Source organism: Ruegeria jejuensis (assembly GCF_041537905.1).
Classification (GTDB): Bacteria; Pseudomonadota; Alphaproteobacteria; order Rhodobacterales; family Rhodobacteraceae; genus Ruegeria_C.
In genome coordinates this window covers 57,213-107,654 of the sequence record NZ_JBGRUO010000021.1, presented here as the reverse complement: position 1 = coordinate 107,654, position 50,442 = coordinate 57,213, and the positions used below count along the sequence as shown (strand labels likewise).

The 50,442-nt window shown below is 60.4% G+C and carries 46 protein-coding genes and 1 pseudogene; 18 read left to right on the top strand and 29 right to left on the bottom strand.

What is annotated here, in order from left to right:
• Positions 1–123: transposase (locus tag AB1E34_RS20420; RefSeq protein ID WP_372570752.1), on the top strand; the 123-nt coding region annotated here is incomplete at its 5' end.
• 17 nt (positions 124–140) lie between these two features.
• On the opposite strand, the gene AB1E34_RS20415 is transcribed toward AB1E34_RS20420, so the two are convergent.
• Both AB1E34_RS20415 and AB1E34_RS20410 read right to left on the bottom strand, forming a co-directional pair.
• A complete protein-coding gene (locus AB1E34_RS20415; RefSeq protein WP_372574163.1) occupies positions 141–1,256 on the bottom strand; it encodes a hypothetical protein in 1,116 nt (371 codons plus the stop codon).
• Positions 1,257–1,801: 545 nt separating this feature from the next.
• On the bottom strand, positions 1,802–3,127 hold the full coding sequence (locus tag AB1E34_RS20410; RefSeq protein ID WP_372574162.1) for an AICE element replication initiation protein: 1,326 nt from the start codon (positions 3,125–3,127) through the stop codon (positions 1,802–1,804).
• Here AB1E34_RS20410 and AB1E34_RS20405 point away from each other — a divergent pair.
• The gene (locus AB1E34_RS20405; RefSeq protein ID WP_372574161.1) at positions 3,126–3,461 is read left to right on the top strand and encodes a hypothetical protein; all 336 of its coding nucleotides are present in this window, start codon (positions 3,126–3,128) and stop codon (positions 3,459–3,461) included. The genes AB1E34_RS20410 and AB1E34_RS20405 overlap by 2 nt on opposite strands.
• A gap of 376 nt (positions 3,462–3,837) precedes the next feature.
• On the opposite strand, the gene AB1E34_RS20400 is transcribed toward AB1E34_RS20405, so the two are convergent.
• The 4 genes from AB1E34_RS20400 to AB1E34_RS20385 form a co-directional block, all read right to left on the bottom strand.
• Positions 3,838–4,146 carry a hypothetical protein gene (locus tag AB1E34_RS20400; RefSeq protein ID WP_372574160.1) on the bottom strand — a complete coding sequence of 103 codons (309 nt, stop codon included), beginning with the start codon at positions 4,144–4,146 and terminating at the stop codon, positions 3,838–3,840.
• Entirely contained in the window at positions 4,146–4,343 is a 198-nt protein-coding gene (locus AB1E34_RS20395; protein ID WP_372574159.1) for a helix-turn-helix domain-containing protein, read from the bottom strand. The genes AB1E34_RS20400 and AB1E34_RS20395 overlap by 1 nt, the downstream gene beginning before the upstream one ends.
• A 110-nt stretch (positions 4,344–4,453) precedes the next feature.
• Positions 4,454–5,326, bottom strand: coding sequence for a hypothetical protein (locus AB1E34_RS20390; protein WP_372574158.1), 873 nt, complete (start codon positions 5,324–5,326; stop codon positions 4,454–4,456).
• The gene (locus tag AB1E34_RS20385) at positions 5,313–6,479 is read right to left on the bottom strand and encodes a tyrosine-type recombinase/integrase (protein WP_372574157.1); all 1,167 of its coding nucleotides are present in this window, start codon (positions 6,477–6,479) and stop codon (positions 5,313–5,315) included. The genes AB1E34_RS20390 and AB1E34_RS20385 overlap by 14 nt, the downstream gene beginning before the upstream one ends.
• A 505-nt stretch (positions 6,480–6,984) precedes the next feature.
• On the opposite strand from AB1E34_RS20385, the pseudogene AB1E34_RS20380 reads away from it, so the two are divergent.
• Positions 6,985–8,102 (top strand): annotated as a pseudogene (locus tag AB1E34_RS20380) (IS3 family transposase).
• A 190-nt stretch (positions 8,103–8,292) separates the two neighbouring features.
• On the opposite strand, the gene AB1E34_RS20375 reads toward AB1E34_RS20380, so the two are convergent.
• The 3 genes from AB1E34_RS20375 to smpB all read right to left on the bottom strand — a co-directional run bounded on the left by AB1E34_RS20375 (position 8,293) and on the right by smpB (position 10,881).
• A complete protein-coding gene (locus AB1E34_RS20375) occupies positions 8,293–9,477 on the bottom strand; it encodes an amino acid aminotransferase (RefSeq protein WP_372574156.1) in 1,185 nt (394 codons plus the stop codon).
• Entirely contained in the window at positions 9,477–10,331 is an 855-nt protein-coding gene (sseA, locus tag AB1E34_RS20370; protein ID WP_372574155.1) for a 3-mercaptopyruvate sulfurtransferase, read from the bottom strand. Before sseA ends, AB1E34_RS20375 begins: the two co-directional genes overlap by 1 nt.
• A gap of 73 nt (positions 10,332–10,404) precedes the next feature.
• The gene (gene smpB, locus AB1E34_RS20365; RefSeq protein WP_372574154.1) at positions 10,405–10,881 is read right to left on the bottom strand and encodes an SsrA-binding protein SmpB; all 477 of its coding nucleotides are present in this window, start codon (positions 10,879–10,881) and stop codon (positions 10,405–10,407) included.
• Between the two features lie 249 nt (positions 10,882–11,130).
• Here smpB and AB1E34_RS20360 point away from each other — a divergent pair, with 249 nt between their 5' ends.
• Genes AB1E34_RS20360 through AB1E34_RS20345 form a run of 4 tightly spaced genes read left to right on the top strand, consistent with a single transcriptional unit; the run spans position 11,131 to position 16,686 of the window.
• Positions 11,131–13,233 carry a hydantoinase/oxoprolinase family protein gene (locus AB1E34_RS20360; protein WP_372574153.1) on the top strand — a complete coding sequence of 701 codons (2,103 nt, stop codon included), beginning with the start codon at positions 11,131–11,133 and terminating at the stop codon, positions 13,231–13,233.
• Positions 13,230–14,888, top strand: coding sequence for a hydantoinase B/oxoprolinase family protein (locus tag AB1E34_RS20355; protein ID WP_372574152.1), 1,659 nt, complete (start codon positions 13,230–13,232; stop codon positions 14,886–14,888). Before AB1E34_RS20360 ends, AB1E34_RS20355 begins: the two co-directional genes overlap by 4 nt.
• Positions 14,885–15,949, top strand: coding sequence for a pyridoxal phosphate-dependent aminotransferase (locus tag AB1E34_RS20350; RefSeq protein ID WP_372574151.1), 1,065 nt, complete (start codon positions 14,885–14,887; stop codon positions 15,947–15,949). The genes AB1E34_RS20355 and AB1E34_RS20350 overlap by 4 nt, the downstream gene beginning before the upstream one ends.
• Positions 15,946–16,686 (top strand): maleate cis-trans isomerase family protein, encoded by a 741-nt coding sequence (locus tag AB1E34_RS20345; RefSeq protein ID WP_372574150.1) that lies wholly within the window; start codon positions 15,946–15,948, stop codon positions 16,684–16,686. The genes AB1E34_RS20350 and AB1E34_RS20345 overlap by 4 nt, the downstream gene beginning before the upstream one ends.
• Before the next feature lie 4 nt (positions 16,687–16,690).
• On the opposite strand, the gene AB1E34_RS20340 is transcribed toward AB1E34_RS20345, so the two are convergent.
• Complete coding sequence (locus AB1E34_RS20340) at positions 16,691–17,227, bottom strand: peroxiredoxin-like family protein (protein ID WP_372574149.1); 537 nt, start codon at positions 17,225–17,227, stop codon at positions 16,691–16,693.
• A 165-nt stretch (positions 17,228–17,392) separates the two neighbouring features.
• On the opposite strand from AB1E34_RS20340, the gene AB1E34_RS20335 reads away from it, so the two are divergent.
• Positions 17,393–18,085 (top strand): helix-turn-helix transcriptional regulator, encoded by a 693-nt coding sequence (locus AB1E34_RS20335; RefSeq protein ID WP_372574148.1) that lies wholly within the window; start codon positions 17,393–17,395, stop codon positions 18,083–18,085.
• Between the two features lie 82 nt (positions 18,086–18,167).
• Here AB1E34_RS20335 and AB1E34_RS20330 read toward each other — a convergent pair whose 3' ends face one another.
• The gene (locus tag AB1E34_RS20330) at positions 18,168–18,773 is read right to left on the bottom strand and encodes a TetR/AcrR family transcriptional regulator (RefSeq protein WP_372574147.1); all 606 of its coding nucleotides are present in this window, start codon (positions 18,771–18,773) and stop codon (positions 18,168–18,170) included.
• Between the two features lie 140 nt (positions 18,774–18,913).
• Here AB1E34_RS20330 and AB1E34_RS20325 point away from each other — a divergent pair, with 140 nt between their 5' ends.
• Together AB1E34_RS20325 and AB1E34_RS20320 are read left to right on the top strand one after the other, a co-directional pair.
• Positions 18,914–19,375 carry a (2Fe-2S)-binding protein gene (locus AB1E34_RS20325; RefSeq protein ID WP_372574146.1) on the top strand — a complete coding sequence of 154 codons (462 nt, stop codon included), beginning with the start codon at positions 18,914–18,916 and terminating at the stop codon, positions 19,373–19,375.
• Between the two features lies 1 nt (position 19,376).
• Entirely contained in the window at positions 19,377–21,557 is a 2,181-nt protein-coding gene (locus tag AB1E34_RS20320) for a xanthine dehydrogenase family protein molybdopterin-binding subunit (protein ID WP_372574145.1), read from the top strand.
• A gap of 37 nt (positions 21,558–21,594) precedes the next feature.
• Here the strand turns inward: AB1E34_RS20320 and AB1E34_RS20315 are convergent, their stop codons facing one another.
• The gene (locus AB1E34_RS20315; RefSeq protein WP_372574144.1) at positions 21,595–22,284 is read right to left on the bottom strand and encodes a DUF1045 domain-containing protein; all 690 of its coding nucleotides are present in this window, start codon (positions 22,282–22,284) and stop codon (positions 21,595–21,597) included.
• Positions 22,285–22,525: 241 nt separating this feature from the next.
• Positions 22,526–23,290: a DeoR/GlpR family DNA-binding transcription regulator gene (locus AB1E34_RS20310; protein WP_372574143.1), complete on the bottom strand. Its 765-nt coding sequence runs from the start codon at positions 23,288–23,290 to the stop codon at positions 22,526–22,528.
• A 185-nt stretch (positions 23,291–23,475) separates the two neighbouring features.
• On the opposite strand from AB1E34_RS20310, the gene glpD reads away from it, so the two are divergent.
• Entirely contained in the window at positions 23,476–25,074 is a 1,599-nt protein-coding gene (gene glpD / locus AB1E34_RS20305) for a glycerol-3-phosphate dehydrogenase (protein WP_372574142.1), read from the top strand.
• 21 nt (positions 25,075–25,095) lie between these two features.
• A complete protein-coding gene (locus AB1E34_RS20300; RefSeq protein ID WP_372574141.1) occupies positions 25,096–25,878 on the top strand; it encodes a phosphate/phosphite/phosphonate ABC transporter substrate-binding protein in 783 nt (260 codons plus the stop codon).
• 6 nt (positions 25,879–25,884) lie between these two features.
• Here the strand turns inward: AB1E34_RS20300 and AB1E34_RS20295 are convergent, their stop codons facing one another.
• From AB1E34_RS20295 to AB1E34_RS20285, 3 genes are all read right to left on the bottom strand, one after another.
• The gene (locus AB1E34_RS20295; RefSeq protein ID WP_372574140.1) at positions 25,885–27,231 is read right to left on the bottom strand and encodes an MmgE/PrpD family protein; all 1,347 of its coding nucleotides are present in this window, start codon (positions 27,229–27,231) and stop codon (positions 25,885–25,887) included.
• Positions 27,232–27,246: 15 nt separating this feature from the next.
• Positions 27,247–29,664 (bottom strand): GcvT family protein, encoded by a 2,418-nt coding sequence (locus AB1E34_RS20290; protein ID WP_372574139.1) that lies wholly within the window; start codon positions 29,662–29,664, stop codon positions 27,247–27,249.
• A 103-nt stretch (positions 29,665–29,767) separates the two neighbouring features.
• A complete protein-coding gene (locus AB1E34_RS20285) occupies positions 29,768–31,018 on the bottom strand; it encodes an aminotransferase class V-fold PLP-dependent enzyme (protein WP_372574138.1) in 1,251 nt (416 codons plus the stop codon).
• A 159-nt stretch (positions 31,019–31,177) separates the two neighbouring features.
• On the opposite strand from AB1E34_RS20285, the gene AB1E34_RS20280 reads away from it, so the two are divergent.
• Entirely contained in the window at positions 31,178–31,507 is a 330-nt protein-coding gene (locus AB1E34_RS20280; protein WP_372574137.1) for a hypothetical protein, read from the top strand.
• Between the two features lie 3 nt (positions 31,508–31,510).
• Here AB1E34_RS20280 and AB1E34_RS20275 read toward each other — a convergent pair whose 3' ends face one another.
• Together AB1E34_RS20275 and trhO are read right to left on the bottom strand one after the other, a co-directional pair.
• The gene (locus AB1E34_RS20275) at positions 31,511–32,023 is read right to left on the bottom strand and encodes a potassium channel family protein (protein WP_372574136.1); all 513 of its coding nucleotides are present in this window, start codon (positions 32,021–32,023) and stop codon (positions 31,511–31,513) included.
• A 77-nt stretch (positions 32,024–32,100) separates the two neighbouring features.
• Positions 32,101–33,006 (bottom strand): oxygen-dependent tRNA uridine(34) hydroxylase TrhO, encoded by a 906-nt coding sequence (trhO, locus tag AB1E34_RS20270; RefSeq protein WP_372574165.1) that lies wholly within the window; start codon positions 33,004–33,006, stop codon positions 32,101–32,103.
• Between the two features lie 174 nt (positions 33,007–33,180).
• On the opposite strand from trhO, the gene pncA reads away from it, so the two are divergent.
• From pncA to pncB, 3 genes are all read left to right on the top strand, one after another.
• Entirely contained in the window at positions 33,181–33,774 is a 594-nt protein-coding gene (gene pncA / locus AB1E34_RS20265; RefSeq protein WP_372574135.1) for a bifunctional nicotinamidase/pyrazinamidase, read from the top strand.
• 77 nt (positions 33,775–33,851) lie between these two features.
• Positions 33,852–36,074 carry a hybrid sensor histidine kinase/response regulator gene (locus tag AB1E34_RS20260; protein WP_372574134.1) on the top strand — a complete coding sequence of 741 codons (2,223 nt, stop codon included), beginning with the start codon at positions 33,852–33,854 and terminating at the stop codon, positions 36,072–36,074.
• 58 nt (positions 36,075–36,132) lie between these two features.
• Positions 36,133–37,422 carry a nicotinate phosphoribosyltransferase gene (pncB, locus tag AB1E34_RS20255; RefSeq protein ID WP_372574133.1) on the top strand — a complete coding sequence of 430 codons (1,290 nt, stop codon included), beginning with the start codon at positions 36,133–36,135 and terminating at the stop codon, positions 37,420–37,422.
• Between the two features lie 6 nt (positions 37,423–37,428).
• Here pncB and AB1E34_RS20250 read toward each other — a convergent pair whose 3' ends face one another.
• From AB1E34_RS20250 to AB1E34_RS20225, 6 genes are read right to left on the bottom strand one after another with little or no spacing between them, the layout of a single operon-like run.
• On the bottom strand, positions 37,429–38,880 hold the full coding sequence (locus AB1E34_RS20250; RefSeq protein ID WP_372574132.1) for an aldehyde dehydrogenase family protein: 1,452 nt from the start codon (positions 38,878–38,880) through the stop codon (positions 37,429–37,431).
• Positions 38,873–40,486, bottom strand: a complete 1,614-nt coding sequence (locus AB1E34_RS20245; RefSeq protein WP_372574131.1) for an ABC transporter ATP-binding protein — start codon at positions 40,484–40,486, stop codon at positions 38,873–38,875. Before AB1E34_RS20245 ends, AB1E34_RS20250 begins: the two co-directional genes overlap by 8 nt.
• A complete protein-coding gene (locus AB1E34_RS20240) occupies positions 40,483–41,298 on the bottom strand; it encodes an ABC transporter permease (protein ID WP_372574130.1) in 816 nt (271 codons plus the stop codon). Before AB1E34_RS20240 ends, AB1E34_RS20245 begins: the two co-directional genes overlap by 4 nt.
• On the bottom strand, positions 41,295–42,242 hold the full coding sequence (locus AB1E34_RS20235) for an ABC transporter permease (RefSeq protein WP_372574129.1): 948 nt from the start codon (positions 42,240–42,242) through the stop codon (positions 41,295–41,297). Before AB1E34_RS20235 ends, AB1E34_RS20240 begins: the two co-directional genes overlap by 4 nt.
• A gap of 40 nt (positions 42,243–42,282) precedes the next feature.
• Positions 42,283–43,356 carry a ligand-gated ion channel gene (locus tag AB1E34_RS20230; RefSeq protein WP_372574128.1) on the bottom strand — a complete coding sequence of 358 codons (1,074 nt, stop codon included), beginning with the start codon at positions 43,354–43,356 and terminating at the stop codon, positions 42,283–42,285.
• Positions 43,357–43,415: 59 nt separating this feature from the next.
• The gene (locus AB1E34_RS20225; RefSeq protein ID WP_372574127.1) at positions 43,416–44,903 is read right to left on the bottom strand and encodes an ABC transporter substrate-binding protein; all 1,488 of its coding nucleotides are present in this window, start codon (positions 44,901–44,903) and stop codon (positions 43,416–43,418) included.
• 158 nt (positions 44,904–45,061) lie between these two features.
• On the opposite strand from AB1E34_RS20225, the gene panB reads away from it, so the two are divergent.
• Both panB and panC read left to right on the top strand, forming a co-directional pair.
• Positions 45,062–45,901 (top strand): 3-methyl-2-oxobutanoate hydroxymethyltransferase, encoded by an 840-nt coding sequence (gene panB, locus AB1E34_RS20220; protein WP_372574126.1) that lies wholly within the window; start codon positions 45,062–45,064, stop codon positions 45,899–45,901.
• Positions 45,898–46,746 (top strand): pantoate--beta-alanine ligase, encoded by an 849-nt coding sequence (panC, locus tag AB1E34_RS20215; protein ID WP_372574125.1) that lies wholly within the window; start codon positions 45,898–45,900, stop codon positions 46,744–46,746. The genes panB and panC overlap by 4 nt, the downstream gene beginning before the upstream one ends.
• Before the next feature lie 8 nt (positions 46,747–46,754).
• On the opposite strand, the gene idi is transcribed toward panC, so the two are convergent.
• The 5 genes from idi to arfB all read right to left on the bottom strand — a co-directional run bounded on the left by idi (position 46,755) and on the right by arfB (position 50,256).
• Entirely contained in the window at positions 46,755–47,297 is a 543-nt protein-coding gene (idi, locus tag AB1E34_RS20210; RefSeq protein WP_372574124.1) for an isopentenyl-diphosphate Delta-isomerase, read from the bottom strand.
• A 188-nt stretch (positions 47,298–47,485) separates the two neighbouring features.
• Entirely contained in the window at positions 47,486–47,899 is a 414-nt protein-coding gene (locus AB1E34_RS20205) for a c-type cytochrome (protein ID WP_372574123.1), read from the bottom strand.
• Positions 47,900–47,992: 93 nt separating this feature from the next.
• Positions 47,993–49,030, bottom strand: a complete 1,038-nt coding sequence (locus tag AB1E34_RS20200) for a P1 family peptidase (RefSeq protein ID WP_372574122.1) — start codon at positions 49,028–49,030, stop codon at positions 47,993–47,995.
• Positions 49,031–49,032: 2 nt separating this feature from the next.
• On the bottom strand, positions 49,033–49,773 hold the full coding sequence (locus AB1E34_RS20195) for an SDR family oxidoreductase (protein ID WP_372574121.1): 741 nt from the start codon (positions 49,771–49,773) through the stop codon (positions 49,033–49,035).
• A 63-nt stretch (positions 49,774–49,836) separates the two neighbouring features.
• A complete protein-coding gene (gene arfB / locus AB1E34_RS20190; protein ID WP_372574120.1) occupies positions 49,837–50,256 on the bottom strand; it encodes an alternative ribosome rescue aminoacyl-tRNA hydrolase ArfB in 420 nt (139 codons plus the stop codon).
• Between the last annotated feature and the right edge of the window lie 186 nt (positions 50,257–50,442).

Here is a 50,442-nt window from a genome sequence, read left to right as displayed (position 1 = left end):
CGCATTGAGATCATGTTCGGACGCCTGAAGGATTGGCGGCGCGTCGCCACCCGATATGACAGATGCCCAAAGGTATTCCTCTCGGCCATCGCTCTCGCTGCTACAGTCCTATTCTGGCTGTAAATCAATGAGTCTGGAGCCTAAAGAAGCTTGCCAATCTCAGCAACCAAATCTGACGCGCTAGCGTTGATAAGACGTACTCTATCTTTGGAGCCCCCGCAGAATATTTGGCTTAAATTTTCTTGGACTGAGTCTGTTTCATACTTCGGCAGGCCCAAACAAGTCCCCCAAACGTCACAATCGTTGGTAGCATCGTAACTAGATAGAATTCGCAGGTTTTGTTTATGATAACCAAACCCTAGAAAAACGACCTGATCACATTTTTCAATGGAATCAATCACCGCGTCTCGATACTCTCTCCGCAAACCCTCGAAGCCCTCCGTCTCGGTAAACATCTTAATTGGGTCCCAAAGTAAATAGCCAATATCATTATCAGTTTGCCCAAATGGCACTTCTGATTTGGCTTTTCTAATAAAAGCCTCAACACTGCTGAAGGGGTTAGCCTCTGAAAGTGATCCGTAAGGATGCCAGATCTTAAGCGCTGCCGAAAGGCGATTTTTGTCCTTCGGGCCCAGTCTGAAGTAGCTAACGACATAGTATTTAAAAAACTGTTCAAGACACCGATCGTAGTTGAAGACGACAAAAAGAACACGCGCCAACCTGTCCAAAAACTCATCAAAATCACCGGCTTCAAGTAGGCAATTAATTAGTGCAAATAACCAAGTATTTTCAATTTCGTTTACCGGAAGTTGGAGCTGAAGTGATGCGTCGTCGACATAGAGTGAGCTCTTTCGCTCTGCTTCTGCAATTAATTTCCGCGTCAATGCCTTACCCAACTTAACAATGCGTGGGTTTTCTCGGTGAGTGTGAATGAAATTATCTATCGACGGGGAAAGCAGAATATTGTCTCGAATGAACCATGCATCATTTACATACTTATTGATTAACCTTGCCTTGGCTGCGATCTTGTTTGGGAGGTTTCCCGCATCTTGGCTGCGAATGCCGTCGAATAATATCATTTCTTTGATTATGCTTAGGAGCCAGTCATCTTCTGGGTCTGGACGGGTATTTGTCAATCCCACTTGCGGAATGTCACAAATTGCGTGAATTTGAGTTTTCAATTCTGCACCAGTGGGTAGGCCATATTCCTTACTCGCCCCCGCCCCTACTACAAATACAGTTAATTTCTCTGACATCTAGAAGCCAATCTAACTAATTTTTCAACAAAACCAAACAGTTACGGTCCACTAGCATCCCGCAGGCCAAATGACGACACTACTTGGAAATTTAACGAACCCTACTAGGTTTCTTGGTGAAGGCTCAAGGCAAGAAGAAAGTGACTGTTTGTACATTCACCAATGTACGTCAGTATCCAAACCAGTCATTCGAGCGCCTGCATCGAAAGGCTTGTTTGTCCGGATAATGTTGAAAAACTCGAAATTTCTGCGCTCTCGATTTTCCGCCAAACTCGGGTGCGTCAGAAAAGTCGGCCCTGCTTGCATTCAGTAGACCATGAGCGCTTCTTACATGGTTACACCCGCGTTTTGGCCGACCCCCTGGCCAAAATTTGCAACCGGCTTTCTGTGGTCAAATTTTATGTCGGTTTTCGGCAAAATAGGAGTTCTTCAACACTATCTCCGCAAAGCGGCTGTCTCACAATGTCATTCTGCATATCGCAGAACACCCGATTTGATCGTCAGCATCGTCAGCAAAACCAAATGCTGACGATGCTGACGATAGATCAGGCACTTTCTATCCTGAGAATGCGCTCGCCTGCATGGCCTTGGCGATCAAAGGAAATGGACACACCCATCCGGCGCAAGGGCGGTTGCACGCGGCGGATTGCGCCTGACAGCCGGTTGAGTTGGCGGGGGTAGCTGTTCGGGTCGTCGGTCAGATGGGGATAACGGTTTCTCAGCGCTGCGTTCAGGTCGGTGATGGTGCCGGACCAGCGCTTCTCTTCGGCAATGAACTTCAGGATTGCCAGCGCCACTGGGTTGCCCTCAACGCTGGCTTGGTCGGATGTTGTCCTGTTGGTGGCATAGGCGGTCAAGAACGATCCTTGTGGCCAGCCCACGGCAGGTTCGGCGGCTGTGACCCATTTGGCAAAGTCCGCCATGCGTGGGCGCTCTGTCAGCGTGACGGTGGTAAGATTGGCAAGTGCAGCGGATACAGCATCCAGCAGACCCGAGAAGATGCGGGGCGCATCTTGTGCCAGGGCGCGATTGAACTCACCTTCAAACTGCCGCTCCGAGGCTGGAATGGTGGGCAGGTTCACCACAATGGCGCGATCCGCCAGATCAGGGCGCGTGGCCAGGTCGGGAATGCCGTTCAGCAGGCAGGGGCGGACTGCGGTAAACAAGCTCTCTTCCGCATCCGTGTGCAGCTTGCGGGTGCCGAAGCCACCGCCCGTAGCGATCCGGCAGAAGGCATCCGCCATGCCGGGTTTGATGTTGGAGAGATTGTCGAAGGCCAGCACATGATTGTGCTTGGCGGCAATCACTAAGTCCTGCTCCGAATTGGGCGTACTGCGCGCCATTGGGTTTGCCGGATCGATCAGGGACCGCAAGACACGGGCCGTGGTGCTCTTGGCGCTGCCTTGTTCGCCGTTGAGGATCAGAATGGGGTAGGGGCCGCGCGGGTGGAAACAGCCCAGGAGCCAGGCCACCAGCATGCGGAAATCATCGTCACTCGCCACATTCACATATTTGCGCAGCAGGGTGATATCTCCGGTGCCAGGCTGGGGCATCGGCAATGCCTCCTGAGAGACCGCGCGTCGGAACCTGGCGGGCGGGTGATCCAGCACTTGCCAGCCTTCGGATGTAACAACCACCGCCTGCCAGGCAGCGTTGCCCAGATCGACATAGACTGTGCGTCCTAGATAGCCGATCCGGGAAAAGGCCGGATATTCCTCGCCTTCGAACAAAGCCTGGCCCTTGAGCGCGCGGCGCTGTTCTTCCAACGCGGCCTGGCTGAGCATCTTTCCTTCTGCCTGGTAGTGGTCAAAGGACAGAAAATCCCGGAAATGACCACTTTCAATGGGCCAGTGTTCCTTATGATTTCCCATGGAAAGCGTGGCAAAACACTCCTTTTGCGGGGTGCGCCAAAGTTCGCAAATGTGCGTCATCTTCCGCGTTTTTCCGCTCTTTTCCGTGTTTTTCCCTGTCTGTGATTTGCAGGGTTTAGCCGTTTTTAGCAGTCTTTCTATGTCTTCTTCTGTCCATCCTTGTTCAACCGCATCAGCGGCATCCCAGCCGGGGAACATTTCGTCACTTTTGGTTACTTTTGCGGATATTGCGGGATTTTTCGGGGTGATGAAAAGTTCGGAAATGCGTGTTTTTGCGGTGCACAAAAGCGCACTTTTTAGCACATTTGCGTACTTTTCCCCGGGTTTGTCGTGATCGGGCCAGAGAATGATTGTCCGGCCTTGGAGCGGAGAAAGGTCGGTTTTCGTTGCTGCATTGGAGCCTCCAAAAGTGGTGGTTGTGAGGTAACCCAGTTTGGACAGGGCGTCCGCGCATTTCTCGCCTTCCACGAAGATGATGGGCGTCGTTAGATCAGCATGCGCGATCTTGTCCAAGTTATAGAGCGGGCGCATGTCCGGCGCTTTCCATTCTTTGCGGATCACATCAAAGGGCAAGAAGAACTTGCCCCCATCGGCGCGCTCATAGCGATTAGCGACCAGGACAGGCTGGCCTTGCTCGTCGCGATAGACATAGCAGTGCTTGGGCGTGCCGCATTTCTGGTGCGGAGGCGGGGTGAAGCGTTCGTGTTTCATTACCAACCCCCCAGCATGCATTGAAGGTCACGCGCCGCTTCAGGCTGTTTGAGGCCGCGAATATAGGCGTAGAGGCTGATGGGATCGCCGCCAGTATCACCGGTGGCGAAGTCCCCCCAAAAGCCGGTGACCCGGTTGATTAGGAATGACCCCAAGCGCCGGTCGTCGCGGGTTGGATTGAGCGCGCACCACTCGTTGCCGCGCCATTCGCCATTTGGCAACCATTGCGGCAGCAAAGAGGGCAGGCGCGGCATGATCCGGCAATTGATCGCCGCAAAATTGACGGGGGTCCAGTTCTCGTCCAGCATCACGCACCCCCTTGCAGGCGAGAAGCAACAAAGGCTTCCACATCCTGCATCCGGTAGCGCACCAGGCGACCGGCTTTGACAAAGGGAAGGTTGTAGCGCTTGGTGCAGCGCCAGACATTTAGAGTTTCAACAGAGACGCCGAGATAGTCCGCGACCTGCTCCGGCGTCATGAGGCTTTTAGGGAAAGTGTTAGCCATTTCAAGAGGCTCCTTTACACGTTGGTACATGTGAAAGAATTGCCATCAATCTTGATGCTGTTCCATTTGATCCGGTCGTCGTTTTCACCCCCACTTTTTGAGGGTCAAAACTACGACGCCCAGGCGACTTTGGCCTCTCGGACCTCCCTGATCTTTCTTACGATCAAACTGCGGGGGTAAGCCTCGCCAAACTTGATCAAGCAGTGTTCGGCTGCATCTACTGTCCGCGAAATGTACTTGGTATCGGCCAAATCCGCTTCATATCGACCTTCGGTGAAAGGCAGGTCGGAGCAGTCTTCCCATATCTCTTGGAATACCATGACAAAGGTGATCAGCGGGCTATTGGTTGGTTGCCCGTGCTGACGCACCCGTTCGCGGTACCTTTCTTCGGAATTGTCAATCTCTGACTGTTGCGCGTTGGCTTGAAGCCAATACTCGGACTTTTCAGCCTCGTACTGTTTTAGATCACCGCTGAATCTGGGCGGTTCCAAGGATTTGGGTTTTTGTATCTTAGCGCGTTCAAGCCCCACCCTGAGATCAGACAAAAGACCGTTCAGCCCTCTGAAGGGGTCGATCATTGGGTCTCCCAACGCGTTGGCAATCGTGGTTCCCTTATGCGAAAAAACTGCGCCCGTAGGGTTTTCGAGCTCTGCATAAAGCCGCACGCTCGCATCGCCGACTGTCGCGAGGGATTGCAATTCTCTTGCGAGTTTCTGTACGGCTTTTTGGACTTTGGCGAGCGCCCGGTTCTCGTCCTCGATGGTTGCCGCGTTTGCTTCCTTTTGCTTGGCTTGCAGAAACCCAAAGAGAAGGTTGAAATGTTCCTGCGCGAAACGCGCTGCATCGATTTGGTCCGCTTCTAACCCCATGTGGGACAACAGTTCCCGGAAATAGGCGTCTCCAAACCCATAGCCATCATAATCGACGCCGCAGCGCATTTTCAGTATCGCGACCGCCCCCGGATCAACATTAAAGATCGTCATTTTTTGGTGTCTGCCCGTTGCTCATGTATCCAAACATTACGTCCGTGGCTTTGTTCACGGATTCTCGGACGGGGTCCAGATTGAGACGGGCATAAATTGCCGTAGATTGCTGGCTGCGATGTCCCAGGGATTTGCCGATGATGTAGCCATTGGCCCCGGTGGCGGCCTGATAGCTGCCAAGCGTGCGGCGCAGATCGTGAATGCGCAGATTGTCGATACCGGCTTCCTTGAGGATGCGCGCCCAGGCTTTCTTGGGGTCGGCAAGGTGGCCGGATGTGCCGGACCCTTCGAACACATAAGGGCTCTCGGAGGCCCATTTGCGTTCGGTCAATATCTCCATTGCCTGTTTCGGCAGGTGAATGGTTTGCGCATCACCGTTCTTGGTGTCCTCGACACGCCAGGTCGCGCTGGCAAAATTGATATCCTGCCAGCGCATCGCCAGCGTGTTGGACTTGCGCGCGCCGGTCAGCAGGGAAATCATGAAGAAATCCCGCGCGGTCTCATTCGGCTCATTCGCCAGGGCTTCAAAGAAGCGGGGCAACTCGTCAGGCTGCAAGAACCGATCGCGGCTCTTTTCCTTGAACTTCTTCACACCGATGGCGGGATTGGTGCCCGCCCATCCCCATTCAATCGCCTTGTTGAAGATCGACCGGATACGTTCCAACAACCGGTTGGCCTGGTAGACGCCATTCTCCTTGCCGATCTTGGCATGCAGCCGCTCCACCTCGGCCCGCTCAAAGCTGGATATCTTGCGCTTGAACCAGTGTTTAAGAAACTTGTTCACTTCGCGCTCATCATAGGCCCAGGAGCGCTTATGAACCTTGGAATACTTCTCCATGTAGTCGCGGAACAGATCACCAAAGCGCATCTCATCGCGAACCGCGCGCTTGTCCTTTTGCGGATTGGCCCCGCTGGCAATCTCGCCCTTGGCCGCTGTTGCCAGCTTGCGGGCATTCTCGATGCTGATATCCGGGAACCGCCCCAACAACAGCCGTTCCGGTCGCCCCTCGATCCGCTTGTAGAGATAGAAAGACTTGGTACCGGTGGGTGTCACCGCCAGAACCAGCCCTTTCTCACGCTCATCGTAATAGTAATCCTTGCTGCCTTTCTTGGCGGCTGGGGCTTTTGACAAGGCGGCTTTGGTGAAGTTCAATCTGTGACTGGCCAATGTGCTACTCTCTAACTTGGTGCTACGATGGTGCTACACCAGAGCGCAAATTTGGGCAATGTTGAGAAGTGATCAGCCAATCTAAAGATCAAATAACATACAGATAAATAACAACTAAATAATCACCCGCAACGCTTGTCAATCTACAGCCCATGAGGCTCATAACCTGAAGGTCAGAGGTTCAAATCCTCTCCCCGCAACCAAAATAATCACATAAATACAACACGTTACACACCACCCAAGGGCGGTGTTGCTATTCGTGCCAACACCACTGGAAGCATTGTGGAAGCAAGCGGAGGCAATTGGAACCGTGGCGGAAACGCAACACGAGAGATTGAGGGCAATCTTGCTCTAGCTACCAAGTTCTTCGCGACCTCAGAAAATCCCATCAGGGTTCCATTGTTGGACTTGATCGATGCATACTCTATGGACCTGTCGCGGTTTGATGCCGCTCCTTTGATAGCATTTACTGCAACAAAGGAGACGAACTATGGGGCTGAAGCTGACGGATGAATTTCGCCAAGATGCGGTGCGGATTGCACTGACCAGTGGGCTGACGCGTAAGCAGGTGGCCGATGATCTGGGTGTTGGCATGTCGACACTGAACAAATGGATCACAGCGCATCGGGACACTGACGTGGTTTCGAAAGAAGATTTGGACCTTGCCAGAGAGAATGAGCGACTTCGGCGTGAGGTCCGGCTTCTCAAGGAGGAGAGGGAGATCTTAAAAAAGGCCACCCGATTCTTCGCGGGCCTAAAGCAATGAGATTTAGGTTCATCGAAGAGCACAGGGACCACTTCCCAGCCAAGCGTTTATGCAGAGTCGTTGGCGTCAGCACACGTGGGTTGCGTGCCTTCCGCAGCCGCCCAGCCAGTCGCAGACAGCGGACTGACCTGGTCACGCTTGCCCAATCCCGTCTCAGCCTTGGCAGTTACGGTCGTCCGCGCATGACAGAAGAGTTGAAGGAGATCGGTCTGGATGTTGGGCACCGCCGTGTGGGGCGGTTGATGCGCCAGAACGGGATATCGGTGGTCAGAACCCGTAAACACAAGGTGACAACCGACAGTGACCACAAGTTCAATATCGCACCAAACTTGCTGGATCGTGACTTCACCGCTGACATGCCAAACCAAAAATGGGCTGGTGACATCAGTTACGTTTGGACGCGTGAAGGCTGGCTCTACCTTGCTGTCATCCTCGATCTGCATTCCCGGCGTGTCATCGGTTGGGCCGTCAGCAACCGCATGAAGCGGGACCTCGCCATCGGGACGTTGAAGATGGCCGTAGCGTTTCGACAGCCACCCAAGGGCTGCATCCACCACACGGATCGCGGTAGCCAATATTGTTCTCACGATTACCAAAAGCTCATGCGCCCGCATGGGTGCAAGGTGTCGATGAGCGGCAAAGGCAATTGCTACGACAATGCCGCCGTCAAAACATTCTTCAAAACCATCAAGGCCGAGCTGATCTGGTGACGGTCATGGGGAACACGACGGCAGGCTGAGATGGCCTTCTTTGAATACATCAATGGCTTCTACAATCCACGACGGCGGCACTCAGCATTGGGCTGGAAAAGCCCGGTCGCTTTCGAACGGAAAGTGGCCTAAACGAGCACTTGGGGCGGCACAAAAGCGTGACAGGTCCACTACCGTGGCCAAGCCCCGCAGATCCTGCTGAACCGCCAACTCAAGAAGCTAAAGCTACCAACCATCCTGCGGGAATACGACAGGCAGGCTCGGCTCTGCGCCGTTACTTGAAAACGGACAGGTTCTAAATTGTTTACTGCTTGCGCGTCTCTCAGATCCCGATATCGACAATCGCCTGAGCCAAGACTGGCACCGTCTGCGCATTGAGACCCGCGATGTTCATCCGACTGTCGCCAATCATGTAGATACCATGCTCAACCCGCAGTTTCTCGACCAGTTCCGGGGCCGCTCCGATGCGGGAGAACATGCCACGATGTTGCGCGATAAAGCTGAACCGGTCCGAGCCGGACAGGCGCTGCAATTCATCGGCAAGTTGCTGGCGCAGGCCCAGCATGGACAGACGGACCTCTTCCAACTCCTGCTGCCAGTCAGCGCGCAGGGCGGCGTCATTCAGGATCGTGGTCACCACCCGCGCGCCGTGATCGGGCGGAAAAGAATAGTTCTGGCGGTTCAGGAAGGCGAGCGTGGACTGGTTCAGCCCAACCTGTCCTTTATCCTGACTGATGGCCATCAGCAGCCCGGTGCGTTCGCGATAGACCCCGAAATTCTTCGAACAGCTTGCCGCGATCAGGCATTCGCTGACCGATGAGGCCACCAGCCGTGCGGCGGCTGCGTCTTCCTCCAACCCGTCGCCAAAGCCCTGATAGGCAATGTCGATCATCGCGATCAGGCCCTGTTCATTGATCAGATCAACAACCGCCTGCCATTCCACCAGATTGAGGTTCGCGCCGGTCGGGTTGTGGCAGCAGCCATGCAGCAGCACTACGTCGCCGGGGCGGGCCTGTTGCAGGTCTTCCATCATGCCGCCAAAATCGACACCGCGCGTTTCGGCGTCGAAGTAGCGGTAGGACACCATTTCCATTCCCAGATAGTTCAGGATCGAGACATGGTTGGGCCAGGTCGGGTTCGACACGAAAATCCGCGCCGAGGGGTTGGCCATGCGCACCAGCTCAAACGCCTGCCGACAGGCCCCGGTACCGCCCGGCGTGGCGACGGCTGCGATGTTCTCGCGCGCCACCGCGTCGCCCAGGATCAGGTTGATCATCGCGTCCGAATAAGCCGGATCTCCAGCAAGGCCGGTATAGGCTTTCGACTCCTGCTCTTCCCAGACCTTCTGTTCAGCGGCCTTGACCGCGCGCATCACCGGTGTGATGCCCTCGGCATTCTTGTAGACACCAACGCCCAGATCGATTTTCTGGTCGCGCGGGTCTTCGCGATACATCTGCATCAGCGCCAGAATTTTGTCAGCGGGCTGGGGCTTGAGGTTTTCGAACATCAGGTTTCTCCGGTTGCGACGGGCAGGGTGGGGAAGGCGCCCCATTCAGCCCAGGAGCCGTCATAAAGGGAATGGTCGGATTCGCCGAGCCGCTCCAGCGCGAGCGACAGGATGGCGGCGGTCACGCCCGACCCGCAGGTGGTGATCGCGGGTTTCTTGAGGTCCACGCCGGCGCTTTCGAAGATAGCACGGCATGCCTCGGGCGCTTTCATCGTCCCATCCGCGTTCAAAAGCAGGGTGTGCGGCACGTTACGCGACCCCGGAATATGGCCTGAGCGCAGCCTCTCGCGCGGTTCAGGGTCAGTGCCAGCAAAGCGACCCGAGGAGCGGGCATCGATGATCTCATGATCATGCAGCTTGGCGGCGGCGGACACTTGCGTCACATCGCGGATCAGGTGGTTCTGAACCCGCACCGTCATGTGCCGGTCGCGCACCACTGGCGGCATATCCTCGATCTCGCGGCCTTCGGCCTGCCATTTGGGAAATCCGCCATCCAGCACGGCGACATTCATCTGGCCCATCAGGCGGAACAGCCACCAGACGCGCGCCGCAGACATCAGCCCGGCACCGTCATAGACCACCACCTGATGGCCATCCCCGACGCCCATCGCCCGCAGGCGGGACATGAACTTTTCCACTGGCGGGGCCATATGGGGCAGGTCGGAACGTCGATCGGAAATATCGTCGATATCGAAAAACCGCGCACCGGGGATATGGGCCTCCTGGTACTCGGCCTGGGCATCACGGCCCTGTTGCGGCAGATACCAAGACCCGTCCAGCACCCGCAGGTCGGGATCCTTGAGATGCGCCGCCAACCAGTCGGTGGATACCAGAGTTTTCGGATCGTCCTGCATCAGAGCCTCCGCCGTTATCGCAAATTGGGCTTATACAAGCGGCTACTCTCACGCAAGGCGTGATCAGCCCGGACTAGCCATGATCCTTGAGCAAACGCTGCTTCTGACGCGACCAGTCGCGTTTTGCCTGGGTTTCGCGCTTGTCGTGGGTTTTCTTGCCCTTGGCGATGCCGATCTTCAGCTTGGCGATGCCCTTGTGATTGAAATAGAGCACCAGAGGCACCAGCGTCATGCCCTTGCGCTGGGTGGCGTTCCACAGATTGGACAGCTCTTTGCGCGAGACAAGCAATTTGCGCCGCCGCCGCTCTTCGTGTTTGAACGACTTGGCCTGCTCATAAGGCGCGATATAGGAGTTCACCAGCCATAGCTCGCCCTCTTCGACCGCCGCGTAGCTTTCAGCGATATTCGCACCGCCAACGCGCAGTGATTTGACCTCGGACCCTTCAAGGATCATGCCGCATTCGATGTCATCCTCGATCGCATAATCATAGCGTGCCCGCCGGTTCTCGGCGATCACCTTGTAGTTTGGGTCTGTTTTCTGCTTGGCCATGGGGCGCAGATTTAGGCGGGCTTGCCCTCCGGTGCAAGCCATGTCGCATCCGGGGAAGGTTTCGGCCTGCTCAGGTCGCAAATTGGCAAGCGGCGGGTGGTTCGGGCTGACAGGCTAGTCCCATGACCCATTTGCATATTCCTCAGAGACTGGACCGCCGGGCCACCGGCTGCGACCTCGTCGCCTGAACCGCCCTGCGGGCCAAAGGCCCTTGAGCGTGACGGATGACGGCAAGAGTTGGAAGTGCAAATGACGGGTTCCCCCAAGCTGCGGCTGGCCATCGATATCGGTGGCACCTTTACCGATACGGTTCTGGTTTCAGGAGAGGACAGGATTGTCGGCGCGACCAAGACGCTGACGACCCATGACAACCCCGCCGAAGGCGCGATGCAGGGCGCGCGGCATGTGCTGGCGCAGGCCGGGCACAACCTTGGCGATTTGTCGGGGTTCATCCATGGCACTACTCTGGCCGCCAATGCCCTGATAGAAAAGCGCGGGGCGCGGGTGGCCACCATCACCACCGAAGGCTTCCGCGACATTCTGGAGATCGCCTATGAGAGACGCTATGCGCAATATGATCTGAGCCTGGAGAAGCCCGATTTTCTGGTGCCGCGCGACCGGGCCTTCACGATCCCCGAGCGTATGGTGGTCGTTGGCAGGGTGCTGCGTCCGATTGACGAGACGGCGGTTGACCCCTTGGTGGAGAAGCTGGACGCAAGTGGGGTCGAGGCGGTGGCGATCTGCCTGCTGCATTCTTATGCGAACCCCGGTCACGAACACCGGTTGCGCGCATTGCTGCGGGCAAAGCGCCCCGACCTGACGATCTCGATCTCATCCGATGTCAGCCCCGAGGCGCGCGAGTTCAACCGGCTGAGCACCACCGTGGCAAATGCCTATATCCAGCCGCTGATGGCCTCTTATCTGGACCGTTTGCAGGGTCTGTTTACAGCCCAAGGGCTGCAATGTCCCATCCTTATGATGACGGCAGGCGGCGGGATGTGCACGCTGGAGACGGCCACGCGATTTCCGATCCGGCTGGTAGAATCCGGACCTGCAGGTGGCGCGGTGCTAGCCGCCCATATCGCGGCGCAGGCCGGGCTGGATCAGGTTCTGTCACTGGATGTCGGCGGGACCACGGCCAAGCTCTGCCTGATCGACAAGGCGCAGCCGCAAAGCGCGCGCCAGTTCGAGATCGGGCGCGCGGCCCGTTTCATCAAAGGCTCCGGAATGCCGGTGCGAATCCCGGTGATCGAGATGATCGAGATCGGCGCCGGGGGCGGTTCCATCGCCGCTGTCGACCGGTTGGGGCGGCTGACAGTTGGTCCAAAAAGCGCTGGATCAGAGCCTGGCCCGGCCGCGTTCGGGCGCGGTGGCACCGCCCCCACGGTCACCGACGCCGACATCGAACTGGGGTTCCTGCGGCCCGAGGGCTTTGCCGAAGGGCGGATCACGATTGACCCGGTGGCGGCGCGCGCAGCGCTTGCAGATCAGATCGGCGCCGCGCTTGATCTGAAGGTGACCGAGGCCGCGGATGGGGTCAGTCGCATCGTTCAGGAAAGCATGGCCTCGGCGGCCCGGATGCACGCGGTGGAATCGGGCAAGGATCTGGGCAGCCGCACCTTGATCGCGTTTGGCGGCAACGGACCGCTGCATGCCAGCCGGGTCGCGCGCTCTGCCGGGGTGATGCGCATCCTGATTCCGCCCAACCCCGGCGTCGGGTCTGCGGTTGGCTTCCTGTTCGCGCCGGTCTCGTTTGAAATCGTTCGATCCCGATACGCGCATTTGGAGAGTATGGACTTCTCGCAGATCAACACTCTCTTCGACGGCATGCTGGCCGAAGCAAGTGCCGTTGTGGCGCAAGGCGCGGGAGGGGCCATGCGGTCCACCCAACGCAGCGCCTTCATGCGCTATGGTGGGCAGGGCCATGAAATCGAGATTGCGCTGCCGGATCGTGCCCTGACCGGTGCCGATCTGCCTGACCTGATCCTCGCTTTCGAGGGCGAATACAGCAGGCAATTCTCCAGACCGGTGCCGGGTATGACGATCGAGATCTTGAACTGGTCGGTGCGGGTGTCCACCGATCGCCCGTCCTTGAAAGATATCCCCGAAATCCCAATGGTTAGAGTCTATCCGTGCGAGGAAACTACCTGGATCACCTGCGATATAGATGGAACGCCGCAGCAGGCCGCACATGTCGAACGCGCCGACCTGCGGCCCGGGGATCAACTGCAAGGCCCCGCGCTGATCACCGAGCCCCAGACCACCACGCTTGTGTCCAGCGACTTCACCGCGCAGGTCGATGCGATGGGCAACCTGGTGCTGACCCGCCACCCGACAGGAGGTGCTGCATGACAAACTCCCATTCCCCCGCTCGCTTGCAGGTCATGTGGAACCGCCTTTTGGCGGTGGTCGAGGAACAGGGGCAGACCCTGATCCGCGCTGCCTTCAGCCCGATTGTGCGCGAATGCGGCGATATCTCGGCAGGTCTTTTTGATGCGCGGGGCCGGATGCTGGCGCAGGCGGTGACCGGAACGCCGGGCCATATCAACACCATGGCCGAGGCGGTCAAGCATCTGATGCGGCGTTTTCCCACCGCGCAGATGCAACAGGGCGACATCTATATGACCAACGACCCTTGGCTGGCCTCAGGGCATCTGAATGACTTTCTGTTGCTCATGCCTGCCTTCCGGCAAGGCAGGGTGGTCGGTTTCACCGCCTGTACCTCGCATCTGGTTGATCTGGGTGGGCTGGGCATGGGGCCGGAGGGATCAGATATCTACGACGAGGGGCTGCTGATCCCTCCCTGCAAGCTGGTGTCGCAAGGCGCGCTGAACGCGGACCTGATGGAGATCATCCGCGCCAACAGCCGGGAACCCATTGCGAATGAAGGTGACATCTATGCCCTGATCGCCTGTTGTGAGTCGGGGGCAACCCGTTTGGTCGAGACGATGGAGGAATTCGGTCTCGACGATCTGGAGGCGCTGGGTGGCTATATCATCGATACCTCCAAGCGGGGCACGCTGGAGGCCATCGCAGAGGTGCCGAACGGGGTCTATCGCAATGTGTTGCGGACTGATGGCTATGAGAGTGAATTGGAACTGCATGCAACACTGACAGTCTCTGACACTGGGATGCATGTGGATTTCTCAGGGACGTCGGGCTGTTCCGGCAAGGGTATCAACGTGCCGCTGAACTACGCGACGGCCTATACCGTCTTTGCGCTGCGCTGCATTGTCGGGCCGGATATACCCAACAATGCAGGCTCATTGGCGCCGTTCACCGTTGGTGGTCCCGCGGGGTGCATCCTGAATGCGCAACGGCCCGCGCCGGTGGCCATGCGCCATACACTGGGGCAGTTGACGCCCGATCTGGTCTTTGGCTGTCTGCATCAGGCGCTGCCCGATCTGGTTCCCGCCGAAGGGGCCTCCTGCATGTTCGATCTGCCCATGCGGCACACGCCGGAGGTGGTGCGGGCGGGCGGGCGCAGCTTCGCCATCGAGCCGGTACACAATGGTGGTACCGGCGCGCGGCCTTATGCGGATGGCCTGTCGGCCACTGCCTATCCCTCCGGCGTTTATGGCTCGCAGGTCGAGATCACCGAAGCGGTCGCCCCGGTCACCATCTGGGCGCGTGAGCTGCGGCCCGATTCCGGCGGCGCAGGCACATATCGGGGCGGGTTGGGGCAGCGGATCGAAATGTCCTCGGCCAATGGCGCGCCGTTTCTGGTGTTTCTGTCGGTCGAACGTCTCAAATACCCAGCTCTGGGCCGCGCGGGCGGACGTCCGGGCGCAGCAGGCCGCATTCGCCTGCGTGGCACAACCGAAGATATCCCTGGCAAGTGTGAGCTGCGTGTCGGACCCGAGGATCACCTGATCTTCGAGACCCCTGGCGGCGGCGGGTTTGGCCCTCCCGACAAGCGCGATGCGGAGGCCATCGCGCTTGATCTGAAGCGCGGGCTTGTCACCGAGGCGGGGGTGAGGCGCGATTATAGAGGAGGCAAACCATGATCCGCCCGGTTCCACATGTGGCCGCAATGGCCCCTTATGCGCTTGCCGATCTCGGCAGTGATATGACTTCGATGGCGCAGAACGAAAGCGCCTTTCCTCCAAGCCCGAGAGCGCTGGCTGCCGCCCGGGGCGCCGTGACGCAAGCGCTGCTTTATCCCGATCCCGATTGGATTGATCTGCGCCACGCTATTGCGGAAACACACGATTTAGACCCTGATATGATCCTGTGTGGCGCTGGGTCGATGGAGTTGATTGGTTGCCTGATCCGGGCCTATGCGGGTGATGGCCGTGCGGTTTTGGGTACTGAATACAGCTATGCGTTTGCAGCCTCTGCCGCGTTGCAGGCGCAGGCGGTTTACCGGCAGGTGCCGGAATCGGGGCTGACTGTGTCGATCGACGCGATCCTCGACAGTGTAACCCCGGATGTGGTCTTGGTCTTTCTTTGCAATCCGGGGAACCCAACCGGCACGATGGTGCCAAATGCCGAGATCTTGCGCCTGCGCGATGACCTGCCGGAGCATGTGCTGCTAGTGGTCGATCAGGCCTATGCCGAATTCTGCGACGCGTCCAATGATCCTTCCGGTATTTTTGCGCTGGCTCAACGCGGTGATACCGTGATCCTGCGCACGTTTTCCAAGGCCTACGGGCTGGCAGGTGCACGGGTGGGCTGGAGTTGTTTTCCGCTCGCCATTGCAGCGCAGGTTCGCAAACTGCTCAACCCCAACAACATCGCCACCGCCTCGCAGATGATGGCCGCTGCGGCGATACGCGACCGGGCGCATATGCGAGAGATGGTGCGCAAAACCGAAGCCATCCGCGACCCGTTTGCCAATCGCTGTCGTGCGCTTGGAATTGATGTGCCGCATAGCCATACGAATTTTGTTCTGCTCAGGTTTGGCGACGCCAATCAGGCCACTGAGGTCGATCAGACGCTCAAGCGCGCCGGTCTGCTGATGCGCGGCATGGCGGGTTATGGCTTGCCTGACTGCCTGCGTGCCACGATCTGCGATGCACCGGTTATGGAGCATGCAGCGTCCGTATTGAAGGGGGCATTGTCATGACTACTGAAAACCGGGGATTGGCGCGGATCGGTGTTTTGGTCCCTTATACCAACACCAATCTTGAACCGGACCTGATGCGGATGCGGGTGCCGGGCACGACGCTGCATGCTCAGCGCATGGGCGGGTATGATGCGGATGAGATTCCCGGATCTGACCAGATGGCCGGGCTGGGCGCCTCCGATATCAGCCATGATCTGCGGATGATCGCGGGCGTGCGCCCGGATATCGTGCTCTATGGCTGCACCAGCGCCACCCTGACTCACGGACCGACATTCGACACTAAACTGGCGAAATCCATCGCTGATACCTGCCAGGCGAAATGCGTGACAGCCGCCGGTGCGCTGGTTGCCGCGCTTCAGGCACTGGGGGTCCAGCGCATAGGGTTTTCTTCGCCCTATCTGGATGAGATCAACCAGCAGGCGGTACGTTTTCTGGAAAGCAACGGGATCGGCACAATACGCTGTGCTGATATCGACCGTACGCTTGGCAATTACGGGCAGGGCGAATTGACGCCTGCTGAGATTCACGACCTGGCCCTTCGGGCCGATCACAAACAGGCCGAGGCGATTGTCCTCTCCTGCACTGATATGCGGTCGGTTGAAGTGGTCGCAGAGATCGAGGTGGCGCTGGGCAAACCGGTGGTCACCTCCAATCAGGCGATGATGTTCTGCGTGATGCGAGCGCTGGGCCTGTCCCGGCATTCTGCGCTGCCGGGGCGGTTATTTGAGTGTTTGTGAGCGTTCAGACGGCCCCTTCGTACTCGCCCCGCGCCGGGTAGTTGTTGGCGATCGCGAAATCCAGCGCGCCCACGAGTTCCGAGAAATGCGGTCGCACAAACGGCATGGTCTGAACCGAGCCATAGTAAAGCGTCTGCTGGGGGGTCACCATGAACAGGCCCGGCTCGGCAAACAGCGCTGGTTCCTCGATCCCGATCGAGGTCTTGCCGCGCGAGGTCGAGATATAGAGACCCCACTCCCGCGCCTTTTCCAGCGGCAGATCGTAGCCGAAGCGCAATTTGGTTGCGCTGATCTTGTCGGCCATATCGCGGGTGCGCTCTTCGCCGTCTGTGCTGAGCGCCAGCGTTTTCACTCCGCGTTCCGCGAAATCGTCCACCCGCTTTTCCAGTTCGGTCAGGTAGGTGGCGCAGATCGGGCAATGCAGGCCGCGATAAAAGCAGATCACCGTTCCTTTTTCCGACCCGTCCGTGGCCAGGTCAAATTGGCCGTGGTCCAGCGTTGGGACGGATAGATCAGGGGTTTTCTGGCGCGGCATAAGCATGTCTTGGTCTCCTGTGAGTGGGGCTTGCCGAAGCAGATAGCGCAAGTTAAGATCATAAAAATATCAAAAACATGATCCAGACCCCGAAACATGGACCGTCTTTCTGCCCTTATGTCGCGATTTAACCTCTCCGTGCGCCCTTGTGCGGTGGAGGAGGCGAATTTTGTGATTATCGCAGAGGCGCGCACCTGCCGCCCTGCTTATCTGATCTACAGCGCAGGGGGCGCGCTGACCGCGTTAGAGCCTCATAGAGAGGCGGTTTTGCTGAGCGCACGTGTCACATGGGGAGGGCCGCAGAACCCGTTGCTGGCGGCATTGCCTGATGAGATACATCAGGACCTGACCAACGACCCCGAGATGCAGGCGGTGGTTGAACTGCTGCTTGCTGAACAAACAGCGGCACGCTGCGGGTCGGCCTCGGTGCTGAACCGGCTGGGTGAGGTGCTGCTGGTCCGGCTGATGCGCCGCCAGATCGAGCAGGGAGAGATGCAGGTGGGCCTGCTGGGTGGTCTGGCCGATCCCCGGCTGAGCCGCGCCATCGTCGCGATCCACCACCAGCCCGGACATGACTGGCGGGTCGATCTGCTGGCGCAGGAGGCGGGCCTGTCGGTCAGCCGCTTCGCCGAGCTCTTTCGCCAATCGGTGGGCATTACGCCGCTGGCCTATTTGCGGAAATGGCGGCTGACCCTTGCCCGACAGGATCTCGAACGGGGCGACCGGGTGCAGCGGGTGGCGAACCGGTATTGCTATGGCTCGCCCGAGGCATTGAGCCGCGCGGTTTCGCAGGAATATGGACAGACCCCGATCCAGATCAGAAAAGCCGCCGCTGCTCAAAACGACGTGTTTCCAGCCAGCTAAATGCCCTGAGAAGTTTTGTCGTCAGGTGTTTATCTTGACGCGACTCTGCGCCAAATGCCGTTTCCCGCTTTTTGGATCGCGCTCAGGTGGTGCCGTATCGGCTCATCATCATGTCAACGGCGCTTTCCACGACATTTGCCATTTGCGCCTCGCTGAGGATGTCACCGCCCAGGATCACCGGCCAGAATGCCGTGGCCTTGAGCAGCGCGAGAAACTGTTCGGCGGCCTCGTCCGGGTCTTCGACGTTAAGCTGCCCGTCCTGGGTCGCATCGCGCAGCATCTCGGTAAAGACTCGTTTCGAATCGATCTTGCCCTGAACCGACGCGGCCAGTTGCGGATTGCGCAGATTTTCGCTGATGACCAGCCGGGCGATGGCCATGACCTCGGGTGAGGTCAGCAGGTGCCCCTCGGCCCAGGCGAGGTCGGTCAGTTGGGCTCGGATGTCGCGGTCGGGGTCGTAGGCCATGCACAGCGCATTGGCGAATTTCTCATAGAAGATGCGGACAATCGATTCGAACAGCTTTTCCTTGCTTTCGAAATACTTATATACCGTGCGCTTGGAGACTTTGGCGCGCGCGGTGATGCGATCCATGCTGGCCGCGGCAAAGCCCTTTTCCTGGAACTCGGCCACGGCGGCATCGATGATCTGCGCGTGTTTCAACGCATTGAAAGTGTCGCAGCTTGTCATACCTTCCACCTATAAGGCCAAGCTTCGGCGTGGGTCAAACAGAGCTGTAAACTTGCGAGTTTACACTCGTGCATCCCTTAAGTAGAGTAAACCTGCCAGTTTACCCGATGCGGGAAACAAGCATGAACAGGAGATCCCTCATGGCACTGACGTTGAAACTGAACGGCGAGACACGCGATGTCGACGCCGAGCCGGGCACCCCTCTGCTCTGGGTGATCCGCGATGAACTGAAGCTGACCGGCACTAAATTCGGCTGCGGCATCGCCTCCTGCGGGGCCTGTACGGTGCATCTGGATGGAGAGCCGGTGCGGTCCTGCCAGACCTATGTGGAAGATGTGGAAGATGCCGAAATCACCACGATTGAGGGTCTGAACAGTGATATCTCGGTTGCTGTGCAGCAAGCCTGGACCGAGCTGGACGTGGTACAATGCGGCTATTGCCAGTCGGGCCAGATCATGTCGGCGGTTGGGTTGCTGAGCGAAAATGCCAAACCCACGGTCGAAGAGATCGACAGTTATATGGATGGCAATGCCTGTCGCTGCGCCACCTATCAACGTATCCGCGCCGCGATCCAGCGCGCATCCGATATCATGGAGGCCTGATATGACCCTGAATACATCACGCCGAGGGTTCCTCAAAAGCGCTGCTGCCGCTGTTGCTGTCCTCTATGTCGGGGCTCGCCCGGACGGGGTCATCGCCGCAGCGAACGCAAATGGCGCAATGCTCAATCCCTTCGTCAAGATCAGCTCTGACGGGACGGTCACCGCCATCGTCAAGCATTTCGAAAAGGGGCAGGGCCCCGCGACCGGCTTGACCACGTTGATCGCCGAAGAACTGGGCGTTCCCATCGAGGATGTCGCGTATGAATTTGCGCCCTCCGATGCCGGGACCTATAACAACCTGCTCTTTGGCCCGTTCCAGGGCACCGGCGGATCTACCGCCATGGCAAACTCGTTCATGCAGTATCGTCAAGCTGGCGCCGCTGCGCGGGACATGTTGCTGCAAGCCGCCGCCAACGCCTGGGGTGCCGATGTGGCTGAGTTGTCACTGGAGGACGGCGTCATCAAGGGGGCCGGGCACGAGGCACCTCTGGCCGAATTTGTCGCGGCCGCCGCCGGGATCACACCCGCCGCCGAGCCGCTCCTGAAAGACCCCTCAGAGTTCAAGCTGATAGGCAATGCCGATGTGCGCCGCAAGGACACGCCGCCCAAGATCAACGGCACGGCCATGTATGCGATGGATCTGCATATGGACAATCAGATGATTGCCGTGATCGCCCGTAGCCCGCGCATGGGCGGGCTTGTCGCCAGTTTCGACGAGTCCGATGCCAAGGGCATCAAGGGCTTCATCCGTGCCGCGGAACTGCCCAACAAGGCCGGTGTCGCCGTGTTTGCGGAAACCACCTGGGCCGCGCTGCAAGCGCGCGATGCACTGGCTGTCGAGTGGGATTTCTCGGCGGCCGAGGCGCGATCCTCGGACGCGATCCGCGATCAGTTGATCGCCGCCGTGAATGCCGACCCGGAATATAACGTCACGGGCAATGATCAGGCTGACGTCGCGGCCAGCATCGACGGTGCGGCAACGGTGCTGGACGAGACCTTCTACTTCCCGCTGCTGGCCCACGCCCCGATGGAACCGCTGACCTGCACCATCGAGGCGACCGCAGATGGCGGTGTGCTGTTGCATGATGGCTGCCAGATGCCCACCGGCCCGCATATGGCGCTGTCCCAGATCCTGCAATTGCCGATGGAGAAAGTGCAGATCAACACCATGTTCGCGGGCGGCTCATTCGGGCGGCGCGCAACCCCCACGGCGGATTATCAGGCCGAGGCGGCGCTGGCCTTTGCCGTGACCGACCGGACCCGCCCGGTGAAACTGGTCTGGTCACGCGAGGATGACATCACCGGTGGCTATTACCGTCCGGCCTTTGCCCACCGGGTGCGCGTGGGGTTGGACGACAGCGGCAACATCGTCGGCTGGGACCACCGCATCGCCGGTCAGTCGATCATGAAGGGCACCCCGTTCGAAAGCGCTATCGTGCATGATGGCGTCGATCACAGCTCGATCGAAGGCGTCCCGGATTCGCCCTACAACATCCCTGGCCAGTTCGTCGGACTGACCGATGTGGCCAAGGCGACAACGGTTCTATGGTGGCGCTCGGTGGGGCATACCCATACGGCGTATGTCATGGAAAGCATGATCGACATGGCCGCCAAGGCCGCCGGTCGTGATCCGGTCGATTTCCGTCTGGCGTTGCTGGAAGGCGGCGACAAGGACCAGGCGCGGATTGCCGGGGTTCTGAAACTGGCCGCCGACAAGGGCGGCTGGGGCAAGGCGGTCGATGGTCGGACGCAAGGCATCGCGGTGCACAAGTCCTTTGGCAGCTACGTGGCGGAAGTGGTCGAAATATCGGGCGATGCCGACACCGGTGTGCAGATCGAAAAGGTCACCTGCGCGGTCGATTGCGGCATCGCGGTGAACCCCGATGTGATCAAGGCGCAGATGGAAGGCGGCATCGGCTACGGCCTGGGCCACGCCATGCGGGATGAGATCACGCTGACTGAAGGCGCGGTGGATCAGTCCAACTTCCCGGATTATGAGCCACTGCGCATTGGAGACATTGGCGCTATAGAGGTGCACATCATACCCTCGACCGAGCCGCCGATGGGCGTCGGTGAGCCGGGCACCCCGCCCTCGGCCCCGGCTCTGGCCAATGCGATTGCTGCGACGGGGCACCGGGTCACGGCCTTGCCGATGATCAATAGCGGCGTGGAGTTCATGTAACGCCAACAGCACCGCCGGCCCCCTGCTGGCGGTGCCTTTAGCCACCCAGAGGGTGGCGTGAGAGCAGGTGGAACCTGCCATCGTCCGCCTCGCCCATCAGGCACAGGTCGGAGATCGGGTAGGGGCTGGGAACACAGCCCTCGAAATACCGGGTCAGTACGGGCTGTAGCTGCTCCCGTACATCTCGCCGGAGCGGTCCGGTCAGGGTCATGTGAAACTGGAACGCCTCCATCACGAACGGATATCCCCACTGATCCAGCAACGCGCGCTGCTGCGGGTTCAGGCGGTCGGGATTGCGCTTGGCGCGCTCTTCGGCACTCAAAGGCGCGCGCCATGTGTTGGTCGCCTCGATGACTTGCGCCGCCAACTCAGTGAGCGGCCGGGTTTCACCGACCGGGCGAAACGCCAGAAACGAACCCAGCGAGGCCACCGACACCCGGTCCAGCGTCACCGGGCTCAAATTGCGCGCAAGATCGTCCGTCATGTCCCGAAGACTGCCAAGGGTCACGCCCTGCGCCGGACGGAAAGGTGGGCGCAATGTGCCGTGAAATCCGTACTTCCGAGGCCGCGCCGTCAGTTTGCGATTCGATCCGGGTAGCTCATCCAACGCGGGAGGTGCAGGAGCAAGGCCCGAAACCGGGTCCCAGCCGAGCCATTGGGCGGCCTTTTGGGCCAGTATTCCCTCCGGTGGCGTGTGAAATACTGCGTATCTGCTGTAATTGTTCATTTTCGCCCTGGTGCCGCCGCCCGAGTTTCACTGCTAAGTGGCGGTAATCAATGGGAAACCTGTTTGTCTGATGCAAGAATTATCCCGACTTACGGGAATCCCCGTATTTTCGACTCAACGGAAAATAGGTTAACACTGTCTTCAGAGGTATCATAAGTGATGCGCCCCCAGCTCACACCTCCCCAAACAGGGACTGATCAATTACCGGTCAGTCCCTGTTGACTTTTCAGGACCCCTCGGATCATCCGCCTGCAATCACCACATCGGTGCCCCAATCGGCGCAGGCCGCGTTCAGCTTGGCCGAGATCGGCCTGTCGGTGATGAAACAGTCCAACGCGCCCAATGTGGTGATCCGCGCCGGGGCATTGCGTTGTAGCTTGGTGTGGTCGGCAACCAGGATAACCTGTCGGGACTGGCGGATGATGCTGCGGCTGACGCCCACTTCGCGAATGTCGAAATCCAGCAAATCGCCGTCTGCATCAAGTGCCGAGCAGCCGATGACCGCATAGTCGAACTTGAACTGCTGGATGACATCGGTGGTGATGGTGCCGACCAGCCCCCCATCGGCCCGGCGCAATGTGCCGCCGGTCACGTTGACCTGACAGGCCGGGTTGGCGGCCAGAATGTTGGCCACGTTCATGTTGTTGGTCACCACAAGAATGTTCTCGTGGCCCAGCAGTTCCTTGGCAACTGCCTCGGTCGTGGTCCCGATGTTAAGGAAGATCGAACAATCATTGGGCAGTCGCGCAGCGCAGGCGCGGGCGATGTCGATCTTGCCCGCATGGTTCAGCCCGCGCCGTTCTTCATAGCCGATATTGCTCGTGCCCGAGGGTAGAACCGCCCCGCCATGCACCCGGTCCAGTTTGCCCGCCTCGGCCAACTCGGTCAGGTCGCGCCTGATGGTTTGCAGCGTCACGCCGAAATGCTGTGCCAGCCCGTCAACCGTGACTCGGCCATCGCGGCGGGCGATCTCGATAATCTCGGGATGGCGGAATGTTTGGGCCAATTCAGTCTCCTGTCACAGCAGCCCGCAGCGGCTGATGCATCTCGCACGCGGCGTTTCTCGGTTTGCTATCATAGAAGAGCCACAAATAAAGCAAAAAAGAGTTTAAACGAAAATAATTATCTTCCTTTTTGTTCGTTTTTTTGAGATAGAGCACCACAGGAATGGATTCGGCCCAGGAGGCTCTGATGTCGACAGATGGCGAGACAGGCGTTTGCGATCTTTTTATCATTGGCGGTGGCATCAACGGCTGCGGCATTGCACGCGACGCGGCCGGGCGCGGCTATTCGGTGACGCTGGCCGAGATGAACGATCTGGCCTCTGCGACCTCATCGGCCTCGACCAAGCTCTTTCATGGCGGGTTGCGTTATCTTGAGTATTTTGAGTTCCGACTAGTCCGCGAGGCGCTGATCGAGCGTGAGACCCTGCTGAAAGCGATGCCGCATATCTCCTGGCCGATGCGCTTTGTGCTGCCCTATCACAAGGATATGCGGTTCGAGAGCGAGACGCCCACGTCGAAACTGTTGAACGTTTTTATGCCCTGGATGAAGGGCCGCCGACCGGCCTGGCTGATCCGGCTGGGACTGTTCCTTTATGACAATCTGGGTGGGCGCAAAATCCTGCCGGGGACCTCGTCGCTCCGGTTGCGGGAAAGCGCCGAGGGCAAACCGCTCAACCCCAAGTTCGAGACTGCGTATGAGTATTCCGATTGCTGGGTCGAAGATGCAAGGCTGGTGGTCCTGAACGCCCGTGACGCCGAGGCGCGCGGGGCGCGGATCATGACCCGGACCAAGGTGCTGAGCGCGGAACGCGCCGATGATCTCTGGCATGTGACGGTCGAGACCGCGTCGGGTGAAACCCGCATCATCCACGCCCGGATGCTGATCAATGCGGGCGGTCCCTGGGTCGGTGACATCATCCACAACAAGGTCCGGATCAACAGCCGCGAAGACGTGCGCCTTGTGCGTGGCAGCCACATCGTGACCAAGCGGCTCTACGATCACGATAAATGCTATTTCTTTCAGGGCACCGATGGCCGGATCATCTTTGCGATCCCTTATGAGACCGACTTTACCCTGATCGGCACCACCGATGCCGAACATCACGATCCAGAGGACAAGCCGCGCTGCACGGAGGAAGAGCAGGCCTATCTGTTGAACTTCGCCAACCAGTATTTTCAGGCCCAGCTGAGCGATGCGGATGTGGTCTGGACCTATTCCGGCGTGCGCCCGCTTTATGATGACGGCGCCAGTTCGGCGACCGCGGCAACGCGGGACTATACGCTCAAGGTGGATACCACCGGCGGCGCTCCGGTTCTGAACGTCTTTGGCGGCAAGATAACCACTTATCGGCGGCTTGCGGAATCGGCACTGGAAAAGATCGTCGCGGAGCTGCCGAACCCGAAAGGCCCTTGGACCGCTGGCGTGACCTTGCCGGGCGGAGATTTCCCGGTGGACGGGTTCGATCGTCTGGTTACTGATCTTGCGCGGGACTATCCATTCCTTAGCCCTTATCACGCATTTCGCCTTGTCAGGGGCTATGGGGCCGAGGCCAGTGCCGTTCTGGGCGATGCCAAAAGCCTTGCGGATCTGGGACAGGATTTCGGCGCGACCCTCACCGAGCGCGAGGTGATCTGGATGATGACCCATGAATATGCGCGCCGGGCCGAGGATGTGGTCTGGCGGCGGACCAAGCTGGGTTTGCGGATGAGCGGCGAGCAGGTCGAGCAGCTTGACGCATGGATGCAGCAACGCCAGAACGATGAGGTGCCCGGCGACGCCGCATGACAGGTGGCGCGCGATCCGGCGATGACCAGACAGGAGCCGTTTGCCGCGATGATCGCCAGCTTGATGATGTATCGACGTCCCGAGTTGGACGGGGCGATTGCCCGGTATTGGGGTCTGATACGGGCCAATCTTGCCTTGTCAGGCGTCACCGCTCCGCAGGAGTTGTCTCAGGAGGCTGAGGAATTTGCGGTCTGGACCGATCCAGAGCTGGTACTGAGCCAGACCTGCGGCATGCCTTATCGCCTGTGGCTGAAGGACAAGGTCGAATTGGTCGGAACGCCGGATTTCGGGCTCGAAGGCTGCGCGCCTGGGTATTACCGCTCCGTGCTGGTGGTGCGCACGGATGACAGCCGAAACCGGGTCGAGGCGTTTCTGGACGCGATATTCGCTTTCAACGAGAGCTTCTCGCAATCCGGCTACGCCGCGCCTTATGCGCATATGATGTCGCGGGGCTTCTGGTTTGAACACAGGCTGCGCACCCATGGCCATCTGAACTCGGCGCGCGCTGTCGCTGAGGGCAAAGCCGATATCGCCGCGCTGGACGCGGTAAGTTGGCGGTTGATCAAGGTTCATGAACCCTTTGCGCAAAAGCTGCGCGTTTTGGATCAGACAGAGCCGACCCCGGGCCTACCGCTGATTACGGCAGAGGGTCAGCCCGCCGATACGATCTTTGACGCAGTACGGGTGGCCATATCGCAGTTGGATGATACTGACCGGCAACTTCTGGGGCTGAAAGGGATCATCCGCATCCCGCGTGGGGCCTATCTCTCTATCCCGAACCCACCTGAGACCGCCAGGGGTTGAGCGCGCCTACAGCGGCTCACACAGCAGCGGCAGCAGATCGGATACGCGGTTTTCTGCCCGTGTTAGGCTCAAAACACGGTCCCGGATCGCCGCCGCACGGACCTCACCCAGACAGGGCGCAGCGAAGGACATGTACTTCCCGATGATCTCCTCCTCGGACATCGGAACCTCCACCCCGCCGCGGGCATGCGTGTCGCCGGAGAGCAGCACGCGACCATCCGATGTCTCGACCTCCGCATCGGCGGTGCGGCAGGCTGGGAAACGGGCATTGTGATCGTCGGTTTCGGTCACTTCGATCCGCTGTATCAGGGCTGCGACCACCGGGTCTGTCAGGCCCGCCCCGGCAATCTGCGCAACGCCGATCTGCCCATGCACCATCTGGCTGGCGACGGCAAAGCGCAGCGAATACTGCGCCTGCGACGTGGTTTCGGGCATGCCGGGGAACAGGCAGACGGCCTCGTGAAAGCTGTTGATGCGAACGCGGGTGATCTGGTCATGGGTCAGATCATGGTTCTGCATGATATGGGCGACGGCATCTATTGCGGCATGCGCCCAGCGGCAGATCGGGTATGGTTTGATATATTGCTGCTCCATCTGCCAGACTTGGCCCAGATCATCCCAATGTGGCTCTACATCGGCAGCTTCGACCGTAATCGCGGGCGCGCCGTTAAAGCCACGCTCGGCAAGGATAGCGGCAGAGATACCGACCATCGCGCCCCAGCCGGACCCGTCATGCAGCATGGTCGGGTTGGCAATCTCGCGCATCATCTGGGAACGGGGGCCGTGATATTCGGCGATGCCAAGCGCCTGGCGCAATTGATCCGCCGAATGTCCGCGTAGCCGCGCGGCCACTGCAGCGACGCCCAGAGCGTTCCACGCGCCCGATGTGTGATAGTCGCTGACCGAGGCATGCAGCGCCAGACCCGCCCGCCCAGCGACCTCGTACCCGATGGTGATCGCCGCCAGTGCGTCGGGCCCGCTGAGTTCCGGCAGGTGCTGTGCCAGCGCGGCCAGCGCGGGAATGACAGCGACACCGATATGGCCCTTGACCGGATTGAACCCGTCATGCGCGTCCAGATTGTCGGTCTGCGTTGCCGCCGCATAAGCCGCACCGGCCAGGCTGACCTTGCGCCCGTCAAACAGCATCCGGGCGGCATGGCTGGAATCATTGCTGGCATAGAGCAGGTCTGCCGTGTCGCGCGCGATCACGCCGGCCTCCATCGGGGTCGAGGCCGCAACGATACCGAGCGTATCCAGCGTCATCAGCGCGGCCGCGCGCAGGGCGCTGTCGGGGATGTCCGACGGTTTCAGATGCAGGGCGAAGTCTGCGATCCTGTTGAAACGTTCGGTCATGGTCGTTCTCCCCAATCAGCTGCGCAAACGAAGGCCTTCCGGATCGAAGGGCGGCGTGGCAAGGCGCGTTGCCCGATGCGGCTTGCCGAGAATGAAAATCTCCACCTCATCGCCGGGACCGGCCAGCGCGGGGTCGGCAAACCCGATCGCGAGGGACTGGCCGACCGAATAGCCATAAGCCCCCGAGGTGACCCGACCGACCGGGCGGCCATCGGGCAGAAAGATCGGCTCGCCGCCGCTGGCATCGGCGTCATGGGTGGCTTCGACCGCAAAGACCGACAGAACCTCGCGCGGGGCGTTGTCCTTGATCTGCAGATAGGCCTCCTTGTTGAGGAAATCCTTGTCGAGCTTGATCAGACGTTCCAGCCCGACCTCCTGTGGCCAGTATTCGGGACTGTATTCCCGCCCCCAGGAGCCGTAGCCTTTTTCGATCCGCAAGGCCCCCAGTGCACGACCGCCGACCGGCCCACCGCCAAGGTCGCGCGCGGCCTCTAATAGCGCTGTATAGAGCCTGATCTGATCCTCTTCGGCGCAATGCAGCTCCCATCCCAGATCGCCGGTAAAGCTGACGCGGATGGCAAGGCAGGTAACGCCCGCCACCTCGATTGTTGCTGATCGCATGAAGCGGAAGGCGTCGTTGGACAGATCGGCATTGGTCAACCGCTGCAGCATGTCGCGGGCCTTTGGTCCGGCGGCGTTGAACCCGGCGATGTGATTGGTCGCACGCTCAAACGTGGTGTCTTCGGGCCGCGCGACCATGTCGAAGAACCGTTGGTGATAGCGTTCTGCCATACCCGAGCCGACCATCATATAGGCGTCCTCACCGGTCTTGGTGATGGTGAAATCCCCGGCGATCCCGCCACGGATGCCGATCAGCGGGGTCAGGCAGGAACGCCCGGTCTCGGACGGCACGCGATTGGCCACCAGACGATCCAGCCAGTCCTGCGCGCCCGCACCTTTGACGACGTAGTTGGCGAAGTTCGAGATATCGATAACGCCCACCGCCTCGCGCAGCATTTTCACCTCGCGCCCGACCGGTTCCCACCAGTTCTGGCGGGTGAAGCTGTTGGTATCGACGGTGCCCGGTTGATCCGCGAACCAAAGTGGATGTTCCCAGCCGGAATTGAGGCCAAAGACAGCGCCCATGTCCTTTTGCATCCCGTAAGCGGGTCGCATTCGGGCGGGGCGCCCGGCCTCGCGTTCCTCATTGGGGAAATGGATGGCGAAGCGATGCGTGTATTGATCCTGCACGCGGGCCTTGGTGAAGGCCTTGTCCGCCCAGTCGTCAAAGCGCGCCAGATCCCAGGCGAACATGTCATATTGCGGCTCGCCCTCGATCATCCATTGCGCAGCCAGCAGGCCGAGGCCGCCGGATTGCGAGAAACCGGGAATGATGCCGCCGCAAACGAAGTAATTCTTTAGTTCCGGTACCGGTCCCCAAAGCGCGTTGGCATCCGGTGACCAGATCATCGGGCCATTGATAACGCGCTTGACCCCCGCAGTGGCGGCGACGGGAACCCGTTCGGTCGCACGCATCACATTATCCATGATCCGGTCCAGATCATCGGGAAACAGGTCATGGGCGAAATCCAGCGGTGTGCCGTTCTCGGCCCAGAACCGCATGTCTTTCTCATAGGCTCCGATCAGCAGCCCGTTGCCCTCCTGCCGGAAGTAATACTCGCCATCGCGATCCGCGATCGAAGGCAGGCGGCGCCCGAGGGCGGCGACCTCGTCAATCGCATCGGTCACGAAATACTGGTGCTCGGTCGGCTGCAAGGGCAGGGTCAGCCCGGCCATCGCGGCAACCTCACGCCCCCAGAGCCCGGCGGCATTCACCACCCATTGGGTGTGGATATCGCCCTTTGCCGTCCGCACGATCCAGGACCCGTCCGGTTGCGGATCTGTCCCTAGCACTGGGCAAAATCGCTCGATCGTGGCACCCATCTTGCGGGCACCAGCGGCATAGGCATGGGTGACACCCGAAGGGTCGACATTACCGCCATCGGGCTCATACATGATGCAGCGGATATCGTCGAACTGCGCCAAAGGGTGCAGTTCCATTGCCTGTTCGCGGCTGAGTTCGTGGAAATTCAGGCCATAGAACCGAGCCTTGGCTTCTTGCAGGCGCAGCTGATGCTCGCGCGCTTCGGTCTGCGCCAGATAAAGAGAGCCGGGCTGGAACACGCCGCAGCCTTGTCCGGTTTCCTGCTCCAGTTCCTTGTAGAGGTTCATCGTGTAATGCTGGATGCGGGTGACGTTGTTGTTGTCATGCAGCCCGTGAATGCCCGCCGCCGCGTGCCATGTGGACCCGGAGGTCAGTTCATCGCGTTCCAGCAGGACAACATCGGTCCAGCCCAGCTTTGCCAGATGATAGAGGATCGAGCAGCCGATCAGCCCGCCTCCGATCACGACGGCCTGTGCGTGGGTTTTCATGACTTGCGCGCTCCCTGCTTCCCAGTGCTGGGCATCAGAAAGCCACAGGAATCGACCGGCGTATGGCCCGTTCCCGACATGGTGCGTCGGGAACGGGGTCGGATCAGGCGCAGATCGCCTTCATTGCGGCAAGGAATTGCGCCACCTCATGTTCGCTATTGTAGTGACACATCGAGACACGCACACAGGCCTCTTGCCCCAACGGGGTCAGGATGTTGCCGGAATAGTGATCTGCCTTGCGCAGATGGGTGCGGATGCCCTGATCGTTCAGCTTTCGGACGACATCCACCGATGGGATGCTGTCGACCCAGAGCGAGACCAACCCCTCGCGCGCGGGGTTGTCGATGCCGCCGATGATGTGGACACCGTCGATATCCTTCAGGCCGGGCAGGTTGCCGGTGCCGTGGATCATCGCGTCGGTCAGGGCCTTTTCCTGCGCGTGGATGGCCTCTCCGGCTGCCACAAATCGGGCGCGTCGGTCGGTTTCCTCGGATACTTGCGCGCCGAGCCATTCGAAATAATCCGTCAAGTCCGACAGCGTCGCATAAGAGCCGGTGTCGCGCGTGCCCATCTCCCAATTGTCTTCGGGGCCGTCGATCAGCGCATTGTGGGGCAGGTGGGTCAGGCGGTCCGAGATCCAGGCCAGCCCGTAGCCGTGGCGCGAAAACACTTTGTAGGGCGAGATCACATAGCCGTCGATGCCATAGCTGTCGATGTCGATCCTGCCATGGGCGGCGTGCTGGATGCCATCGACGACGATGAACGCCTCGGGCGCCACTGCCCGGATCGCCGCTGCAACGGCTGCCACATCCACGCCCATGCCAGTGACCGGCGAGGTATGGATGATCGTTGCGACCTTGGTGTCTGGTGTCACCGCTTGCGCGTAGGCCTCGGCGGTGATTGTGCCGGTTGCGTCATCATGCGGGATCAGCACATGGCGCTGTCCGGCGATCCCGGCCCAACGGGCGCAGGCGCTGCGCGTGGCGGGATGTTCCAGTGTAGAGCCTAGTACCACGCCCTTGCCGGTCCCCAAACAGGCATTCATGATCAGGCGGAACAGCAGTTCGGTCCCGCTTTCGCCGACAAAGAACTGCCCGCCTTTGGCGTTCATGAAGACCCGCATATCTTGCTTGGCTTTGGTGATGACCCGCACCAGCTCGTGGCTGCCAGGGTTGTCTCGGCCCTGATTGTCAGGGATGGCGGCATAAAGCGTTGACGTATCGACCACCACGTTCAGCGTCAGCGCCCCGCCCGCATTCTCAAAGAAGATGCGCGGGCCTTGCTGCGGACAGTGATCGATCTGTGCAAACCGGGCGCGGATGCTTGTCAAAAGTTCCGGAGAGATCGATGGCATCGGGGCAAACCTTATTGGGACAGTCACAACGAACAGAGCCCAGCTTGCCCCGGTTTTCCAGCCCTGCCGCGACCTGAAACTGTCACCTCAGCGACCTGATCTTGAAAATGTTCCGTATTTGTTCTATATACCTTTTGTTAAGGAACAAGGATGTCTCTCATGGTTAACAGCGCCCGCGACGCCTGGTTCAATGAGCCGGGAAATGATTATCACCTGCTGCCGGTGACCGATCGGCAGATGCAGTTTGCCACTGCAATCGCAGCGCGCGCCGCGCTGGAAATCCCGCCCGAGGCGCGTCGCGACAGACAGCGGATGTCGGAATGGATTTCTGCGAACAAGGGGCAAGGCGGGTCGCCCTTTGATGCTTATCCCAGCGGTAAACAGGTGTCTTATGCCGAGCGGCTGTCGCGCCTTAAGCGCCGCCCGATTCCGCATGAGTGTTTCCGCAACAAGAAGCTGATGTCGGAGTGGATCGACCGCAATCGCTGACGCTCAGGTCCTGCCATTGCGTTGATGCGTGCGCGTATAAGACGCGATGGTGGCCGCAACGAACAGGCCAAGCAGCACATAGCCCGTGACCGCCTCGGCCACTGCCACAGTGCGGCACAGCCCGACGGGCTGCAGGTCGCCATACCCGACCGTGGTGAAGGTCACGTAAGAGAAATAGAGCATATCGGAGGGTTTTTCTGCGCCTATGACGCAAAGGTCGTTATAACCGAACGCGCCGTATACGGCGGCAAACAGGAACGGCACCACCTGAATGAAGGAAATCCCCATGATGATCAGTTGCCGTCGCGGGCTTTCCACAAGCACCGCATGCAGCCAGATTTGCACCAGCAGCCAGATCGCCAACCCGATGGTGGCGACATTGCCAAAGGCGTTCCCGGCCTGTTTCTCATCGAGATGGGACAGAAAGTAAAACGCGGCACTGCTGACAAAGACCATGGCGGCGGCCCCCAGCAGGGTGCGGCGGAACTCATTTGCCAATGTGATCTGTTCGGACATTTCTGAACCGTCTGAGGCTTCTCCAGCGGAACCATCACGCTTTGGCGCGCGCTGTGCAAGTCTTTGATGTTCAGTCCCTAAACCTGACCTAGATGCTCTTCACCACGGGCGCGGGCCAGCGCGATCTGTTTCTGGCGCTCGCGAAAGCGGGTCTTGTCGGCCTCGCTGGTCTTGTCGATGCAGTGATGGCAGGACACGCCCGCCTCGAACTCGGGCCGGGTGCGATCTTCGGGCAGGATCGGGCGGCGGCAGCCATGGCAGAGCTCATGTGGCCCCTCGACCAGCCCGTGCCCGACCGAAACGCGGTTGTCGAATACAAAGCACTCGCCGTCCCAGGCGCTGTTTTCCTGCGGCACCTCTTCGAGATAGCGCAGGATGCCGCCCTTGAGGTGGAAGACGTCCTCGACACCCTGCCCAAGCAGGTAATTGGTCGATTTCTCGCAGCGGATACCGCCGGTGCAGAACATCGCGACCCGCTTGTTGTGGAACCGGTCTTTGTTGGCGGCCCACCATTCGGGAAACTCGCGGAAACTGTCGGTCTTGGGATCGATGGCCCCCTCGAACGTGCCGATCGCGACCTCGTAGTCATTTCTTGTGTCGATCACCACCACATCGTCAGAGCGGATCAGATCGTTCCAGTCCTCGGGTTCCACATAATGCCCGACGCGTGCCTTTGGATCGACATCGGGCTGGCCCATGGTGACGATCTCTTTCTTCAGGCGCACTTTCATCTTGCCGAAAGGCGGGTGATCGCTTGTCGCCTCTTTCCACTCCAGATCCGAACAGCCCGGCAAAGCACGGATATGTGCCAGCACCGCATCGATCCCCGCGCGTGGACCTGCGATGGTGCCATTGATGCCTTCGCCTGCCAGCAAAAGCGTTCCTTTGACGCCCTGTGCCCGGCACAGGTCCAGCAGCGCAGGCTTTAGTGTGGCGGGCTCCGCAAAGCGGGAAAAGTGATAGAGGGCGGCGATCGTGTACATGCGGCAGTCCAGCTTGGTTTGGCGCCAGAAGGGCAGATAAGGCCGCATCAGGCTCTGCGCTGGGCGGCGGGCGTTTCCGGCGGCTTTGCTTTAGTCCCGACAGGCCGTATCCGCAAGACGCCGATTGACGCGGCGCGGCGCGATGCCTAGGCATTCAGAAAAACGGAGGATGACATGTCCGCAGCCCTTTTGGTCATCGATGTTCAAAACGATTTCTGCCCCGGCGGCGCGTTGGCCGTGCCCGGCGGCGATGAAATCGTCCCGGAAATCAACCGGATGATGGAGGGGTTCGAGACCGTCCTGCTGACCCAGGACTGGCACCCGGCGGGACATTCTTCCTTCGCCAGCAGCCATGCCGAAGCCGCGCCTTATGATCTGGTCGAGATGCCTTATGGTCCGCAGGTGCTGTGGCCTGACCACTGCGTTCAGGGCTCGACCGGTGCCGCGTTTCACCCCGATCTGCGCATTGATGGCGATCTGATCCTGCGCAAGGGGTTCCGGGCCGCGATCGACAGCTATTCCGCCTTTTTCGAGAACGATCATGTCACCCCCACCGGGCTTGATGGTTATCTGCGCTCGCGCGGGATCACCGATCTGACGCTGGTCGGGCTCGCCACCGATTTCTGCGTGCATTTTTCGGCGGTGGATGCCGCTCGGCTGGGCTACGGCGTCACCGTGCGGATGCAGGCCTGCCGGGCCATTGATCTGGACGGGTCGCTGGCGGCGGCGATCGAAGCGATGACCGGTGCAGGTGTCATCCTGACCTGAATAAACCGGGTTGCGAAATCTTAACCTTTGTCGGGCACTCCGTTGAGGATAACGCAACAACTGGCCGGGGTTGGATCATGTCGAATGCCGGGTCGCCGTCGGCCGACCAACGAACCGGATTTGAAAGCAAATACAGTCGGCGCGGGCTGCTGCACCGCTATGCGCGCTGGCGGATTGTCAATCTCGGAACACGCCAGATTGTTACCATCACCGGCGGTCTTGCCCTGGCGCTGACCAACGGGCCCGCCTCGGGTCTGATCGGGGTCCTGGTCGCGCTGCTGGGTGAAGCGGTCGATTGCCTCTATCTGCGCTCTCTGCGCGTGCCGATAGCTGCGGGGCACAGGTATCGACGGGCGCGGCAACTCTCGACGCTGACCGCTGCGTTTCAGGCGCTGACAATCGTGTTCTGTGTCTATGTCGGCTGGACCGGGCCGGTCACCGGGCAGTCGCCGTTTTTTGCGATGGCGTTTCTGACGGGGGCCGCGATTGATGCCGGTCTGACAATGCCCTATCACCGGCGCGCCGCGATCGTGCGGCTGAGTATCTATGGTGCAACCGCGATCGCGCTCAATATCGGTGCGTTCCTGACCAATTCGGGCAACACTGCCGCCTTGGTGCCGAACCTGTGCGGAATCCTTCTGCTGGCATATATGGTGCTGCTCTTTCAAGGGTTCGTGAATCATAATTTCCAACGTCAGCGTGCCTCAACGCTGGAGCTGCTGCGCAACAGTCGGAGGCTTGAGCGGCGGCAGCGAGAGGCGCAGCAATTGTCGCTGGTTGCCCGAAATGCCAATGACAGTGTGGTTCTTTCGGATGCGCTGGGTCGGATCACCTGGGTCAATGAGGCCTTTACGCGGATCACCGGCTATAGCCCGCAGGAGGCGATCGGGCAATTTCCCGGTGATCTGATGAACACGCCAGAGACCGACCCCGAAACGCTTCGACGCCTCAAGGCGGCAATCGCATCGGGCAATGAATTCAGGGGTGAAATCCTGAATGCCGCCAAATCCGGACAGCATATCTGGATCGAGATCAATCTGGTTCCGGTCAAATGCCCTGACGGACGGGTCGAGGTCTGGGTCGCGGTCGAACGGGATGTGACTGCGGCACGCGCCCATGCCAGCGAAATGGCGGCTGCGCGCGAGGCGGCGGAACGAGGCGCGCGTGCCAAGGCTGAATTTCTGGCAACGATGAGCCACGAGTTGCGCACGCCGCTCAATGGGGTGATCGGCATGGCAGACGTCTTGCTTGAGTCCGAACTGGATGACGATCAGCGCGAAAACGCCCTGACGATCCGCAGCTCGGCGCGAGCGCTTCTGACCATCATCAACGACATTCTGGACCTGTCCAAACTTGAAGCGCGAAAAACCGTCCTGCGCCCGGTGCGTTTCGACCTGTTAAGCTGTCTGCGCGAAAGCACGCAATTGCTGACCCCGCAGGCGCGGGCCAAGGGCCTGCAGCTTTTATTCAGGGCGCGGACGCCGGTGCCGCCGCTGGTGCTGGGCGATGAGGGACGCTTGCGGCAAATCCTCATCAACCTGGTCGGCAATGCCCTGAAATTCACCGCCGAGGGCTGTGTCGGTGTCACCTTGTCGGTTGCGCCGCGTGGCGATGCCCATACGGTGACGATCGAGGTTGCCGATACCGGCATCGGGATCGCAGAAGACAAGCTGGACCAGGTCTTTGACCGGTTTTCACAGGCGGATGCGGACATTAACCGCACTCATGGCGGTACCGGCCTGGGGCTGACCATCTCGAAAGAGCTGGTCGAGGCGATGGGCGGGTCGATTACGGTCACTTCCGTGCTCGGGCAGGGTACCTGCTTTCGCATCACGCTGCCCTTCGGTTTTGCTTCGCAGGCCCAGGTGGTCGACGACAAGGCCGAGTCCAGCCCGGGCCTTGAGCTTGACGGGATGCGATTGCTGGTGGCCGACGACAACAAGGTCAACCGCCTGCTGATCAGCAAGTTCCTCAAGGATGTGCCGCTGAACCTGGAATTTGCCCATGACGGCGCGCAGGCGGTAGAAGCAGTACAGCGCAACCCGCCCGACCTGATCCTGATGGATGTTGCCATGCCGGTGATGAGCGGGCTGGAGGCGGCACGGATGATTCGCGCCCGCGATGGCGCGCAACCCAAGATCATCGCACTGACCGCCAACACGTTCGATAGCGACCGCGAAGCCTGTCATGCCGCCGGTATGGATGATTTTCTGTGCAAACCGATCCAGCGCGGCGATCTGATGGAACGGCTGGTTCATTATGCGCGGGCGACGGCCTCGGCCAGATGCGCGGCTCATTGAAATTGCCTTGGCGGAAAACCTGCCGTATCCATGACCGGCAGAAAGCCCGAGGTATGCCGTGGATATCGCAACGCGCGTCTATAACCACAAGTGGAAGATCGACCCGATTGTCCGATCCCTGATCGATACGGATTTCTATAAGCTGTTGATGTGCCAGTCGGTTTTCCGAAATCGGCCGGATACGCATGTCCGATTCTCGCTGATCAATCGAACCGTCTCGGTCCCGCTGGCCGATCTGATTGACGAGGGCGAGCTGCGCGAACAGCTCGACCATATCCGCTCACTGCGCCTGAGCCGGGGAGAGAGTACATGGCTGCGCGGCAACACCTTCTATGGCAAGCGCCAGATGTTTCGGCCCGACTTCATGGAGTGGTTCGAAGGGCTGCGCCTGCCGCCCTACCACCTGGAACGGCGCGGTGATCAGTATGAGCTGACCTTCGAGGGGCTCTGGCATGAGGTTATGCTCTGGGAAATTCCCGCGCTTGCTGTGCTGATGGAACTGCGCTCGCGCGCCGTGATCAACGACATGCGCCGCTTTGAACTGCAGATACTCTATGCCCGTGCCATGACCCGCGTCTGGGAGAAGATCGAAAAGCTGCGCGCCATCGATGGTCTGGGCATCGCCGATTTCGGCACCCGCCGCCGCCATTCCTTCCTCTGGCAGGACTGGTGCGTGCAGGCGATGATCGAGGGGCTTGGCCCTGCCTTTACCGGCACTTCGAACTGCCTGATTGCGATGCGGCGCGAAGTTGAGGCCATCGGCACCAATGCGCATGAGCTGCCAATGGTCTATTCCGCGCTGGCCGAAAGCGACGAGGCGCTGGCGCAGGCCCCTTATGACGTGTTGAGCGACTGGCATGAGGAACATGACGGCAACCTGCGCATCATCCTGCCCGATACCTATGGTACCAAGGGTTTTCTGGATCGCGCGCCGGACTGGCTGGCGGGCTGGACGGGCATCCGCGTCGATAGCGGCGATCCGGCAAAAGGCGCGCAGATTGCCATCGACTGGTGGCGCGCGCGCGGCGAAGACCCGCGCGAGAAGCGGATCATCTTTTCCGATGGTCTAGACGTGGACATGATTGCGGCTCTGCATCGGGAATTTTCCGATCAGGCGATGATCTCGTTTGGTTGGGGTACGCTCCTGACCAATGATTTCCGCGATCTGGTGCCGGATAACGGGCTGGCGCCCTTCTCGCTGGTCTGCAAGGCGGTGTCAGCCGATGGGCGGCCCACCGTCAAGCTGTCGGACAACCCAAAAAAGGCGATGGGCCCGGCGGACGAGATCGTGCGCTACAAGCGGGTGTTCCAGGTCGGTGCGCAGGAAAAGATCGACGTGGTGGTCTGAGCCGCCTCAGCCGTGATAGGCTGCCACGGTTTTCAGTTGTGAAAACCCATAAAGCGCCTCGAACCCTTTCTCGCGGCCATGACCGGATTTTCCGAAACCGCCAAAGGGCAGTTCCACGCCGCCTCCGGCACCATAATTGTTGATGAAGACCTGCCCCGATCGCAGCCGTTTCGCCAGCCGCATCTGCCGCGCGCCCTCGCGAGCCCAGATGCCCGCAACCAGCCCATAATCGGTACTATTGGCAATTGTCAGAGCCTCTTCTTCAGTATCGAAAGGGATGATGACCTGAACCGGGCCGAATATCTCTTCGCGCGCCAGTTGGTGTCCGGCGGGGACATCGGCAAAGAGCGTTGGTCTGACATAATGCCCCGTCTCCGGCGCATCTGGCAGTACCGTACCTTGCGCAACCACATTCAGGTCAGAGCCCAGATTAAGATAGCGCGAGACGATCTCTTTCTGCCGACCCGAAATCAGCGGTCCGACGCGCGGGTCCGACAAGGCAGGGCCAACAGTCAACTCACCATACGCCGCTGCCATCCGGTCGCGCACCGCTGCATAGACTCCGCGCTGGACCAGAATGCGCGAGGCCGCCGAGCAGGTCTGGCCCGCATTCTGGATACCTGCATTGACCAGAAACGGCAGCGCGGCGTCCAGGTCTGCATCGTCAAAGACCAACTGCGGGGATTTTCCGCCCAGTTCCAACGTCACGGGCACCACATTGCCGCCAGCCGCCTGCTGCACTAAAGCGCCCGTCGCGACTGACCCGGTGAACGAGATGTGATCGACATCGCCATGCGCGGCCAGTGACGCTCCGGCCTCGGCCCCCAGCCCCGGTACGACATTCAGCGCGCCTGCGGGCAGCCCGGCCTCCTGCGCCAGATGGGCAAAGGCCAATGCGGTCAGGCAGGCCTCTTCGGCCGGTTTCAGGACCGTCGCATTGCCCATCGCCAGCGCCGCCCCGATCGAGCGGCCAATGATCTGCATCGGATAGTTCCACGGCACGATATGCCCGGTCACCCCGTGCGGTTCGCGCAGGGTATAAACGGTATAGCCGTCGAGATAGGGAATGGTCTCCCCATGCATCTTGTCGGCCGCCCCACCGTAAAACTCGCAATACCGCGCCAGCGCCAGCGCGTCGGCGCGGGCCTGTGTCAGGGGTTTGCCCACATCCATCGCTTCTAGGCGGGCGAGGTCTTCGACCCTATCGCGGACCAAAACGGACAGCCGCAGCAGAATGCGACCGCGTTCGGCTGCGGTCAGCGCCCCCCATTCCGACCCTAGCGCGGTACGTGCAGCGGCGACCGCGCGGTCCACATCCACGGCGCTCCCACGCGCGATTTGGCAGATATCGCTTCCATCGGACGGGTTGGTCAGGGTCAGCGTCTGCCGGTCCATCGCGGGCTGCCAGTCCTTGCCGATCAGGCAAAGTGTCGGGTCGAACCAGATCGGATCAGACATGAGGGTGGCTCCTGTGCTGGGTGTCGATATCGGGAAGAACCGGCGCGGCTGCAATCAGCGCGCGGGTATAGGGGTGGCTGGGATGCGAGAAGACCTGTTCTGTTTCGCCTTCCTCCACGATCCGGCCCGCGCGCATTACCAGAACCCGGTCAGTGATCGTGCGCACGACGCTCAGGTCGTGGCTGATGAAGAGATAGCTCAGATCATGGCTCTCACACAGTTCAGCCACCAGATCGAGGATGCGCGCCCGGACCGAGACATCCAGCGCCGACACCGCCTCGTCGAACAGGATCAGATCGGGTTTGATGATCAGGGCGCGAGCGATGGCGATCCGCTGCCGCTGCCCGCCAGAAAACTCGTGGATGTATTTGCCCGCATCATCGGGTGACAGGCCAACGGCGCGCAGGGCCTCAGCCACCGCGTCGGCGCGTTCGGTGCCTGAGGGTGGGTTTTCAAGCAAGTGATAGGGCTCGGTGATCAGCCGCGCGACGCGGTGGCGGGGGTTGAAGCTGCCGAACGGATCTTGAAACACCACCTGCATGCCACGACGCACAGCAAGATCGGCGCCGCGTTCCGTGTAGACCGGTGCACCGTTCAGCAGAATCTGGCCGCCCTGCACCGGTTCAAGTCCCAGAATCGCCCGTGTCAGGGTCGATTTTCCGCAACCGGATTCTCCGACAAGCCCCAACCGCTCGCCTTTTCGCAACGTGAAGCTGACCCCATCAACCGCGCGGTAATGTTCTGCTGACGCGAACAGCTTCGTGCGTGGCAGCCGGTATGCGCGCGCCACGTTCTGAACCGAGAGCAGCGGTTCGGAGCCGTGTTTTTCCGGCAGGTCGACGCTGTGGCGCGACGCTTCGAACAGCATGCGGGTATAGGGGTGGCGCATCTTGGCAAAAAGCTGGCGTGTCGGCCCGGTTTCCACCACTTCGCCCGCCCGCATCACCACGATACGGTCCGCCATGTCAGAGACCACGGCCAGATCATGTGTGATCATCAACAGCCCCATATCGAACTCAGCGACCAGCCCCTTGAGCAGGTCGAGGATCTGCGCCTGGGTGGTGACGTCCAGCGCGGTTGTCGGCTCATCCGCGATCAGCATGTCGGGGCGCAGGGCGATAGCCATAGCGATCACCACGCGCTGGCGCTGGCCGCCCGACAGTTCATGCGGAAAGCGGGTGGGTGAGAATTGATCCGGCGGCAAACCGACGCGGCCGAGCATCTCATGCGCCTGCGCGCGGGCCTGATTCCTGGACATGGTGCCGTGGATCAAGATGGTTTCGGCCACCTGATCGCCGATTGTCTTGACCGGGTTCAGCGCAGACATCGGCTCCTGAAACACCATCCCGATCCGGGCACCGCGCATTTCGCAAAGCTGCGATTCGGGCAGGGTGGTCAGGTCGGTCCCATCCAATTTGATCGAGCCACTGATCTCGGCGCCTTCGGGCAGCAGTTGCATTACCGAAAACGCGGTCATCGACTTGCCCGAGCCGCTTTCGCCGGTGACGGCAACGATTTCACCCTTGGCCACGGACAGATCGACATTGCGCAGGATGGATTTGCCCGTGATGGACAGGTTCAGGCCGGTGACCTCTAACAGGCTCATGTGCGCACCACCCGGATGCGCGGGTCGAGCCAGTCGCGCAAACCATCCCCCATCAGGTTCAATCCAACCACGATCCCGATGATCGCAAGGCCCGGAAAGATGGCGATATGCGGCGCGATGGTCACCAGGGTCTGGGCATCGGCCAGCATGCGGCCCAGCGAGGGTGTCGGCGGCTGCACGCCCAGCCCGACAAAAGACAGCGCCGCCTCGACTTGAATGCCGAGCGCGAACTGGATGGTGCCCTGCACGATCAGGATACCGAGGATGTTGGGCAGGATATGTTCGGCACTGATCCGCAGGCGGGACTTGCCCGCAACCCGCGCGGCAAAGATGAACTCCCGCTCCCACAGGCTGAGCGCACCGCCCCGCGTGACACGGGCAAAGACCGGGATGTTGAAGATGCCGAAAGCGATGATGGCATTGGTGGCCGAAGGGCCAAACACGGCGGTGATCAGGATCGCCATGGCCAGCAGCGGGAAGGCGAAGATCACGTCATTGGTGCGCATGATCACCTCATCGATCCAGCCGCCCTTGCGCTGGCTGGCCAACAGGCCCAGTGGGATGCCGAAGACAAGCCCGATCGCCACGGCCACGATGGCCACGCCCATCGATGTGCGGATACCGACCATGATCATGCTGAGGATATCGCGGCCGAAATGATCGGTGCCCAGCGGATGGACCAGGCTGGGGGGCAGCAGTTTGTTGGGGATATCCAACTGCTCATAGGGGTAGGGCGTCCAGATCAGCGACACCAGCGCGAGGCTCAGCATCATCGCGGTCAGGCCCGACCCAATCCACAAGCCCCGGCTCATGTGCGCGTCCTCAGCCGTGGGTCGACAATGGCATAGGCCAGATCGACCAGAAAGTTCACTGTGATCACCACAAATACCAGCAGCATCACCACCGATTCCACGACGATCAGATCGCGTGAGTTGATCGACTGGAAGATCAGCCGCCCCAGACCGGGCAGATAGAATACCTGCTCGATGATGATTGCGCCCGCCAGCAGGAACGAGACCTGCAGCCCGATGATGGTCAGCACCGGGATCAGCGCGTTACGCAGCCCGTGCCGCCAGAGCGCCTGCCCCCGGCTCAGCCCCTTGGCACGGGCGGTGCGCATGAAATCCTCGCCCAGCACGTCCAGCAGGGCGGATCGCATGACCCGCGCCAGAATCGAGGCCTGCGGTAGTGCCAGCGCGATGGCGGGCAGGGTGAGCGCGTGCAGCCCGGACCAGACACCTTTGTCCCAGCCGGGAAAGCCACCGGCGTTGAACCAGCGCAGGTTCACCGCAAGCACCAGCACTAGCATCATCGCGAACCAGAAATTCGGGATTGCTACGCCCAGCTGTGTGGTGCCCATCATTGCGGCATCGCCCATCTTTCCGCGTCGCGAGGCGGCGTAGATGCCCGCCGGAAAGGCCAGCAGGATCGAGATCAGCAGCGCATAGATCGTCAGCGGTAGCGAGACCCAGAGCCGGTCGGCGATCATCCCCGCCACCGGCGTGCGATAGGTATAGGAGGTGCCGAAATCCCCTTGCAGCATACCGCCAACCCAGGCGAGGTAGCGCTCGGGCTTCGAGGCATCCAGCTCCAGTTCGGTGCGCAGCGCAGCCAGTGTGTCGGGTTGCGCGTTTACGCCCAGCATGAACTGCGCGGGATCGCCCGGCGCAATTTCGATCACGGCGAAAATCACCAGCGAGGCGACCGCAAGGCTCAGCAACAAGGAGATAAGGCGTTTCAGCGTGTAGCGCAGCATTGGGGCCACGTTAGGCGCGCGTCAGGCGCGGGTCCAGCATCTAGGGCGTGACCAGGAAGTTCAGGACTGCAAATCCGATGATCGCGGCGTAGGACAATGGATAGATCCATTTGATCGCGTAATTGTCCAGCTTGGCCGCAGACGCCTCGCGCCCGGCCAGCTTCATGCGTCGCAGCATCACGTTGAACACGATCGCGGCCCCCGTGACCACGAACATCCATTGCAGGATGAAATCCAGAAAGGTCAGATATCCCAGTTTGGGCAGATCGTCGGAGATGACCCAGTTGAAGGCCACGAAAACCAGCAGGTTCGCGCCCGCGATCTCGATGCGTTTGCGGTATTCGTCCAGAAAGAACAGCGACCAGCTGACCGAGACAAGCACCAGCATCGGCAGGAAAATCCGGATCGCGTAATAGAGCACATGCCGCCTGCCAGTGAACTCCAGCGCCACCTTGTCGCTTTCCAGCCCCGAAAGACCCACCACGGTTGATTTCTGCATCTGGGCGTTTTCGAGGATCCATTCCTCTTCGCCCAGCAAATCCCCCAGCCCGGATTCCTCTTCCAGGATCGAATAGCGCACGGCGCGCGAGGGGAAGACGGAAACCACCTCGTAATAGAAGCGCTGCGTGTCGAACGGGTATTTGCGGAAGTCGAAATAGGGGGCCTGCAGGGTCAGCGAGGATTTTTCGAAGTAGTTGGCCTCGCCTTCGCTGGTCACGGCGATGACCGATTGATGAATCCAGCGGTTCGATTGCTGGTTCTCGATCACGAAGGCCGGGACGATCGCGGCGTTTTCCGTCGCGTATTCCAGAAAGGCCTCGGTCTTGAACACGCGGACTTCGCGTTCGTACTCGGCAAGCTCATAAGCCAGCGCGGGGTCTTTCCAGCGAAACCGCAAGGTTGCCACGGCGCCGTAGTTTTCGGATTTCTGGTCGACGAAGGTGATCTGGTCGATATGGATGCCAATCCCCACATCCAGCGGCTGACCCGGCGTGCCCAACGGCGTCCCGTGGTCGTTTTGCAGCAACCCCTGCGCCATAACATGCCCGGTGAGCCCCAGCAGCATCAGCATGGTTGTCAGAAAGGCTGTCAGGAAAAAGCGGCGCAAATTCATCTCTTGAATATCATGCTGGCAAAATCGGGCGGCAGCTCAGCGAGGTGCCGCCCGTCTGTTCATTCCGACCAGGACACGCCGGTCAGATCGATGGCAGCGGTGGGGGCGTTCAGCCACAGGCCCTGAACCCCGGCCTTTGCGACGCCCAGTTTGGCCAATTGGAACAGGTATCCGTTGACATAGTCCTCGGCGATGATCTGCTGCGCCTGTTTCATCAACGCATCCCGCTCACCGGGATCGGTGGTTGTGTTGAGCGTTTCCATCAGGGACTGGAAGTCAGGATTGTCATACTGGAAGTAATAGTCGGGCCTTGCATAGATGCCGATATCCATCGGTTCGGTATGGCTGACAATGGTCAGGCCGAAATCCTTGCCCTTGAAGACCGATTCCAGCCATTGCGCCCATTCCACATTGATGATCTCGGCGGTGATGCCGACCTCGGCCAGTTGCGCCGCGATGATCTCGCCGCCGCGCCGTGCATAAGACGGGGGCGGCAGATGCAGGGTGGTCTCGAACCCGTCGGCCATCCCTGCCTCGGCCAGCAGCGCGCGCGCCTTGTCGGGATCATGGGCCGAGTTGCCCGTCAGATCGACATAGGCGGGGTGGTGCGGTGCAAAATGCGTACCGATGGGCGTGCCATAGCCGAACATCGCGCCATCGATGATCGCTTGCCGGTCGATGGCATGGGCGACGGCCTGGCGCACGCGGATATCGTCAAAGGGCGGCTGTTTGTTGTTGGTGCTCAGGATCGTTTCGCCCTCGGTCGAGCCGATCAGCACCTGAAAGCGCGGATCCGCCTCGAATTGCGGCAGGTTTTCCGGCGCGGGGAAATTGTCGAACACGTCCACATCCTCGGCCATCACGGCGGCAAAGGCGGCGGTGGGGTCCGAGATGAACTTGAACGTCGCGCTTTCCAGCGCCGGGGCGTCGCCCCAATAGGCATCGTTGCGGGTCAGGTCGATCCGGTCGCCCTGCACCCACTCCGCGAATTTGTAGGCGCCGGTACCGACCGGGTTGGTCTTGATATCGGCGATGCTGGCCTCGGACACGATCACCGCATCGCCCCAGGCCAGATTGAACAGCAGGTTGCCGTTGGGCTCGGCCAGGGTCACCTGAACGCTCAGCGGGTCAAGCACGGTGACCTCTTCGATTCCGTCAAACAGTGCTTTCTGCGCATTTGCGCTGTCTTCGGCACGGGCGCGGTCCAGGCTGAACTTCACGTCCTCGGCTCTCATCGGCGCGCCGTCATGGAAACTCACGCCCTCGCGCAGCTTGAAGGTATAGGTCTTGCCGTCGTCAGAGATTTCCCAGCTTTCGGCCAGACCCGGCACGATGGACCCATCGCCCATGAAGCGGGTCAGCCCTTCGAAGACATTGGTATAGACGACCGAGTCGATAGCCTGCGCCGCGGCGCTTGTCGGGTCCAGATGCGGTGGTTCCAGCTGCATGGCGATGGTGATGTCAGTCTGGGCATGGGCCGTCGTCCACCAAAGGCCGGCGACCAATGCACCCGCCAGTTTCACAGACCGCGAATCGAAAATCCCCATAGTATCCTCCCAGAAATTCCTTTGGCCGTGGCCCGGCCTTTGGCCAACTCTGGTCGGAAACCTTAGGTCATTCAAGTATATGTTGGCGCAACCGGTCTTCATCTGGCCCGTGACAGTTGGTATCTCCGCCGGAACCGCAGTTCGTCGAAAGCAAGCTCATGAGCGCCACAGCCCGCAAGACAGCCCCGAACGCCGATGACATTCTGCGCCGGAAAGGCGGTGATCCGCTGGTCAGCCTGACCGCCTACACCACGCCGATGGCGCAGATGATGGACGGTCATTGCGACTTTGTGCTGGTGGGGGACAGCGTGGGGATGGTCCTGCACGGGCTGCCCTCGACGCTGGGTGTGACGATGGAGATGATGATCCTGCATGGTCAGGCCGTGGCGCGCGGGCTCAGCCGGTCGATGATGGTGATCGACATGCCGTTCGGATCGTATGAAGAAGACCCGGCGCAGGCGTTTCGCAATGCCGCCCGCCTGATGGCCGAGACCGGCGCGGGTGCGGTCAAGCTGGAAGGCGGGGTCGAGATGGCTGAAACCATCCGCTTTCTGGTGCGGCGCGGCATTCCGGTGATGGCGCATATCGGGCTGACACCGCAATCGGTGAACACGCTGGGCGGCTACAAGGTGCAGGGTCGCGAGGAACAGGCCGATGCCGTGCTGACGGATGCTCGCGCGGTCGCGGAGGCTGGCGCGTTTTCGGTGGTGCTGGAAAAGGTACCTCAGACTTTGGCGGACCGGATCACCGCCGAGATCGCCATCCCCACCATCGGCATTGGCGCGTCGGCGGGCTGTGACGGCCAAATTCTGGTGGTGGATGACATGCTGGGCTTCTTCACCGCCTTCAAACCGAAATTCGTCAAACGATACGCCGAGCTTGGCCCTCTGGCCGAGGCGGCCATTGCCGAATACGCGGCCGAGGTGCGTGCCCGCACCTTCCCGGCGGCCGAACATGTATTTGCGGATCAGGCCCCGCAAAAGGCTGCCAAGACATGACCCGCATCCTGCGCCGGTTAAATGATCTGCGCGCCGAAACGGCGCAGTGGCGGTCTGCAGGCCAAAGCGTGGGTGTGGTGCCGACGATGGGCGCCCTGCATGAGGGGCATCTGTCTCTGGTCGAGGCAGCCAGGGCGCAATGTGATCGGACGGTCGTCACGATCTTTGTGAACCCGATGCAGTTCAACAATCCCGGCGACCTGACCAGCTATCCCCGCGTCGAGGAAGAGGACGCAGGCAAGCTGTCGCCGCTGGGCGTCGATCTGATCTACGCGCCCAACCCGGACGAGGTCTATCCCTCAGGCTTTGCCACAACCATCAGCGTCGACGGGCTGACCGACATGATGGAAGGGCCAAACCGGCCCGGCCATTTCGACGGCGTCGCCACGGTGGTTGCCAAGCTGTTCCTCAAGACCCAGGCCGATCGGGCCTATTTTGGCGAGAAAGATTATCAGCAGCTTCTGGTCGTGCGCCGCATGGCCGCCGATCTCAACATCCCCATCGAGGTTGTGGGATGTGAGACGGTGCGCGAGGCTTCCGGGCTGGCCATGTCGTCACGAAACCGGCGGCTGAGCGAGGCGGGGATGCGTCAGGCGGCAGCGTTGCACCGGGTGATGCGCGAGGTGGCGCAGGCGCTTTCGGACGGCGCGACGTTCGCGACATTGCAGGCTGACGCGGTGCAGCGGCTGGAACAGGCGGGCTTTGACCCGGTTGAATATCTGGAATTGCGCGACATCGACGCGCTCGCCCCGCTCGACACCGCCAGCTCCGATGCAAGGCTCTTTGCGGCGGCCTTCATCGAAGGTGTGCGCCTGATCGACAATATCGCCATCCCCGCGCGCTGAGGGCCCGTTCAGGTGCTGGCCGAGATGATCAGGTCGGGGCCAAAGATCGTATCGGCATGTTTTTCGAGATAGATTTTGAGCCAGGGCGTGAACCTCTCGGGGTGTCGGGCAACCTCGGCTTGCAGATCGTGATAGTTGATCCAGCGCGTGTCCATGACCTCATCGGGGTTCGGATCTTCGGCGACCGTCTTGCGGGCATGGGCCAGGAACACGTCGACCACCTCATGTTCGATCAGGCCCGAGCCCACATCGGCGCGGTATTCAAGCTGATGACGGAATTCGGGGTAGAGCCCGGTGATCCCCAGCTCTTCGCGCAGGCGGCGCACAGCGCAAACTGACGAGGCCTCATCCCAGTCGGGATGGGTGCAGCATGTATTCGCCCAAAGGCCGGGTGTGTGGTATTTGCCCATGGCGCGCTGCTGGATCAGGATGTTCATGCCGCGAATGACAAAGACCGAAACCGCCTTGTGTTTCAGGCCGTGCTGATGCGCCTCCAGCTTGCCATACGGAACCAGCTGCCCATCGACCCAGGCCGGGATCATCGCTGCCATATTGACGTCTCCCACTGGCCTGTCTGCGCAGGCCCTGACTTGTGCTGATCTCACCGGTCCTCATCCCGCCGGTCACAACAGCCCTGTAGCCAAAGTGAACCCAATCGACCAGCCATTCAATCGTGCGAAAGGCCGCAGGGGCGAACCTGCGGCCTTTTGTCGGCATCCCAAAAGGGGGCGTCTGTTCCTTACTCGCTCGCGCTCGTCAGGAAGGCATAGATGTCTTCGCCGCCTTTTTTCAGCTTGAAGGTCATCTTGGACTTGGCTTTGGGGTCGTCCAGATAGGTCTGCAGGAACTTCTTGGGGTCGGTGGTGTATTCGACAAAGGTCGTTTCGTCCCAGACCAACCCGCTCTCACCCGCAGCGACAAGACTGGGGCCATATTTGTAGCCTTCCACAGTGCCTGCCGTCTGGCCAACGATACCATAAAGGTTTGGCCCGGTCTTGCCGCCCTTCACGATGACTTCGTCCGAGGCAGAGACGACCGTGTGGCAAGCTTTGCACTTGTTGAAAGCCTTTTTGCCCGCTTCTGCGTCGCCCTCGGCCAATACCGGCGTGGCGATCATCAGTGCGGCGATAGCAGCGCTAAAAGTGTATTTCATGCTCTGGCTCCATTTGCGTGGCTACGGCACAATTGGGCGGTCGAAGTAGCCAAAGTCAATCGGATAGAATGCCGCGCCGCCCTCGCCTCGCGCTTATGGCAGTTCGCTTTTTGCGTCGCCTTGACGGATGTCAATCCAGCACGGCAAAAGGTCGCCCTCGGCAGGGCGGGCAAGATAGGTTGCCCGCGCAATGGCCCGGCTGAGGCAGAGCGCTGCGGCATGGCCGATCAGGGCCAGTTCGCCCTGTGGGTTTGGCAGGTCGCGCGCTCCGGTTGAGACGCTGAAAACCAGGTCTCCGTCACCGGGGCTGTGTGCAGGTACGACGGCGCGTCCGATCCCGTCATGGGCGGCGACGGCCATCCGCTTGCACTGCGCCTTGCTCAGCGCGGCATCCGTGGCGACGATGGCGATCGTGGTATTGGCGCGCTCGCCGCCTTTCGGCCCAAACAACGCCGATTTGCGGCTGCTCAGGTCCAGGCCCAGCCCTGCGCGCGGATCGGGGCCGAGGCCGCCGAACTCGGCGTTCAATTCAAACGGCGCGGCCCAGAAATGTGTTTCGCCGGGCGTGGTGACGCTGCCCATCGGGTTGGCCGCGACCAGCGCGCCAACCGTCGCGCCCGACGGCAGGACCAGCGAGGCAGAGCCAAGCCCGCCCTTGAGATTGGCACTCAGCGCGCCAGTCCCGGCACCGGCGCTGCCAAGGTCGAACACCGTGTCTGCCGCTGCAAAAGCGGCGCCTCCCAAGGCGGCATAGGGGTTTCTCGCCCACTCCTTGTTGCCGCCATTGACCAGATCGAACAGTATTGCGCCGGGCACGATGGGCACCACGACCTCGCCAACCTGAAAACCGCGCCCGGCTTTGCGCAGCACCTCGGTCACGCCGGAACAGGCATCCAGCCCAAAGGCCGAACCGCCCGACAAGACCAGCGCATCGACTTGCGAGACGGTCTTGTCAGCAGCCAGCAGATCGGTTTCGCGCGTGCCCGGCGCGCCACCCATCACATGAACGGAGGCGGTAAAGGGCGAATCGGCAGTCATGACCGTAACCCCGGATTTCAGCGCCTGATCCTGCGCGTTGCCCACGCGCAGCCCGGCAATATCGGTGATCAGGTTGAGGGCCCCCGGTTTCATCGTCAGATGCACCGCCCGCCATCCACCTCAAGCGCGGCGCCGGTGATCATAGACGCTTCGTCCGAGCACAGGAATGCGGCCGCGTTGCCCATATCCTGCGGGGTGGAAAAGCGGCCGATCGGGATGGTCGACAGGAATTTCGCACGCATCTCGGGCGTGTCCTCGCCCATGAAGGATTTCAGCAGCGGGGTCTCGCCCGCCACCGGGCAGAGCGCGTTGACGCGCACGCAGTCAGGCGCCAATTCGACCGCCATCGTCTTGGTGGCGGTGATCATCCAGCCTTTCGAGGCATTGTACCAGTTCAGTTTCGGGCGCGGCGACAGCCCGGCGGTCGAGGCGATGTTCAGGATCACGCCGGAACCTTGCGCCTTCAACTGCGGCACCAGCGCGCGGGCGGTCAGGTAGACTGATTTCATGTTCACGGCGACAACCCGGTCGAAATCCTCTTCGCTGACCTCTTCCAGAGGCGCAGGCATGTGAGTCACCCCTGCATTGTTGACCAGAATATCGATCTGACCAAAGGCGGCTTCGGCCATATGCACCATCTTCGCAACCGACACCGCCTCGGAGACGTCTGTCTCGCAAGCCGTGCCGCCAATCTCATCCGCAAGCTGTTCCGCTGCATCGCGGTTCAGATCGGCGATCATGACATGTGCGCCCTCCTGCGCGAATTTGCGCGCGATGCCCGCGCCGAAACCTGACGCGCCGCCGGTGACAATGGCGGATTTCCCCTCCAGCCGCATGGCCGCATCTCCTCCCCTATGTGCCTTTCGTGAACCCTAGCAGCGCGCCGACCGGATGCCAGCCTATTCGTCGCTGATCCGGCCCCGCAACGCCTTGACCGCGCCGCGTGCTTTTTTGGACTCCAGCCTGCGCCTTACCGATCCGTATGTGGGCTTGGTGGGCACCCGGCACTTCGGCTTGACCAGCGCGCGCGTGAGCAGTTCGACCAGCCGTTCGCGCGCGATATCACGGTTGCGCGCCTGCGAGCGGGTCTCGTCGCACTGGATGATGATGGCACCGTCCTTGGTCCATTTCCGGCCCGCCAGCCGTTTCAGCCGCGCCTTGACCGGATCAGGCAGCGAGGGCGAGCGCGCCGCCTCGAACCGAAGCTCCACGGCGGTGGCCACTTTGTTCACATTCTGCCCGCCAGGCCCCGAGGCGCGCATGAAGCTTTCGGTAAGCTCCCAGTCGTGAATGATGATGGTGTCGCCGATCCTGAGCATGGGTGGAGCTTAACCGGGCAGTGCAGAAACAAAAAGGGCCGCCCCAGCGGGACGGCCCTTCGAAAGTTCAGGAGGTTGGGTCGGTTAGATCAATCGACCAGCCGGAGCGCGCGCTCCGCCAAGGGCTGCCCTAGCAGGCGATCCCCCCGGTTGTTCCGACACCTCTCTCCAATCTCTTTCTCGACA

Coding starts and splice junctions, on each gene's coding strand:
- AB1E34_RS20330 (WP_372574147.1), bottom strand. CDS start 18,773: ATGACAAGCTGCGACACTTTCAATGCGTTGAAACACGCGCAGATCATC.
- AB1E34_RS20415 (WP_372574163.1), bottom strand. CDS start 1,256: ATGTCAGAGAAATTAACTGTATTTGTAGTAGGGGCGGGGGCGAGTAAG.
- AB1E34_RS20250 (WP_372574132.1), bottom strand. CDS start 38,880: ATGTCTGATCCGATCTGGTTCGACCCGACACTTTGCCTGATCGGCAAG.
- AB1E34_RS20275 (WP_372574136.1), bottom strand. CDS start 32,023: ATGTCCGAACAGATCACATTGGCAAATGAGTTCCGCCGCACCCTGCTG.
- AB1E34_RS20390 (WP_372574158.1), bottom strand. CDS start 5,326: ATGACGATCTTTAATGTTGATCCGGGGGCGGTCGCGATACTGAAAATG.
- AB1E34_RS20405 (WP_372574161.1), top strand. CDS start 3,126: ATGGAAAGCGTGGCAAAACACTCCTTTTGCGGGGTGCGCCAAAGTTCG.
- AB1E34_RS20350 (WP_372574151.1), top strand. CDS start 14,885: ATGATCCGCCCGGTTCCACATGTGGCCGCAATGGCCCCTTATGCGCTT.
- AB1E34_RS20285 (WP_372574138.1), bottom strand. CDS start 31,018: ATGCCATCGATCTCTCCGGAACTTTTGACAAGCATCCGCGCCCGGTTT.
- AB1E34_RS20230 (WP_372574128.1), bottom strand. CDS start 43,356: ATGAATTTGCGCCGCTTTTTCCTGACAGCCTTTCTGACAACCATGCTG.
- AB1E34_RS20340 (WP_372574149.1), bottom strand. CDS start 17,227: ATGCTTATGCCGCGCCAGAAAACCCCTGATCTATCCGTCCCAACGCTG.
- AB1E34_RS20260 (WP_372574134.1), top strand. CDS start 33,852: ATGTCGAATGCCGGGTCGCCGTCGGCCGACCAACGAACCGGATTTGAA.
- AB1E34_RS20280 (WP_372574137.1), top strand. CDS start 31,178: ATGGTTAACAGCGCCCGCGACGCCTGGTTCAATGAGCCGGGAAATGAT.
- AB1E34_RS20225 (WP_372574127.1), bottom strand. CDS start 44,903: ATGGGGATTTTCGATTCGCGGTCTGTGAAACTGGCGGGTGCATTGGTC.
- AB1E34_RS20290 (WP_372574139.1), bottom strand. CDS start 29,664: ATGAAAACCCACGCACAGGCCGTCGTGATCGGAGGCGGGCTGATCGGC.
- idi (WP_372574124.1), bottom strand. CDS start 47,297: ATGGCAGCGATGATCCCGGCCTGGGTCGATGGGCAGCTGGTTCCGTAT.
- trhO (WP_372574165.1), bottom strand. CDS start 33,006: ATGTACACGATCGCCGCCCTCTATCACTTTTCCCGCTTTGCGGAGCCC.
- AB1E34_RS20240 (WP_372574130.1), bottom strand. CDS start 41,298: ATGAGCCGGGGCTTGTGGATTGGGTCGGGCCTGACCGCGATGATGCTG.
- AB1E34_RS20235 (WP_372574129.1), bottom strand. CDS start 42,242: ATGCTGCGCTACACGCTGAAACGCCTTATCTCCTTGTTGCTGAGCCTT.
- AB1E34_RS20295 (WP_372574140.1), bottom strand. CDS start 27,231: ATGACCGAACGTTTCAACAGGATCGCAGACTTCGCCCTGCATCTGAAA.
- AB1E34_RS20315 (WP_372574144.1), bottom strand. CDS start 22,284: ATGAACAATTACAGCAGATACGCAGTATTTCACACGCCACCGGAGGGA.
- AB1E34_RS20205 (WP_372574123.1), bottom strand. CDS start 47,899: ATGAAATACACTTTTAGCGCTGCTATCGCCGCACTGATGATCGCCACG.
- arfB (WP_372574120.1), bottom strand. CDS start 50,256: ATGCTCAGGATCGGCGACACCATCATCATTCACGACTGGGAGCTTACC.
- pncA (WP_372574135.1), top strand. CDS start 33,181: ATGTCCGCAGCCCTTTTGGTCATCGATGTTCAAAACGATTTCTGCCCC.
- AB1E34_RS20395 (WP_372574159.1), bottom strand. CDS start 4,343: ATGGCTAACACTTTCCCTAAAAGCCTCATGACGCCGGAGCAGGTCGCG.
- AB1E34_RS20400 (WP_372574160.1), bottom strand. CDS start 4,146: ATGCTGGACGAGAACTGGACCCCCGTCAATTTTGCGGCGATCAATTGC.
- AB1E34_RS20320 (WP_372574145.1), top strand. CDS start 19,377: ATGACCCTGAATACATCACGCCGAGGGTTCCTCAAAAGCGCTGCTGCC.
- AB1E34_RS20360 (WP_372574153.1), top strand. CDS start 11,131: ATGACGGGTTCCCCCAAGCTGCGGCTGGCCATCGATATCGGTGGCACC.
- AB1E34_RS20300 (WP_372574141.1), top strand. CDS start 25,096: ATGACCAGACAGGAGCCGTTTGCCGCGATGATCGCCAGCTTGATGATG.
- smpB (WP_372574154.1), bottom strand. CDS start 10,881: ATGGCCAAGCAGAAAACAGACCCAAACTACAAGGTGATCGCCGAGAAC.
- sseA (WP_372574155.1), bottom strand. CDS start 10,331: ATGCAGGACGATCCGAAAACTCTGGTATCCACCGACTGGTTGGCGGCG.
- AB1E34_RS20355 (WP_372574152.1), top strand. CDS start 13,230: ATGACAAACTCCCATTCCCCCGCTCGCTTGCAGGTCATGTGGAACCGC.
- AB1E34_RS20325 (WP_372574146.1), top strand. CDS start 18,914: ATGGCACTGACGTTGAAACTGAACGGCGAGACACGCGATGTCGACGCC.
- panC (WP_372574125.1), top strand. CDS start 45,898: ATGACCCGCATCCTGCGCCGGTTAAATGATCTGCGCGCCGAAACGGCG.
- AB1E34_RS20195 (WP_372574121.1), bottom strand. CDS start 49,773: ATGCGGCTGGAGGGGAAATCCGCCATTGTCACCGGCGGCGCGTCAGGT.
- AB1E34_RS20200 (WP_372574122.1), bottom strand. CDS start 49,030: ATGAAACCGGGGGCCCTCAACCTGATCACCGATATTGCCGGGCTGCGC.
- AB1E34_RS20410 (WP_372574162.1), bottom strand. CDS start 3,127: ATGGGAAATCATAAGGAACACTGGCCCATTGAAAGTGGTCATTTCCGG.
- AB1E34_RS20245 (WP_372574131.1), bottom strand. CDS start 40,486: ATGAGCCTGTTAGAGGTCACCGGCCTGAACCTGTCCATCACGGGCAAA.
- glpD (WP_372574142.1), top strand. CDS start 23,476: ATGTCGACAGATGGCGAGACAGGCGTTTGCGATCTTTTTATCATTGGC.
- AB1E34_RS20345 (WP_372574150.1), top strand. CDS start 15,946: ATGACTACTGAAAACCGGGGATTGGCGCGGATCGGTGTTTTGGTCCCT.
- AB1E34_RS20375 (WP_372574156.1), bottom strand. CDS start 9,477: ATGTTCGAAAACCTCAAGCCCCAGCCCGCTGACAAAATTCTGGCGCTG.
- panB (WP_372574126.1), top strand. CDS start 45,062: ATGAGCGCCACAGCCCGCAAGACAGCCCCGAACGCCGATGACATTCTG.